The organism is Pseudomonas sp. GD03875, from assembly GCF_029840585.1.
Classification (GTDB): Bacteria; Pseudomonadota; Gammaproteobacteria; order Pseudomonadales; family Pseudomonadaceae; genus Aquipseudomonas; species Aquipseudomonas paralcaligenes.
In genome coordinates, this window is the sequence record NZ_JAOCCV010000036.1 from 1 (window position 1) to 51,807 (window position 51,807).

At 68.6% G+C, this 51,807-nt stretch carries 42 protein-coding genes; 31 read left to right on the top strand and 11 right to left on the bottom strand.

The window, feature by feature from the left end; all coding sequences use genetic code 11:
- Positions 1 to 260: 260 nt before the first annotated feature.
- Entirely contained in the window at positions 261 to 677 is a 417-nt protein-coding gene (locus N5D30_RS22460) for a group II truncated hemoglobin (protein WP_279904426.1), read from the bottom strand.
- Positions 678 to 879: 202 nt separating this feature from the next.
- Here N5D30_RS22460 and N5D30_RS22465 point away from each other — a divergent pair, with 202 nt between their 5' ends.
- From N5D30_RS22465 to N5D30_RS22475, 3 genes are all read left to right on the top strand, one after another.
- Positions 880 to 2,256 carry an L-serine ammonia-lyase gene (locus N5D30_RS22465; RefSeq protein WP_279910742.1) on the top strand — a complete coding sequence of 459 codons (1,377 nt, stop codon included), beginning with the start codon at positions 880 to 882 and terminating at the stop codon, positions 2,254 to 2,256.
- A gap of 93 nt (positions 2,257 to 2,349) precedes the next feature.
- Positions 2,350 to 2,595 (top strand): sigma factor-like helix-turn-helix DNA-binding protein, encoded by a 246-nt coding sequence (locus N5D30_RS22470; protein ID WP_220813695.1) that lies wholly within the window; start codon positions 2,350 to 2,352, stop codon positions 2,593 to 2,595.
- On the top strand, positions 2,592 to 2,897 hold the full coding sequence (locus tag N5D30_RS22475; RefSeq protein WP_279904422.1) for a DUF4880 domain-containing protein: 306 nt from the start codon (positions 2,592 to 2,594) through the stop codon (positions 2,895 to 2,897). The genes N5D30_RS22470 and N5D30_RS22475 overlap by 4 nt, the downstream gene beginning before the upstream one ends.
- A gap of 183 nt (positions 2,898 to 3,080) precedes the next feature.
- Here N5D30_RS22475 and N5D30_RS22480 read toward each other — a convergent pair whose 3' ends face one another.
- Positions 3,081 to 3,968, bottom strand: coding sequence for a PA4780 family RIO1-like protein kinase (locus tag N5D30_RS22480; RefSeq protein ID WP_279904421.1), 888 nt, complete (start codon positions 3,966 to 3,968; stop codon positions 3,081 to 3,083).
- Positions 3,969 to 4,034: 66 nt separating this feature from the next.
- Positions 4,035 to 4,922 (bottom strand): LysR family transcriptional regulator, encoded by an 888-nt coding sequence (locus N5D30_RS22485; RefSeq protein ID WP_279910744.1) that lies wholly within the window; start codon positions 4,920 to 4,922, stop codon positions 4,035 to 4,037.
- 102 nt (positions 4,923 to 5,024) lie between these two features.
- Between N5D30_RS22485 and N5D30_RS22490 the strand changes: the two genes are divergently transcribed.
- Both N5D30_RS22490 and N5D30_RS22495 read left to right on the top strand, forming a co-directional pair.
- Positions 5,025 to 5,666, top strand: coding sequence for an NAD(P)-dependent oxidoreductase (locus N5D30_RS22490; protein ID WP_279910745.1), 642 nt, complete (start codon positions 5,025 to 5,027; stop codon positions 5,664 to 5,666).
- A gap of 11 nt (positions 5,667 to 5,677) precedes the next feature.
- Complete coding sequence (locus N5D30_RS22495) at positions 5,678 to 5,971, top strand: DUF2218 domain-containing protein (protein ID WP_279910746.1); 294 nt, start codon at positions 5,678 to 5,680, stop codon at positions 5,969 to 5,971.
- Between the two features lie 817 nt (positions 5,972 to 6,788).
- On the opposite strand, the gene N5D30_RS22500 is transcribed toward N5D30_RS22495, so the two are convergent.
- Positions 6,789 to 7,991: an HD domain-containing phosphohydrolase gene (locus N5D30_RS22500; RefSeq protein ID WP_279910790.1), complete on the bottom strand. Its 1,203-nt coding sequence runs from the start codon at positions 7,989 to 7,991 to the stop codon at positions 6,789 to 6,791.
- Between the two features lie 196 nt (positions 7,992 to 8,187).
- Between N5D30_RS22500 and ada the strand changes: the two genes are divergently transcribed.
- The 8 genes from ada to N5D30_RS22540 all read left to right on the top strand — a co-directional run bounded on the left by ada (position 8,188) and on the right by N5D30_RS22540 (position 13,852).
- Entirely contained in the window at positions 8,188 to 9,213 is a 1,026-nt protein-coding gene (gene ada, locus N5D30_RS22505; protein WP_279910747.1) for a bifunctional DNA-binding transcriptional regulator/O6-methylguanine-DNA methyltransferase Ada, read from the top strand.
- Between the two features lie 58 nt (positions 9,214 to 9,271).
- On the top strand, positions 9,272 to 9,577 hold the full coding sequence (locus tag N5D30_RS22510; RefSeq protein ID WP_279910749.1) for a nucleotide pyrophosphohydrolase: 306 nt from the start codon (positions 9,272 to 9,274) through the stop codon (positions 9,575 to 9,577).
- A 33-nt stretch (positions 9,578 to 9,610) separates the two neighbouring features.
- The gene (locus N5D30_RS22515; protein WP_279910750.1) at positions 9,611 to 10,360 is read left to right on the top strand and encodes a methyltransferase domain-containing protein; all 750 of its coding nucleotides are present in this window, start codon (positions 9,611 to 9,613) and stop codon (positions 10,358 to 10,360) included.
- A gap of 75 nt (positions 10,361 to 10,435) precedes the next feature.
- On the top strand, positions 10,436 to 11,029 hold the full coding sequence (locus N5D30_RS22520; protein WP_279910751.1) for a DUF4136 domain-containing protein: 594 nt from the start codon (positions 10,436 to 10,438) through the stop codon (positions 11,027 to 11,029).
- Positions 11,030 to 11,092: 63 nt separating this feature from the next.
- On the top strand, positions 11,093 to 11,653 hold the full coding sequence (locus N5D30_RS22525; protein ID WP_279910753.1) for a DUF4136 domain-containing protein: 561 nt from the start codon (positions 11,093 to 11,095) through the stop codon (positions 11,651 to 11,653).
- A complete protein-coding gene (locus tag N5D30_RS22530) occupies positions 11,650 to 12,138 on the top strand; it encodes a GNAT family N-acetyltransferase (protein WP_279910754.1) in 489 nt (162 codons plus the stop codon). Before N5D30_RS22525 ends, N5D30_RS22530 begins: the two co-directional genes overlap by 4 nt.
- Positions 12,139 to 12,193: 55 nt before the next feature.
- The gene (locus tag N5D30_RS22535) at positions 12,194 to 12,637 is read left to right on the top strand and encodes a DMT family transporter (RefSeq protein WP_279903591.1); all 444 of its coding nucleotides are present in this window, start codon (positions 12,194 to 12,196) and stop codon (positions 12,635 to 12,637) included.
- Positions 12,638 to 12,718: 81 nt separating this feature from the next.
- Complete coding sequence (locus N5D30_RS22540; protein WP_279910755.1) at positions 12,719 to 13,852, top strand: GGDEF domain-containing protein; 1,134 nt, start codon at positions 12,719 to 12,721, stop codon at positions 13,850 to 13,852.
- Between the two features lie 16 nt (positions 13,853 to 13,868).
- Here N5D30_RS22540 and pbpC read toward each other — a convergent pair whose 3' ends face one another.
- Complete coding sequence (gene pbpC, locus N5D30_RS22545) at positions 13,869 to 16,217, bottom strand: peptidoglycan glycosyltransferase PbpC (RefSeq protein WP_279910756.1); 2,349 nt, start codon at positions 16,215 to 16,217, stop codon at positions 13,869 to 13,871.
- An 87-nt stretch (positions 16,218 to 16,304) separates the two neighbouring features.
- Here pbpC and N5D30_RS22550 point away from each other — a divergent pair, with 87 nt between their 5' ends.
- Entirely contained in the window at positions 16,305 to 16,598 is a 294-nt protein-coding gene (locus tag N5D30_RS22550) for a hypothetical protein (protein ID WP_279903587.1), read from the top strand.
- Positions 16,599 to 16,632: 34 nt separating this feature from the next.
- Here N5D30_RS22550 and N5D30_RS22555 read toward each other — a convergent pair whose 3' ends face one another.
- Positions 16,633 to 21,549, bottom strand: a complete 4,917-nt coding sequence (locus N5D30_RS22555) for an alpha-2-macroglobulin (protein WP_279910759.1) — start codon at positions 21,547 to 21,549, stop codon at positions 16,633 to 16,635.
- Positions 21,550 to 21,865: 316 nt separating this feature from the next.
- Here N5D30_RS22555 and N5D30_RS22560 point away from each other — a divergent pair, with 316 nt between their 5' ends.
- Positions 21,866 to 23,212 (top strand): MATE family efflux transporter, encoded by a 1,347-nt coding sequence (locus tag N5D30_RS22560; RefSeq protein WP_279910761.1) that lies wholly within the window; start codon positions 21,866 to 21,868, stop codon positions 23,210 to 23,212.
- 106 nt (positions 23,213 to 23,318) lie between these two features.
- Positions 23,319 to 23,774: a DUF2214 family protein gene (locus N5D30_RS22565; protein WP_279910763.1), complete on the top strand. Its 456-nt coding sequence runs from the start codon at positions 23,319 to 23,321 to the stop codon at positions 23,772 to 23,774.
- A gap of 211 nt (positions 23,775 to 23,985) precedes the next feature.
- Here the strand turns inward: N5D30_RS22565 and speA are convergent, their stop codons facing one another.
- The 4 genes from speA to N5D30_RS22585 form a co-directional block, all read right to left on the bottom strand.
- Positions 23,986 to 25,899 (bottom strand): arginine decarboxylase, encoded by a 1,914-nt coding sequence (gene speA / locus N5D30_RS22570; RefSeq protein WP_220815913.1) that lies wholly within the window; start codon positions 25,897 to 25,899, stop codon positions 23,986 to 23,988.
- Between the two features lie 118 nt (positions 25,900 to 26,017).
- Complete coding sequence (locus tag N5D30_RS22575) at positions 26,018 to 26,389, bottom strand: translation initiation factor Sui1 (RefSeq protein ID WP_279910765.1); 372 nt, start codon at positions 26,387 to 26,389, stop codon at positions 26,018 to 26,020.
- A gap of 350 nt (positions 26,390 to 26,739) precedes the next feature.
- Positions 26,740 to 27,276 (bottom strand): NUDIX hydrolase, encoded by a 537-nt coding sequence (locus tag N5D30_RS22580; protein WP_279910766.1) that lies wholly within the window; start codon positions 27,274 to 27,276, stop codon positions 26,740 to 26,742.
- Positions 27,276 to 28,346: a DUF2333 family protein gene (locus N5D30_RS22585; protein WP_279910768.1), complete on the bottom strand. Its 1,071-nt coding sequence runs from the start codon at positions 28,344 to 28,346 to the stop codon at positions 27,276 to 27,278. Before N5D30_RS22585 ends, N5D30_RS22580 begins: the two co-directional genes overlap by 1 nt.
- Before the next feature lie 234 nt (positions 28,347 to 28,580).
- Here N5D30_RS22585 and N5D30_RS22590 point away from each other — a divergent pair, with 234 nt between their 5' ends.
- From N5D30_RS22590 to purD, 12 genes are all read left to right on the top strand, one after another.
- Entirely contained in the window at positions 28,581 to 30,209 is a 1,629-nt protein-coding gene (locus tag N5D30_RS22590) for a PleD family two-component system response regulator (RefSeq protein ID WP_220815935.1), read from the top strand.
- Positions 30,210 to 30,285: 76 nt separating this feature from the next.
- Entirely contained in the window at positions 30,286 to 32,247 is a 1,962-nt protein-coding gene (locus N5D30_RS22595) for a methyl-accepting chemotaxis protein (RefSeq protein ID WP_279910770.1), read from the top strand.
- A 353-nt stretch (positions 32,248 to 32,600) separates the two neighbouring features.
- Positions 32,601 to 34,394 carry a protein-disulfide reductase DsbD gene (locus tag N5D30_RS22600; protein WP_279910772.1) on the top strand — a complete coding sequence of 598 codons (1,794 nt, stop codon included), beginning with the start codon at positions 32,601 to 32,603 and terminating at the stop codon, positions 34,392 to 34,394.
- Between the two features lie 122 nt (positions 34,395 to 34,516).
- A complete protein-coding gene (aroQ, locus tag N5D30_RS22605; RefSeq protein WP_220815919.1) occupies positions 34,517 to 34,960 on the top strand; it encodes a type II 3-dehydroquinate dehydratase in 444 nt (147 codons plus the stop codon).
- Positions 34,961 to 34,985: 25 nt separating this feature from the next.
- Positions 34,986 to 35,444, top strand: coding sequence for an acetyl-CoA carboxylase biotin carboxyl carrier protein (gene accB, locus N5D30_RS22610; protein WP_279910774.1), 459 nt, complete (start codon positions 34,986 to 34,988; stop codon positions 35,442 to 35,444).
- Positions 35,445 to 35,460: 16 nt separating this feature from the next.
- The gene (accC, locus tag N5D30_RS22615; RefSeq protein WP_279910777.1) at positions 35,461 to 36,816 is read left to right on the top strand and encodes an acetyl-CoA carboxylase biotin carboxylase subunit; all 1,356 of its coding nucleotides are present in this window, start codon (positions 35,461 to 35,463) and stop codon (positions 36,814 to 36,816) included.
- A 134-nt stretch (positions 36,817 to 36,950) separates the two neighbouring features.
- Positions 36,951 to 37,832, top strand: a complete 882-nt coding sequence (gene prmA / locus N5D30_RS22620) for a 50S ribosomal protein L11 methyltransferase (protein ID WP_279910779.1) — start codon at positions 36,951 to 36,953, stop codon at positions 37,830 to 37,832.
- A 115-nt stretch (positions 37,833 to 37,947) separates the two neighbouring features.
- Positions 37,948 to 39,273, top strand: coding sequence for a DUF3426 domain-containing protein (locus N5D30_RS22625; protein WP_279910781.1), 1,326 nt, complete (start codon positions 37,948 to 37,950; stop codon positions 39,271 to 39,273).
- Positions 39,274 to 39,490: 217 nt separating this feature from the next.
- Entirely contained in the window at positions 39,491 to 40,483 is a 993-nt protein-coding gene (dusB, locus tag N5D30_RS22630; protein ID WP_279910782.1) for a tRNA dihydrouridine synthase DusB, read from the top strand.
- Positions 40,480 to 40,815, top strand: a complete 336-nt coding sequence (fis, locus tag N5D30_RS22635) for a DNA-binding transcriptional regulator Fis (RefSeq protein WP_220815925.1) — start codon at positions 40,480 to 40,482, stop codon at positions 40,813 to 40,815. The genes dusB and fis overlap by 4 nt, the downstream gene beginning before the upstream one ends.
- Before the next feature lie 74 nt (positions 40,816 to 40,889).
- Positions 40,890 to 42,497: a bifunctional phosphoribosylaminoimidazolecarboxamide formyltransferase/IMP cyclohydrolase gene (gene purH / locus N5D30_RS22640; protein ID WP_279910783.1), complete on the top strand. Its 1,608-nt coding sequence runs from the start codon at positions 40,890 to 40,892 to the stop codon at positions 42,495 to 42,497.
- 220 nt (positions 42,498 to 42,717) lie between these two features.
- Entirely contained in the window at positions 42,718 to 44,007 is a 1,290-nt protein-coding gene (gene purD, locus N5D30_RS22645; RefSeq protein WP_279910784.1) for a phosphoribosylamine--glycine ligase, read from the top strand.
- A 195-nt stretch (positions 44,008 to 44,202) separates the two neighbouring features.
- On the opposite strand, the gene N5D30_RS22650 is transcribed toward purD, so the two are convergent.
- On the bottom strand, positions 44,203 to 45,834 hold the full coding sequence (locus N5D30_RS22650; RefSeq protein ID WP_220815928.1) for an MFS transporter: 1,632 nt from the start codon (positions 45,832 to 45,834) through the stop codon (positions 44,203 to 44,205).
- Positions 45,835 to 46,196: 362 nt separating this feature from the next.
- On the opposite strand from N5D30_RS22650, the gene N5D30_RS22655 reads away from it, so the two are divergent.
- From N5D30_RS22655 to atzF, 3 genes are all read left to right on the top strand, one after another.
- Positions 46,197 to 48,962 carry a hybrid sensor histidine kinase/response regulator gene (locus tag N5D30_RS22655; RefSeq protein WP_279910785.1) on the top strand — a complete coding sequence of 922 codons (2,766 nt, stop codon included), beginning with the start codon at positions 46,197 to 46,199 and terminating at the stop codon, positions 48,960 to 48,962.
- Between the two features lie 259 nt (positions 48,963 to 49,221).
- Positions 49,222 to 49,818 carry a MarC family protein gene (locus tag N5D30_RS22660; RefSeq protein ID WP_279910787.1) on the top strand — a complete coding sequence of 199 codons (597 nt, stop codon included), beginning with the start codon at positions 49,222 to 49,224 and terminating at the stop codon, positions 49,816 to 49,818.
- A 169-nt stretch (positions 49,819 to 49,987) separates the two neighbouring features.
- On the top strand, positions 49,988 to 51,796 hold the full coding sequence (atzF, locus tag N5D30_RS22665; protein WP_279910789.1) for an allophanate hydrolase: 1,809 nt from the start codon (positions 49,988 to 49,990) through the stop codon (positions 51,794 to 51,796).
- Positions 51,797 to 51,807: the final 11 nt, after the last annotated feature.

Consider the following 51,807-nt stretch of genomic DNA (forward strand, 5'->3'; position numbering starts at 1 on the left):
ATCGTCACCGAACACCGTAGTGACGTTAAGTACTCTGTTCATCCGCTCGCCTCCATGCAAGCTACAGCTGGCCGTCGCCTCCTGCGACGGCCATACCGACCCTGTCAATTTCAACCGAACAGGGCGACCACAACAATTCGGATTTGCCGTAAACGACGAACAGGTCTCACTTGTTACCGGCGTTTGCAGGGTGCGCTACGCGCACCGGAAGCTGCAGAGACGCTCCTGCACGGTGCGCGCGGCGCACCCTACGAATGGCGTCACGGCGCGTGGCGGGCGGCGCTGGCCTGGACGATGCGCTGGGCCGGTGCATGCAGCTGGGCCATCAGGTAGTCGACGAAATCGGGCGCGTAGCGCTGGCAGGCCACCGCGCGGGACATGCACACCAGCCAGGCCTCCGCCTGCTCCGGGCCGATCGGCCACTGGGCATGGAAGCTGGGAATGGCGATGGAGCCGTACTTCTCGGCGAACAGCTTCGGCCCGCCGAGCCAGCCGCTGAGAAAGCAGACCAGCTTGTCGCGCGCCACGGCCAGTTCCTCCGGGTACATCGCGCGCACCTCCGCGGCTTCCGGCAGCGCATCCATGAATCGGTAGAAGTCCTCCACCAGGCGGCGCAACCCTTCCAGGCCACCCGCGGCCCGATAGGACGCGTCGCCGACACCGTACTGTTCGCTCATTACCCGCTCCTCCTTGCAATGCCGGCATTCTAGTCCCGCCGGCAAGACGCCAAGTTGAGCTGGATCAGGCACTTAGCCCTTCCGCCGTTGCGCTGTGCGCATGCCATGCACGGCGAAGGACGGCAACTCCAGGTCGCATCCGCGACCGATCGCCGCAGGCATCGGGTGTAAGCTGCTGACCAGCGAGTCACAGGAACAGCCCATGGCCCTCAGCGTGTTCGACCTCTTCAAGATCGGTATCGGCCCGTCCAGCTCCCACACGGTGGGGCCGATGCGTGCCGCCGCCCGCTTCGTCGAGGGCCTGCGCCGGGAAGGACTGTTCGACGCCACGCAGAGCCTCAGGGTCGAGCTGTACGGCTCCCTCGGCGCCACCGGCAAGGGACACGGCAGCGACAAGGCGGTGCTGCTCGGCCTGGAGGGCGAGCAGCCGGACCGCGTCGATACCTCGACCATCGACGCTCGCCTCGCCGCCATGCGCGCCAGCGGGCAGCTGAAACTGGGCGGCGACAAGCCGATCCGCTTCGTCGAAAAGGAACACCTGGCGATGATACGCAAGCCGCTGGACTACCACCCCAACGGCATGGTCTTCCGCGCCTTCGACGGCGCCGGCCTGCAACTCCGCTCGCGCGAATACTACTCGGTGGGCGGCGGCTTCGTGGTGGACGAGGAAGCCGCCGGCGCCGACCGCATCGTCGAGGACAAGACCGCCCTCGCCTACCCGTTCAGGACCGCCCGGGAGCTGCTCGGCCAGTGTGCCGAGCACAACCTGTCGATCAGCCAGCTGATGCTGGCCAACGAGGCGGCCTGGCGCCCCGAGGCCGAGACCCGCGCCGGGCTGCTGAACATCTGGCAGGTGATGCAGGACTGCGTGGCCGCCGGCTGCCAGAACGAAGGCATCATGCCCGGCGGCCTCAAGGTGCGCCGCCGCGCCGCCGCCCTGCACCGCCAGCTCAGCCAGAACCCCGAGGCCAGCCTGCGCGACCCGCTGACGGTGATGGACTGGGTCAACCTCTACGCCCTGGCGGTGAACGAGGAGAACGCCAGCGGCGGCCGCGTGGTCACCGCGCCCACCAACGGCGCGGCCGGCATCGTGCCGGCGGTGCTGCACTACTACCGGCGCTTCGTGCCCGGCGCCAGCGATGACGGCGTGGTGCGCTTCCTGCTCACCGCCGCCGCCATCGGCATCCTGTACAAGGAGAACGCCTCCATCTCCGGCGCCGAAGTGGGCTGCCAGGGCGAGGTCGGCGTGGCCTGCTCGATGGCAGCCGGCGCCCTGTGCGAAGTGCTCGGCGGAACCATCGCCCAGGTGGAGAACGCCGCCGAGATCGGCATGGAACACAACCTCGGCCTGACCTGCGACCCGGTCGGCGGGCTGGTTCAGGTGCCCTGCATCGAACGCAACGCCATGGGCTCGGTGAAGGCGATCAACGCCGCGCGCATGGCCCTGCGCGGCGACGGCCAGCACTTCATCTCGCTGGACCGGGTGATCCGCACCATGCGCGAGACGGGCGCGGACATGAAGAGTAAGTACAAGGAAACCGCCCGCGGCGGCCTGGCGGTCAACATCATCGAATGCTGAAGGGGTGGCGGCAGCCTCAACCAGTATTTGAGAATAATTCTCGGGCGTATTACTCTCGCAACTTCCAGCCCAACCCTGCGCCGCCATCGAGCCATGAACACATCATCGCCCTTCCCGTCCCACCCTCTGCGCGAGCTGCACCCCATCCAGGAACTGGAACTGCTGTCGCGCCGCCTGCGCGGGCTGCCGCGACGCAGCCAGCAGGTATTCCTGCTCAGCCGCCTGGACGGTCTCTCCTACGAGAACATCGCCGAACGGCTCGGCATCTCCATGGACCTGGTGGAAAAGAACATGCTCCGGGTCCTTCGGCAGTGCCAGCGGAGCGGGACCCGAGGGTGAAGAGTTCCCCCGAACGGCAGCGCCAGGATACGGCGACCCACTGGTACGTGCGGTTGCAGAATCCGCAGCTGCCGGCCAGCGAGCGCATCGACTTCCGCCGCTGGCTGGACAGCGACCCGGCCAATGCCGAGGCGTTCCACGACGTCGAACTGCTCTGGCGGAAACTCGACGCACCGGCCCACCGGCTGGCCGGCAACGGCTGGTACCACCGCCCGTCCCTGAGCCATCTGCGCGGCCCGGCGCTGGCCGCCTGCCTGCTCGGGCTGGCGATCGGCGGCCTGCTCTGGTGGGGCGCCCCCTAGGTTATGTACGAAAAGTGCCTGCGCTCGGTGATGCTTCATTAAAAAACGGGTTCGGAATGCTCATTTACAGCTCGTAAACTCGCATGCGAGCCCAGTCCGCTTCCTCACCTGTTTTTGTGGGGGCGCCTAGCCCTCGCCTGACCTTCGCTCGACGACTTTTCGTACAGACCCTAGCGCAAACGACTATTGCGCCCAGGGCGGCGGCGGGGGTTCGTCGCGGGGGGCGTCCTCGGCGTTGCGGGCCGCCTCGCGGCGCTCCTGCTCGATCAGGGCGGCCTTGATCTCGCGCATCACCGCGCCGACGTCCGCCTGCTCCTCCGGCTCGTCGAAGTGGCCGGTGAGCGAAGTCTCGGGGGTCAGCTCGCCTTCCTCGTAGAGCGCCCACATCTCCTTGGCGTAGCGGGTCTCCAGCAGCTCCGGGGCGAACTGGCCGAAATACTCGGCCATGTTGCGCACGTCGCGCTCGAGCATGCTGAAGGCATGGTTGTTGGCAGCGGCGTCCACCGCCTGGGGCAGGTCGATGATCACCGGGCCGTAGGGATCGAGCAGCACGTTGAACTCCGACAGGTCGCCATGCACCAGGCCGGCGCAGAGCATCTTGACGATCTCACCGATCATGAAGGCATGGAACTCGCGGGCATCCTCGGGCAGCAGGTCGACATCGTTGAGCCGGGGCGCGGCATCGCCGTAGCCGTCGTCGACCAACTCCATCAGCAGCACGCCGTCGAGGAAATCGTAGGGCTTGGGCACCCGCACGCCGGCCGCGGCCAAGCGGAACAGCGCGGCCACTTCGGCGTTCTGCCAGGCGTCCTCCTGTTCCTTGCGGCCATACTTGCTGCCCTTGGCCATGGCGCGGGCGTCGCGGCTGTTGCGGGTCTTGCGCCCTTCCTGGTACTCGGCGGCCTGGCGGAAGCCGCGCTTGTTGGCCTCCTTGTAGACCTTGGCGCAACGCAGCTCGCCGCCGCAGCGCACCACGTAGACCGAGGCTTCCTTGCCGCTCATCAGCGGCCGTACCACCTCGTCGATCAGACCATCTTCGAGCAGGGGTTCCAGGCGTTTCGGGGTTTTCATCGAACTGATCGGGTTTCCACTGGTGACAATTCCGCCCTTATACGGCAATCCGCCCTCGCCGCCCAGCTAGCCCGCCGTCAACGAGCGCCGCAGGGCCTCGATGGCGTAGCGCACCTTGGCCGGCTGGGCATCGCGACGGGGCGTGACCAGGTGCAGGCCGATGGGCGCCGGCTGCCAGCGCGGCAGCACCGCGAGCAGCTCGCCCCGGACCAGCAGCTCGCGGATCTCCGGCTCCGGCTGCAGCGACAGGCCCATGCCGGCCAGGGTGAACTGGCGCACCGAAAGAATGTTGTTGCACACCACCCGCCCCTCCACCCGCAGGCGCTGCACCGCGCCCGCCGGCCCGTGCAGCGTCACCTGGGCGCCGCGCTCTTGGCCGAGGCTCAGCCAGTCCAGCTCGCTCAGCCGCTCGGGCCCGTCGATCGGGCCGCAGCGCGCCAGGTAGGACGGCGCAGCGCACAGCAGCATCGGCCAGTCGCCGATATGGCGTGCGACCAGACTGGAGTCTTCCAGGCTGCCGACGCGGATAGCCAGGTCGATGCGCTGCTCGATCAGGTCGATCTGCTCGTCCTGGAAGAACAGCCGCAGGCTCAGTTGTGGATGAGCGCGCAGCAGCGGTGCCAGGGCATCGGTGATCAGGTGGCCGGAGAACCCCACCGGCGCCGCGATACGCAGCTCGCCCACCGGCGCGTCGCGCAGCTCGGCCAGGCGCTGCTCGGCCTGCTGCGCCAGTTGCACGATCTGCCGGCAGCTCTGGTACAGCTGCTCGCCGGCTTCGGTCAGGGTCAGCCGGCGGGTGGTGCGGTGCAGCAGGCTGACCCGGGTGCTCTCTTCGAGCTTGCGAATCTGCTGGCTGACCGCCGAGGCGGTCATGCCCAGCGACTCGGCGGCGGCCACCATGGAGCCCTTCTCCACCACCGTGGCGAACAGGGCCATGCGCTTGAGCTGCTCCATTATTAAGCTCCGCTTAATTGTCAAAGCGGATTAGGCCGCTTTTTCCTGGCTTTATCCAGCGGTGATTATGTAGCCCACATTCAACGCACCCAGGAAACCTCCATGAAACTCGCCCTGATCGGCGCCACCGGCTACGTCGGTTCTGCCCTGCTCGAAGAAGCCCTGAACCGTGGCCACCAGGTGACCGCCCTGGTCCGCCACCCGGAAAAGCTGCCGCAGCACGCCAACCTCGTCGCGGTGCAAGCCGACGTGCATGACGTGGCCGCCCTCGCCAACCACCTGCGCGGCCACGACGCCGTGCTCAGCGCCTTCAACCCCGGCTGGGGCGTGGCCGACATCCGCGAGCAGTTCATAGACGGCAGCCGCGCCATCGTCACTGCGACCAAGGCCGCGGGGCTCAAGCGCCTGCTGGTGGTGGGCGGCGCCGGCAGCCTGTACGTGGCACCGGGCAAGCAGCTGATCGACAGCGAAGGCTTCCCCGCCGAATACAAGGAAGGCGCCGAGGGCGCGCGCCAGGCCCTCGACCAGTTGCGCGAAGAGCGCGAACTGGAGTGGACCTTCCTCTCCCCCGCCGCCCACCTGGAGCCCGGCCCGCGCACCGGCCAGTTCCGCCTGGGTGGCGACGAGCTGCTGCTCAAGGACGGCCAGCCAGGACATGTCTCGGTGGCCGACCTGGCCGTCGCCCTGCTCGACGAGACCGAGCAACCGCGCCACGTCCGCCAGCGCTTCACCTTGGCCTACTGAGGAGACCGTCCATGACTCAAGTGCAATCCCGCGCCTTCGTCGCCACCGACACGCCGGCGCGCTACATCGGCCGCCTGTGCAAGCACTTCGCCCACAAGGTTCCGGTCGAGTTCGACGAGCGCCAGGGGCGCGTGGAATTCGAGTTCGGCCTGGCCCTATTGCAGGCGGAAGACGGCGGCCTGAGCCTGCGGGTGCAGGCGGCCAACGACGATGACCTGGAGAAGCTGGAACATGTGGTGGCCAGCCACTTCGAGCGCTTCGCCTGGCAGGAAGCGCTGGCGCTGGACTGGCGGAAGCAGGGCTGAGGCGGTCGGGCCGAGATGGCTGGTCTGTGTCGACGGCGGGTTCTGCGTCCGGGCAGTCGGGTGCAGACCCTAGACGGACAAGGCATTCAGGAAACCCTGTCATTCCCGCGTAGGCGGGAATCCAGACGCGGGCAAGACAGCCCGTTCTGGGTCCCCGCCTGCGCGGGGACGACGGAGTGCGTGGAAGCCCAGCACCCCGCCTACCCAACCATCAATCGTCGCGGAAGATAGCGGCGGCCTGTGTCAGGCCCGTCGGCTGACGACTCCACACGAACGAGGCAACCAAAAAATCCCGTCATTCCCGCGCAGGCGGGAATCCAGTCGCGGTCGAGACAGCGCGTCCTAGGTCCCCGCCTGCGCGGGGACGACGGAGTGTGTAAAAGCCCAGCACCCCGCCTACCCAACTATCAATCGTCGCGGAAGATAGCGGCGGCTCTGCGTCAGGCCCGTCGACTGACGACCCTATACGAGCGAAGCAACCAGGAAATCCCGTCATTCCCGCGCAGGCGGGAATCCAGTCGCGGGCAAGACAGCGCGTCCTGGGTCCCCGCCTTCGCGGGGACGACGGGGTCACTGAGAGATACGTAGGGGCACAGCACCCCGCCTACCCAACCATCAATCGTCGTGGAAGATAGCGGCGGCTCTGCGTCAGGCCCGTCGACTGACGACCCTATACGAGCGAAGTAACCAGGAAATCCCGTCATTCCCGCGCAGGCGGGAATCCAGTCGAGGGCAAGACAGCGCGTCCTGGGTCCCCCCTGCGCGGGGACGACGGGAGCGTAGGTGGCACGGAGCATCCCGGTACCGAGGACCCGAACTAGGCCTCGGGAGCAGTCCTGCGAGCAGGCAGGGTCAGTTCGATGGGTTCGCCGAGGGACTCTTCCAGCCGCTGTATCTCATAATGGATGGCCGCGGCGCCGTCGGCATGTTCCCGGGCGATCCGGGCGAAGCGCTCGGCGGCCTCGATCAGGGCCAGCACCACCGACGGGTCGAAGAGCGTACCGCTGGCGGCGCTGATCTGCGCCACCGCCTCCTCGTGCTCCAGCGGCTGCCGGTAGGTGTGGCGGCTGGTCAGCTCCTCGTAGGCGCCGGCCACCGCCATCAGCCGCGCCGCCAGCGGGATGCTTTCGCCCCGCAGCCCCTGCGGGTAACCGCCGCCGTCCCACTGTTCGTGCTGGCTGTAGACAATGTCGCGGGCGTCGCGCAGGAAGTTCGGCACGCTACCCAGCTTGGCCTCGGCCGCGAGCAGCGCGTCGCGCCCGGCGATGGTGTGGCCGTGCAGCAGCTCCAGGTCCTCGCCCTGCAAGGGCACCGGGCTGAGCAGGATGCGATCCGGCAGGGTCAGCTTGCCGATGCCGTGCAGTAGCGCCGACTTGCCCAGCTGGGCGATGCGCTCCTCGTCCAGTTCGGCGGCCATGGGCGGTTGCTGGCGGGCCAGGGTCGCGGCCAGTTCGACCATGTACAGCTCGATGCGCTCCAAGTGTCTGCCGCGCGGGTTTTCGCGCATCGACGCCAGCTTGGCCATGGCCTCGATGGTCACCTCCTGCAGGCGCTGAATGTCGCGGGTGCGGCGCTTCACCTCCAGCTCCAGGTACTCGCTCCTGTCGCGCTGGAAGTCGGCGCCGGCCTTGAGCTGCAGGTGTGCGCGAATCCGCGCGAGGAGGAGGTGCGGGCGGATCGGCTTGGTGATGTAGTCCACGGCGCCGAGGTCGAAGCCGTACTGCTCGCCGTCGCGGTCAGCCATGGCGGTGAGGAAGATCACCGGGATCTCCGCGGTGGCGGGGTCGGCCTTGAGCCGGCGGCAGACTTCGTAGCCGTCCATCTCCGGCATCATGATGTCAAGCAGGATCAGGTCCGGCGGCGGGCTGGCGGCCGCGATGCGCAGGGCCATGGCGCCGCTGTCGGCGACCTTGACCCGGTAGCTGTCGGCCAACAGCTCGCTCATCAGCATGAGGTTCTCAGGCGTGTCGTCCACCAGCAGCAATACCGGCTGGTCGGGCCGATCGAGCATGTCCGCCATCATCAGCTCCTTGTCCGGGGCCACGCCGCCTTGCGCGGCGGGCCGTGAAGTATTGATCGCGCTTCGCTGAGTCGGTTCCTGCCAGGCGGCGGTTTGAAAGTCAGATGTGGATTGGCAGCGTCGGCGGGCGGATCGACAATCTCTCCATGCAGATTCGGGGGACCGCCATTCGGCGGGCCACCACCGGGAGACCACCATGCTCGATCAGGACCACTGCTGGCAGGCCGTATGCGACCGCGACGCCGATCAGGACGGCCGCTTCGTCTTCGCCGTGCGCAGCACCGGCATCTACTGCCGGCCCAGTTGCCCGGCGCGCCGGCCGCGCCGCGACAACGTCAGCTTCCACGCCGACCCGGCCAGCGCCGAGGCCGCCGGCTATCGTCCGTGCCGCCGCTGCACACCGCAGGGCCGCAGCCCGGCCGAACAGCTCGACGAGCTGGTGGTGGCCGCCTGCCGCCTGCTGGAGAACAGCGACAAGGCGCCGACTCTGGAACAGCTGGCGGCGCGCATCGGCCTGTCCGCCTCGCACCTGGCGCGCGCCTTCAAGGCCCGCACCGGAATGACGCCCAGGGCCTGGTTCGACACCCGCCGCCGCCAGCGCCTGGAGGCCGCCCTGCCCCAGGCCGGCTCGGTGCTCCAGGCGGCACTGGACGCCGGCTACTCCGGCACCCGCGCGCTGTACGAGCAAGCCTCCGCCCTGAGCCCCGCCGAGCGTCGGCGCAAGGGCGCCGGCGAGGTACTGCGCTACGCCATCACCGACTGCCGGCTGGGTCTGCTGCTGCTCGCCACCAGCGACAAGGGCGTCTGTGCGCTGCTGTTCGGCGACGACGAGGCAGAGCTGGAGGCGGAACTGCACCAGCGCTTCGCCGCCGCCGAACTGAAGCGTGACCAGCGCGGCCTACGTGACTGGCTGCGCGAGGTGCTGGCCCAGGTCGAGGAACCGACACGGGCCGCCAACCTGCCGCTGGACATGCGCGGCACCGCCTTCCAGCAGCAGGTGTGGCAGGCCCTGCGCAGCATTCCGCCGGGGCAGACACGGCGCTACGGCGAGCTGGCCGAGCAGTTGGGCAGCCACGCCCGCGCCGTCGCCCGCGCCTGCGCCAGCAACCCGCTGGGGCTGCTAGTGCCCTGCCACCGGGTAATAGGCGCCAGCGGCGCGCTCACCGGTTACCGCTGGGGCGTGCCGCGCAAGCAGGCGCTGCTGGAGAAGGAAGCCGAGTAGGCGGGACTTGCCGCGGCGCCCCTTCCGGCCGAAGCTATGCGCCCCGAAGGAGCGCTCCATGGACATCGCCGAACTCACTCGCCGCCTGCACGCCATCCGCGACCACAACGACTGGCGCCGCTTCCACAACCCGAAGAACCTGGCCATGGCCGCCAGCGTGGAGATGGCCGAGCTGGTGGAAATCTTCCAGTGGCTGTCGGAAGACCAGGCTCGTCAGCTCGATGCCGAGCGGCTGGAACACGCCGGCCAGGAGATCGGCGACATCGTGCTCTACCTCCTGCTGCTGTGCGCCGAGCTGGGCATCGACATGGACCAGGCGGTACGCGCCAAGCTGGCCGACAACGAGAGGCGCTTCGGATCGTGACCCCGCCCTCGCACAGCGCCCGTGGAGGCACCCTTGACTGACCGGCACTTCGACGAACTCGCCACCCGCTTCGCCGAGAAGATCTACGGTGGCGCCAAGGGCGCCATCCGCCTGGCCGTGCTCCAGGCCGACCTCAAGGAAGCGCTACCGGAACGCCCGCTGCGGATACTGGACGTCGGCGCCGGACTCGGCCACATGAGTCTGTGGCTGGCCCAGCGCGGCCATGCCGTGACCCTGGCGGAACCGGCCGAACCCATGCTCGAAGGCGCCCGCCAGCGCTTCGCCGACGCGGGCGTCGAGGCGCAGTTCATCCAGGCGCCCTGGCAGGACCTGCTGGGCCGGCTCAGCGAACCCTACGACCTAGTGCTCTGTCACGCCGTGCTCGAATGGTTAGCCGAGCCCCACGCCATCCTGCCCGTGCTGCACCAGCTCACCGCACCCGGCGGCTGGCTGTCGCTGGCCTTCTACAACAAGGACGCGCTGGTCTACCGCAACCTGCTCAAGGGCCACTTCCGCAAGCTGCGCAAGGAGCGCTTCGCCGGCGAGGGCCAGAGCCTGACACCGCAGAAGCCGCTCGACCCGCGCGAGCTGGCGGCGCAACTCGAAGGACGCTGGCGGGTCGAAAACCGCAGTGGCGTGCGCGTGTTCCACGACTACATGCCGAGCGAATTCCAGGCCAAGGCCGAACTGGCCGACCTGCTGGAAATGGAACTGGCCTACCGGCGCCACCCCGGCTTCGCCGGCCTGGGCCGCTACCTACACTGGATCTGCCGGCCGCGTTAGGAGCGCGACAACGCCGGATGTTCGCGAGCAGAGCTCGCTCCTACACTGTTCCTGCTGCCAGGCATGGAGACCCTCATGCGCCGCCTCCTCCTTCCACCGCTGCTCCTGCTTCTCGCCGCCTGCCAGAGCCACAACCCCTACGTGGCCGACGGCCGGCCGTTGCCGCCGGCGCCCCCCGGCGCGGCTGAGCACTTCGACCGCAGCGCCTACCCGGCGGCGCCACGCGACTACGGCCGCTACCGCGACTGGAGCTGGCGCCAGCAGCCGGCCGGCAGCGCCTGGGCCGACGGCGCGCTGGTCGCCGAGGCGGTGGGTGGCGGCCTGGACCAGCGCGGGCTGCGCCCGGTGCGCCCCGGCAAGGCCGCGGACCTGCAGGTGAGCGCCTCGCTGCGCCTGGAGAAGCGCCAGTACCAGGTGCGCGACGACTACGGCAGCTACTATGGCAATGGCCCCTACGGCGACCGCTACGGCATGTACGGCCATGTGCCGCTGACCCGCACCTACGAAGTCGAGGTGGCGGTGGTGAACATCGAGCTGTACGACGGCGCCAGCGGCCAGCCGGTGTGGAACGGCAGCGCCGAGGCGCGTGGCGAGGGCAGCCGCAGCGAGCGCGCGGACGCCCTGCGCCGCGCCGTGGCGGATGCCCTCGGCGCCTATCCGCCGCACTGACGAGTGCTTGCCCGCCAGCCCGACTTGCAGTTCGATAGGGGCTCTACCCAGGAGGTTTGCATCATGCTTTCCCGAATTCTGCTGGCACCGCTCCTGCTTCTGCTGGCCGCCTGCCAGAGCATCCACGTCGAACGCGACTTCGACGCCACCCGCGACTTCGCCGCCTATCGCAGCTGGAGCTGGCAGGAACCGGGCCTGCAGTACCAGCCGGACGATCCACGGATCAAGAGCGACCTCACCGAACAGCGCATCCGCGACGCCGTCGCCCAGGAACTCGACCAGCGCGGCCTGCGCCCGGCCCAGGGCGGCGCCGCAGCCGACCTCAAGGTGCAGGCCTGGCTGATCGTCGACGAGCGTCAGGACCAGGTCAGCACCAATTACGGTGGCTACTGGGGCGGTTATTGGGGAGGTTACTGGGGCGGCCCGGCCTTCAACGAGACCCGCACCGTGGAATACAGGGTCGCCACCATCCAGGTCGACCTGTTCGACGGCAAGGACGGCAAGCTGGTGTGGCGCGGCAGCGCCGAGCAGATCATGCGCCAGTCGCCACCCAGCCCCAGCGAGCGGGAGGCGGCCATCCGCCAGACCGTGGCCAAGGTCATCGCGCAGTATCCGCCGCGATGAGCGACCAGTTGCTCGGCCACCGCCCCGCCAGCGCGGACGACCTGGACGAGGTGGTGCGCTTCGTGCGCAACGCCGACGAGCTTTTCTACGCCTTCCCCCGCGCACACTGGCCGCTCACCCGCGAGCAGCTAGCGGCCGCCTTCGCCGAGCGCCGGGGCAACACCCTGGCCCTGCTCGACGGGCGCCCGGCCGGTTTCGCCAACTTCTACCAGAGCCTGCCGGGCGACTACTGCGCCCTGGGCAACCTGATGATCGCGCCCTGGGCCCGCGGCCAGGGCGTGGCGCGCTACCTGATCGGCGTGATGGAGCGGCTCGCCAACCGCGACTTCGACGCCCGCGAACTCAAGGTCTCCTGCTTCAACGACAACGCTGCCGGCCTGCTGCTCTACGCCCGCCTGGGCTACCGGCTGACCGGCCTGGTCGAGCGCCAGCGCGGCCAGACGCGGGTGGCACTGGTGGAGTTCGTCAAGCCGCTGCAAAGCTGACCCAAGGGACAACAACAGGCATAATCGGCACTCCTCTCGCATTCCGGAGACCGCCATGCCCAACTGGTGGCTGCTCGCCCTGCCCCTCATCGCCGGCGCCGTGATGCCGCTGCAGGCCGGCATCAATGGCCAGCTGGCCAAGCACCTGTCCAGCGTGATGGCCGCCGCCCTGGTCTCCTTCCTGGTCGGCACCCTCGCCCTGTTGATCATCGTCCTGGCCCAGCGCGAGGTCTCCGGCCTGGCCGCGTTCAAGGGATTGTCCTGGTGGCACTGGAGCGGCGGCCTGCTCGGGGCCTTCTTCATCGCCACCGCCGCCTTCGCCGGCCCGCGCATCGGCGCCCTGCTGTTCATGGTGCTGGTGCTCGCCGGCCAGTTGGGCATGGCCTTGCTGCTGGACCACAACGGCTGGGTGGGCTTCCGCGAGGCGCCCATCACCGTGGGCAAGGCCGCCGGCCTGGCACTCATCGTCGGGGGCATCTGGCTGATCCGTCGCGGCTGACGACGAAATGCTGGCACTTTGCTTTATTTGAGCGGTTGGCGACGCTATGCTGCTGATACGCCGCATTTGTGATCACAACACATGGCTCCCGAAACCCCGTTCTCCCTCAGCGCCACCTTCCCCCTTCTCCGCGAAAGCCAGGACACCCGGGTCCGCACCCGCCTGGGCGGCATCTACTACCTGCTGGCCTGGCTGCTGACCTGGGGCTTCAGCGCGGCCCCCGGCTCCATGCAGGTCCTGGGCCTGCTCGGCACCCTGCTCTTCGCCGTGATGATGGCGCTGCGCTGGCTGCACCGCCTGCCGGCCCAGGAGAGCGATGCCAGCCTGGGCCAGTGGATCGACCGCCACTGGGGCCTGATCCTGCTCACCAGCCTGGGCTGGGGCCTGGCCCACGCCTGGACGCTGCTGCGCCCGGAGTTCGAGCCGTCGCGGCTGATCGCCACCCTCAGCACCGTGGCCTTCAGCACCGCCATGGCCTTCAACTTCCCCATGCGCAAGGCCCGCTGCGTGCTGGCCATCCTGCTGCTCTACGCGCCCGGCCTGGCCGCGCTGGCGGTGCAGTGGGACACCCAGGAGGCGCTGGCCATCACCCTGGGCTTCTACCTCACCTACCTGCTGCTGGCGCTGAACCGCAGCCACCGCGAGTACCACGCCACCCTGGCCATGGAGCAGCAGCTGGTCGACCAGCGCGAGCGCTACGACCGGCTCAGCCGCACCGACCCACTGACCCAGCTGGGCAACCGCCTGCAGTTCAACAGCCTGTTCCCGAGCCTGGTCGCCAGCGCCCGGCGCCAGGGCACGCCGCTGTCGCTGGTGCTGATGGACATCGACTTCTTCAAGCGGATCAACGACGAGCACGGCCACAGCAGCGGCGACATCTGCCTGAGCGACTTCGCCGAGCGCATGCGCCAGGTATTCCGCCGCGACAGCGACGCCCTGCTGCGCCTGGGCGGCGAGGAGTTCGGCGTGCTGATGCCCGGCACCCCGCTGGACGAGGCCTGCGCCCTGGCCGAGCACTTTCGCAGCGCCCTCGCCAGCCACGGCTTCGAACTCCAGGGCCGGCGCCTGCCGCTGACCACCAGCCTCGGCGCCGGCAGCTTCGACGCGACACTGGACGACACCGCCGAGGCCTTCTTCAAGCGCGTCGACGACGCCCTCTACCGGGCCAAGAGCGAAGGCCGCGACCGCCTGGCCCTGGCCGGGCAGCCCGACTGACGCGGGCCGCGCCGACCTACTCGCTCACCTGGAACTCCACCCGCGCCGTCGCCCCGCTCTGGTCCAGCAGGCTCAGCTGGTAGACCCCGGAAGCACTCAGCTTCTGCTCGATGCTCTCCCCCGGCTGGCTCTCGCCCACCGGCGCGCCGTCGAGGAACCACCAGCGCGTACCGCTGCCGCCCAGGGCCGAGAGCTTCAGGCGCAACGGCCTGTCGCTGCTGGCGGGACGGCGCAGGCGGTCGCCGTCGCGCACGCCGACGATGGACAGCGGCGCCGCCTGCACGGGCAGCGGCGGCGGGCAATCCGGCGAAGCCGCCGGCAGCCGCGCGGCGCGGCGCTCCCGGCGTGGCAGCCAGGGCTCCAGCGGCGCCGGCCAGAGCGCGACCAGGGCCTCGCGCGCGCCCTCGCAGCCCGGCGCCACCTGGCGCCCCTCGGCATCCAGCCAGAGGCGCTGATTCAGGCCCAGCCCCAGCGGCTGGTCGGCCGCCTGCAGGGTCGGTGGCACCGTGCCTTCCAGGGTCCAGGCGAAGCGCTGGCGCCGACAGTTGGGGTCGCCCCGCGCCAGCTCCTGGCCGAGCGGCCAGCAGATGGCGGCCACGCCGACGCCGGCCGGCACCTCCTGCACCGGCGGCGCCAGGCCGCGCTGGCGGTCGCGGTTGACCAGCAGGTCGTGCACCTGCAGCAGCAGGGGCGCGGCCGAGGCCAGGCCGAACTGGCCGGGCACCGGGGTGCCGTCCGGCCGGCCGATCCACACCCCGATCAAGTGGCGCGGGCCGACCCCGACCGCCCAGGCGTCGCGGAAGCCGTAGCTGGTGCCGGTCTTCCAGGCCAGCACCGGGCGCTGCACCAGCTCGGCGCGCGGGTCGCGGTCCGGCCGTGCCTGGCCGGAGAGGATGCGCCGGACGATCCAGGCCGCCCCCGGCGACAGCAGGCGCCGTTCGCGCAGCGCGTCCTGCGGCTGCAGGCGCGGGCGCGCGGCCATGCCGCCACGGGCGAAGGCGCTGTAGCCGGTCACCAGTTCCTCGAGGCGGCTGCCGGCGCCGCCGAGGATCAGGGTCAGGTTCGGCTCGGCGCCGGCCGGTAGCGCCAGCGGCACTCCCGCGCCGCGCAGCTCGCCGGCGAAACGCCTGGGCCCGTAGGCCTCCAGCAGCTGCACCGCGGGCAGGTTGAGCGAGGTGGCCAGCGCCTCGCTGGCCGACACCGGGCCGATGAAACCGGCGGCGAAGTTGCCCGGCCGGTAGTCGCCGTAGCGACGCGGCACGTCCTGCAGCAGGGACTCGGAGTGGATCAGCCCGGCGTCCATGGCCATGCCGTAGAGGAACGGCTTGAGGGTCGAGCCGGGCGAGCGCTGGGCGCGGATCATGTCGACATGGCCGAAACGGCGGTCGTCGCTCACATCCAGCGAGCCCAGGTAGGCGCGCACCGCCATGCTCTCGCTGTCCACCACCAGGATGGCGGCCGAGGTACGCTCCGGCAGGCGCGCGCGCCAGCCCAGCAGCAGGTCTTCCAGGCGCCGCTGCAGGTTGGCGTCCAGGGTGGTGCGGATCAGCGGCGGGCTGCCCGGCACGTTCAGCCGGCGCGCCAGCAGCGGCGCCAGGTCGGGCTCCCGGCGCGGCGCCAGCAGCACCGGTTCCTGCAGGGCCTCGTCCACCGTCGTGCGCGGCCATTCGCCGAACTCCGCCAGGCGGCGCAGCACCTTGTCCCGGGCCACCTGCGCGCGCTCGGGGTGACGGTCCGGGCGCAGCCGGCTGGGTGCCTGGGGCAGCACCGCGAGCAACGCCGCCTCGGCGCGGGTGAGCTGGCTCGGCGGCTTGCCCAGGTAGGCCCAGCTGGCCGCCGCCACGCCCTGCAGGGTGCCGCCGAACGGTGCGCGGTTGAGGTAGAGGGCGAGGATTTCTTCCTTGGACAGGTGCCACTCCAGCTGCAGGGTGCGCCACAGCTGCCTGAGCTTGCCGGCAAGGGTCCGCTCGTGCGGGTCGAGCAGCCGCGCCACCTGCATCGACAGGGTGCTGCCGCCGGACAGCACGCGCCCGCCCGTGAGGTTTTGCCAGGCGGCGCGCGCCAGGGCCAGCGGGTTTACCCCCGGATGGCGGTAGAACCAGCGGTCCTCGTAGGTCAGCAGCGCCTGCAGGTAATAGGGCGACACCTCGTCGGGCGCCACCGGGTAGCGCCACACGCCCTCGGCGTCGGCGAAGCGCCACAGCGGCGTGCCGTCCTCGGCCAGCACCACGCGGGCCAGGCCATCCTCGGGCAGCGGCAGCGGGAACAGCCGGTCGGCGCACCAGAGCGCGGCCAGCAGGAACAGCGGCAGGACCAGCCAGGGGCGGCGCAGGGCTCGCCGCAGAGCGTGCGGCGAAGGTTTCATCGAGGGCTCCAGCGCAACGGGGGGAACTCGGCTCGGGCCGGCGCAGCCCAAGCTTGAGGATCACCGACAGAGTGTAAGGAAGGATCGATGGGTACCGAGAGCTTCTTCGAACGACTGGGCGAAATACTGGGCAACTTCATTCGTGTCCTGGTCGAGGCCCTGACCGGTTTCTTCCGCCTGATCGGCCAGGCCGGAGCCAACTTCATCGACGGCCTGTCCCGCTCGCTGGGCATGGACCCGAACTGGATCAGCATCCTGGTCCTGATCATCGGCCTGTTGCTGCTGGTCAGCGCCATCCGCGCCTTCCTGCGCGGCTCGATCATCTGGGGCCTGATCGTCCTGCTGCTGGCGCTCTGGACCCTGAGCCTGCTGATCGGTTGAATCACGGCCCCGGCATGCCGGGGCCGCTCATCCTTCAGTTCTCCTTCACCACCAACTGCGCAGGAGCCGCGCCGACGGCGTTCCAGGCCGGGCGGTACATGGACTCGACCTGGGGCGGCGGCACGCGGTAGGTGCCGGGGGTGACGGCACGGGCCAGGTACAGCAGGTGGGTGGTGTCGTAGCCGTTGACGTCGACGGCGGCGACGAAGCGGTCGTCGCGGAACTCCTGGTGCTTGATCGCCGCGTTCTGCATCGACTGCTGCCATTCCTTCACCGCGCTGCTAGCGTCGTCCAGGCTGGCGGCGCTCTGCGCCAGGTTCTGGTTCTCCAGCTCCAGGCCGGCCGGCAGCAGGTCCACCACCAGAGCGTCGGGCACCCGCTCCTCGGCGCGCACCGCCAGGTGGACCAGCACCAGCTGGCCGCTGGCCAGATTGCCCAGGTCCAGCGGGCGGCCGTCCAGGCCGTAGAAGCCGCGCTCGATGCTGAGGTTGTTACCACGGGCCGCCGGCGCCGCCGTCGGGTAGCCGGAGATGGTCAGCTGCTGGTAGAGCTTGCCGTCGAAAGAGCTGCTCAGGCTCAGCGGCTCGGCCAGGCTGGCGCCGTCGAGCCGCAGGGCGGGCAGAGCGTTGCTCAGCTCGCGCACCTGGTCGGCCACGTTCAGCGTCGCTTGCCAGTCCTTCTCAGGCGTCTTGATCAGGCCACGGCCGGCGAGGAACAGCGCGTTGCGCTCCTGGGTCGACAGATAGGTCTGCAGCGAGCGCTCCTCGGCCAGGGAGAACAGCAGCTGGTCGCGGCTGGAGGCAGCCAGGTCGTTCTCTTCCAGCAGGGCGTAGATCAGCGCCTGATCGCGCAGCGGGCTGCCGTAGTCGGCCAGCCATTCCTTGCGCTGGCGGCCGATGCCCAGGCCCAGGGCCAGCGCCTCGTCGGCGCGCGGCTTGTCGCCCATCTTCTGCAGGGCCACGGCCAGCTGCACCAGCGGCAGGCCGGACTTGGCGTCGGCGCGGCGGTCGTACAGCGCGCGCAGACTGCCCAGCGGCGCCTGCTGGCTGCGCGCCAGCACCAGGCCGGCATAGGCCTGCACGGCGAAGCGGGTGTGGTCGAGGTTGTCGCTGTAGCCGGCCTCGACCAACTGGCGGTCCTGCAGGTAGCGCAGCAGGCGCGCACTGGCCTTCTCCAGCGCTTCCGGCGGCACCGCGAAGCCCTGCTCGCGGGCGCGCAGCAGGAAGTCGGTGACATAGGCAGTCAGCCAGTATTCCTCGTCGCTGTCCGAGCCCCACAGGCCGAAGCTGCCGTTGTAGCGCTGCATGCCCAGCAGGCGCTCGATGCCGATCTCGATGGAGCGGCGGCGCTGTGCCTCCGGCTCGCCTTCCAGGCCGAGGCGCTTGAGGGTGGCGCCGTCGGCATAGAGCGACGGGTACAGGCCGCTGGTGGTCTGCTCCAGGCAGCCGTAGGGGTAGGCCCGCAGTGCCTGGATCTGTTCGGCCAGGTTCAGCGGCGGACGGCTGGAGACGCTGAGCAGCGCCTCGCGCCCGGCCGGCTCGAAGGCCGCCAGGGTACCGGCCGGCAGCTGCCAGCTGTCGCCCTGCAGCACGCCGCGCAGGTGCTTCTGCTGCGCCGGCCAGGCCGAGCGCACGCCGATCCGCCATTCGCGGCTGAACGCCGGCAGATTCTCGCCCGGCAGGTCGAGGCCGGCCACGGTCACCCGCAGCACGCCGGTGCCGTAGCCGCCGACGGCGCGCACCGGGATGCGCAGGGTGTCGCGCTGGGCCTGGTCGAGGTCCAGCGTGGTGCTGTAGCCCTCGGGATTGCCGGCCAGGTTGAGCTGGCCCTCGGCCTCGACCCGCACCTCCAGCTGCTGCTCGGCACCGGACAGGTTGGTCAGGTCCAGCGCCACGCTGGTCTCGTCGCCTCCGGCGAGGAAGCGCGGCGCCGACAGTTCGGCCACCAGCGGCGCGGCCACCACCGTCTTGCCCTCGGCCATGCCGTAGCGTTCGTCGGTCCAGGCCTGGGCCATCAGGCGCAGCTCGCCATTGAAGTCGGGGATGTCCAGGCTGACGTCGCCTTCGCCCTGGGCGTTCAGCTCGATCGGCACGCTCTGCAGGGCAACGATGGTGACGCTGGTGTCCGGGCGCTTGCCGCCCTTGGCCAGCGCCGCGTCGCCACCGAAGGCCAGCTTGGCCAGGCGGCCCTGGCCGGCCTCGATCAGCTGGCCGTACACGTCCAGCTGGTCCACGCCGTAGGCCTTGCGGCCGAACAGCTCGGCGAACGGGTCGGGGGTCTTGTATTCGGTGATGTTGAGGATGCCGACGTCGACCGCCGCCACCAGCACGTTGACCTTCTCTGGCACGCTGCCGTCGGCGCTCTTCGCCTGCACCTTGACCTTGAGCGGCTGCAGCGGACGCATCTTCTCGGGGGCTTCCAGGCTCACCTGCAGCTTGCGCGGCGCGCGGTCGAATGGCAGGTGCAGCAGGCCCACGGCACGCTTGGGCGTAGCCCCGGCCTTGCGCTCGCCGGGACGGATGACCAGGGCGCTGACGTACAGGTCGTGGCGCGCCCAGTCCTTGGCCAGGGGAACGTCGAAGCTCTTGCCCTCGGCGGGGACCTCGATTTCCTGCCACCACAGCGGGCCGTCGCTGGACTCGACCATCAGGTAGCCGCTACCGCCGGCCGGCGGCGTGACGGTGACCTTGGCGGTGTCGCCGGCGCCGTAGGCCGGCTTGTCCAGGGCCAGCTTGACCTGATCCGGGCGCACCGCGCCGCCTTCGGTGTTGTCCTGCCAGTAGTAGCCGGCCCAGAAGCGCAAGCTGCTGGTGAAGCCGGTCTGCGGATCGGTGACCTCGACGCGGTACGGGCCCCACTCCACCGGGAAGCTGATCTTGGCGGTGCCGCCGGCGGCCACCTTGACCCGCTCCTCGCCGAGGTTGAGGAACTTCTCGTTGTAGTGGTAGTTCCAGCCCTCGCTTTCCGAGAAGCTCCAGTAGTAGTCGCGGCGCTCGCGGATCAGGCGCACCTGCAGGCTGTCGCTGGCCAGCTTGTTGCCAGCCGGGTCGGCCAGCAGCACTTCGAACTCGGCCAGGCCGTCGCCGTCCACGTTCTCGCCGTCGAACAGTCCGCGCAGGCCCGGCAGGCGCTCGGCCGGCCACACCGGCTGCACCAGGCGACGGGTGATCGGGCGGCCGCCGGATTCCTGCAGGCTGGCCTGGAGGATCAGTTGCAGCGGCGACTTGGCCTCGGCCCAGCGGTTCTCGACGCCGACCGTGGCCAGGCCCTCGGCGTCCAGGGTGGTTTCCTCGAGCTCCAGGTCCTGGTTCAGTTCTTCCTCGGTGACCGAGCCGAACTGGTAGCCCGGAAGCGTCTTGACCGCCTCGCGCAGCGGCCGCACGTAGACCTGGCCGGTCAGGCGGTTGCCCGACGCCGGCGCGCCGTAGAGGTAGCGGCCCTCGACCTGGAAGCGTGCCTCGTCGCTCGGCTTGAGCGGCTTCTCACTGCCTTTCAGTTCCAGCGCCAGGCGCTCGGGGAGGAAGTCCTCGACCAGGAACTCGTAGATCTGCTGGCGACCGCCGCCGAAGTCGAACAGCAGCTGCCAGCGCCCGGTCGGTGCCTCGCCGGCCAGCTGCAACTGGTACTGGTACAGGCCGTTGACGCCCGGCTCCCAGACGAACTTGCGGCTGACCTGCTCGTCCGGCCGGCGCACTTCCACGTTGACCGGCTGCGGTTTGACCGAGCGGCCATCGACGTCGCGCAGCAGGGCGTTGAGCAGCACCAGTTCGCCCGGGCGATAGAGGTCGCGCGGGCCGAACACGAAGAACTGCAGCGGGTTGGCCACCGCGCCGCCGATGTCGAACTCGGCCAGGTCCAGCGCCGGGCTGGACAGGTTGAGCAGGCTGGTCTGCTCGCCCTGGCGGGCGATCAGCAGGGTGGCCTTCTCGGGCAGCGGCAGTTGGGCATGGCCGTCGCCGTCGGTCTTGACGCTGGCCAGCACCTCGCCCTTGTAGCCGAGCACCTCGACGTCGACGCCGGACAGCGCCTTGCCGCCCTCCAGGGCCTGGGCGAAGGCGTCCAGGCGGCCGTGGTAGCGGTGCACGGACAGGCCGATGTCGCTCAGGGTGAACAGGGTCGCCGGCTGCGAATAGTTGTAGGTGCCCGCCTGGCGCATCACCGCCAGGTACACGCCCGGCTGCTTGAACGGCTCCAGGCCGGCGATCGGCAGCAGCACGGTCTCGCGGGTGTTGCGCGCGGGGTTGAGGTCGAAGCGGCCGCTGTAGACCAGTTCAGCCATCGGCAGCAGCTCGCGGGACTGCCAGGTGTCCAGGCTGGAAGCGCGACCCCACTGGGCGAGGAAGTTGGTCAGCGCCTCCTGCTTGATGCGGAAGAACTCGACGTTGACCTTGTCGACGTTCAGCGCGATCACCGGCAGGCCCTCGGCCAGTCGGGTCGGCAGCAGCGAGCCGCGGCTGGCGAAGCCCACCGTGGGCTGCAGGTCGCGGGTGTCGAGGCTGGCGCTGTACTCGGCGGCCAGTTCGCTGCCATTGATGGCGCGCAGGCCGCGGTCGACGGTGAGCGCCAGGCTGCGCCGCGGCTCCAGGTGGCGCAGGCGCAGTTCCATCAGGTTGTCGGACAGCTCCCAGGCGCCGTCGACCTTGCCGCTCTTCTTGTCCACCAGGTGCACGCGGGTGGCGAAGTCCTGGTCCGGGTCCAGCGGCACGCTGAAGCTCACCGACAGCGTGCTGGCGCCGTCCAGCTGGATTTCCGAGACGTCCGCCACGGCCAGCTCGCGGCCAGCGTAGCGCTGGCTCAGCTCGGCCTTGTCCAGCGCCGCGCGTGGCTTGGCGGCCTGTTCGGCGGACGCCGCCGGCTGGGCGGGCGGCTTGGCGGGAGCATCGGAAGTGGAGGAATCACAGGCGCTCAGGAGCGCGAGCGCGGCAGCCAGAAACAATCCTTTGTACGACATGACGGACTCTCGGGAGAGTGGCGGGGGAAGGCCAGCACTATAGCCGAGCCGGGTGCGCCCTTCACGGAAGCGTTACGCACTTGGAATCAATTTGTTGACGATCTGCACTCGGCACCGAAGCCCTTGTAGGAGCGGCCTTGGCCGCGAAGCCTTTCTTCGTCGCCATGCACAGTCCTAGGCCATGAATTCGCGGCCAAGGCCGCTCCCACAAGACTCCGCCCGCGAGAGCCTGGAAGGTCGCCGAGCAACGCCGCGGTGCCACGCGCGCCTTTTCGCCCCGGCCTATAATCCCGCGCTTTCACCCCGGGGCCGCTCCATGTCCACACTGCTCGCCGCCTGGCGTCACGCACCGACCCATCGCCGGGTCTGGGCGCTGGCCGCGCCGATGATCCTGTCCAACCTCTCCGTGCCGCTGGTGGCGCTGGTGGACAGCACAGTGATCGGCCACCTGCCCCATGCCCACCAGCTCGGCGCGGTGGTGGTGGGCGGCAGCCTGTACGCCATGCTGGCCGGCGTGTTCGGCATCCTGCGCATGAGCGCCACCGGCTTCGCCGCCCAGGCGGCGGGCCGCAGCGACGGTGCGGCGCTGCGCCTGGTGCTGCTGCAGAGCCTGGCCCTTGCGGCCGTCATCGCCGTGGCGGTCGGCCTGCTGGCGGTGCCCCTGAGCGACCTGGCCCTGCGCCTGATGAGCCCCTCGTCCGAGCTGGACGCCCAGGCACGCGACTTCTTCCACGCCCGCCTGTTCGGCCTGCCGGCCACCCTGGCCTGCGCGGCGCTGGTCGGCTGGCTGCTCGGCACCCAGAGCGCGCGCGGCGCGCTGGCGGTGATGCTGACCACCAACCTGCTCAACGTGGCGCTCAACCTGTGGTTCGTCCTCGGCCTGGAATGGGGCGTGCTCGGCTCGGCCCGTGCCTCGGTGCTGGCCGAGTGGTGCGGTGCGCTGCTCGGGCTGTACCTGGCCTGGCGCACACTGCGCCATCATCCGGGGCAGTTACCGAGCCGCGAGCTGCGCCGCTGGAGCGGCTGGAGCGCGCTGCTGGCGGTGAACCGCGACATCCTGATCCGCACCCTGGCGCTGCACCTGGTGTTCTTCCTGATCACCGTGCAGGGCACCCGCCTGGGCGACGCCACGGTGGCGGCCAACGCCCTGCTGCTCAACGGGCTGCTGGTGGTCGCCTTCGCCCTGGACGGCCTGGCGCACGCGGTGGAGGCGCTGTGCGGCCACGCCATCGGCGCCCGCGACCGACTCACCCTGCGCCGCTCGCTGGTGGTGGCCGGCGGCTGGTCGCTGCTGGGCAGCCTGCTGTTCGCCCTGCTCTTCCTGCTCGCCGGCAGGCTGTTCGTCGAGCTGCAGACCGACATCGCCGAGGTCCGTCGCGCCGCCTACCCGTACCTGCCGTACATGGCGCTGCTGCCGCTGGTGGCGGTGTGGAGCTACCTGCTGGACGGCCTGTTCATCGGCGCCACCCGCGCGCGCGAGATGCGCAACGCCATGCTGCTCAGCGTGGCCTTGGGCCTGGCGCTCGGCTGGCTGCTGCGCGGCCTGGGCAACCACGGCCTGTGGCTGGCCTTCCTCGGCTTCATGCTGATGCGTGGCGTGACCCTGGCGCTGCTCGCCCGGCGCCTGCAGCGACGGGACGCCTGGCTGCCGGCGGCGGGCTGAGCGCAGCGAGCGCTGGATCACACCGCCCGGCCCCTGTACCTTGCCCCGGAACAGGGCCGCGACAGAACGGCCCGTCATTCCGTCCCAGCCATCCGAGGAACCCGCCATGGCCGATGCGATCGCCGCCAGCCTGCACTACCTGTCGATCTTCGTGCTGTTCGCCCTGCTCACCTGCGAGCACATCCTGTTCCGAGCCGACCTGGACCACGCCACCGCGCGGCGCCTGCTGCGCATCGACCTGGCCTACGGCGTGACGGCCGGCCTGGTGCTGGCCACCGGCCTGGCCCGGGTGGTCTGGTTCGGCAAGGGCGTGGACTACTACCTGCACAACTGGGTGTTCCACGCCAAGGTCACCCTGTTCATCCTGGTCGGCCTGCTGTCGATCCTGCCGACCCTGACCTTCTTCAACTGGCGCAACGACCTGCTGGCCGGCAAGGCGCCGACCATCACCCCGGCCCAGGCCCGGCGCACCATCTGGGTGATCCGCCTGGAGCTGCTGCTTCTGGTCTGCCTGCCGTTCCTGGCCAGCCTGATGGCACGTGGGGTGGGTTACTTCAGCTGATCGCCCCACTGTTGTAGGGTGCGCCGTGCGCACCTGCAAGCCCGTACGTGGCTTCGGTGCGCACGGCGCACCCTACGAGCAGGCGCAACAGCCAATGGGGGCATCACCATGAAAAAGCCCAGCGGATACCGGGCTTTTTCTTGGCCGTGATGTGCGCGGGTTTCACCCGCCCTACGGGAGCCTGTAGGGCGGGTGAAACCCGCGTCCGACCTCAGGTCGACAGGTAGGAGGAGCGGGTCAGCCCCAGCCGCAGCGCGTCCAGGTACTGGGAGCGTTCGTTGGCGGTGAGCTTGGCGCCGGCCACCTTGTCGCGGTAGTAGGTCATCAGCTCCTCCGGCGACAGGTGCACGTAGCGCAGCATGTCCTCGATGGTGTCGTGGGTCTCGATGCCGGTGTGGAACACGCTGCCGTCCGGGCGCTGGTAGATGTTCACCGAATCGGTGTCGCCGAACAGGTTGTGCATGTCGCCGAGGATCTCCTGGTAGGCGCCGACCAGGAACACGCCGAGCACGTAGTCCTCGCCCTCGCGCACCTCGTGCACCGGCAGGCTGGTCTCGATCGACTGCTCGTCGACGTACTGGCGGATCTTGCCGTCGGAGTCGCAGGTCAGGTCCTGCAGCACGGCGCGGCGCAGCGGCTCCTCCTCCAGGCGGGTCAGCGGCAGGATCGGCAGGATCTGGCCGATGGCCCAGGTGTCCGGCAGGCTCTGGAACACCGAGAAGTTGCAGATGTACTTGTCCGCCAGCTTGTCGTTGAGTTCGTCGAGCACCGCCCGGTGCGAGCGCTGGCGCGCCTTGAGCTGGTTGTGCAGGCGCCGGCAGATGGCGAAGTAGCACTGCTCGGCCAGGGCCTTCTCGGTCAGGTTGAGCTTGCCGGCCGAATACTGCGCGGCCACTTCCTCGATGTAGTGGGTGGCGCGCCAGTAGGTCTCGGCGACCATCTCCGGATCGCTGCCACCGAGCAGGTCGATCAGGTTCTGCAGCACTTCCGGCTGCTCGACGGAGCGGTCGATCTCCGGCTCCTCGTCGTTGTGCCGCTCCACGTCGGTCACCTGCACCACCAGCACGGCGTGGTGCGCGGTCATCGCCCGGCCGCTCTCGGAGAAGATGTGCGGATGGGGGATTTCCTGGCGGTCGCAGAATTCCTTGAGCATGTCGACCACGGTGGAGGCGTAGTCCTCCATGTCGTAGTTGATCGAGCTGGCGTTGCGCGAGTGGGTGCCGTCGTAGTCCACGCCAAGGCCGCCGCCGACGTCGATGTGGTCGACCGGCAGGCCCAGCCCGCGCAGCTCGCCGTAGTAGCGGATGGCCTCGCGGAAGCCCTTGCGGTAGTCGGCGATGTTGGCGATCTGCGAGCCCATGTGGAAGTGCAGCAGGCGGATGCCCTGGTCCAGCTTGGCCGCCTTGAAGCGCTCGACCACCGAGAGGATCTGCGCGGCGGAGAGGCCGAACTTGGACTTCTCGCCGCCGGTGTCGGCCCACTTGGAGGACGCCAGCGAGGACAGGCGCACGCGCAGGCCCACCTGCGGGGTGACCTTGATCCTGGCCGCCTCGTCGATGACGAACTGCACCTCGGATTCCTTCTCGATCACGATGAACACGTTGTGGCCGAGCTTCTGGCCCATCAGCGCCAGGCGGATGAACTCGCGGTCCTTGTAGCCGTTGCAGACGATGGTGCCACCCTTCGGCGCCAGCGCCAGCACCGCCATCAGCTCGGGCTTGGAGCCGGCCTCCAGGCCGATGGAAACGTCCTGGGTGGCGATGATGTTCTCCACCACCGCCTCCTGCTGGTTGACCTTGATCGGGTACAGCGCGGTGTAGCGGCTGCCGTACTCGAGGCGCTCGATGGCCGCGTCGAAGGCGCTGGTCAGCTGGCGCACGCGCGACTGCAGGATGTCCGGGAAGCGCACCAGCAGCGGCAGCGACAGGCCGCTCTCGCGCAGACCGTCGAGCTGGGCGTAGAGGTCGATCGGTGCGCTGTCAGGGCCGTTGGGTCGCACTTCGACGCGACCGGCATCGTTGATCGAGAAGAAGCCGGCGCCCCAGTGGCGAATGCCGTAGACGCTGCGGCTGTCCGCCACCGTCCATTGGCTACCGTCGTCTTTGCGGGTGCGTCTTGCGGCCATCGAAGTCTCCTGTGGGGCGAGAAAGGGCTGCCGCCCGGCAGCGGTTGTACATCACGAATATGAAGATTGCAGGAAGAGTGGACTACCCCTCCTGCGTGGAAGTTTAGGAAGCGGCGCGTCAGCCGCCGGACTTCTTGGCCTTGAAGCCACGCTTGGCGAGTTCTTCGAGCAGCAGCTCGACCATGTCGCCCTGGATCTCGATGACGCCGTCCTTCAGCCCGCCGCCGCAGCCGCAGCGCTTCTTCAGCGCGCTGGCCAGCTCCTTCAGCTCGGCCTCGGCCAGCGGCACGCCGGTGACGGTGGTGACGGTCTTGCCGCCACGGCCCTTGGTTTCGCGGCGCACGCGGGCGATGCCGTCGCCTTCGGGAATCTGGCTCTGCTTGCAGATGCAGGTGGCCACCGGCTGGCCGCAGTCGGGACAGTGCCGACCGCCATCGGTGGAATAGACGAGACCGCCCAGGGCGGAGAGCGACGAAGCTTTCTTGACCACCGGCTTTTCCTCGTAGGGGTCAGGATAGCGACTGGCTGAACGATGTCAGCCGCGAGGCCCCACTCAGGCAGGGGCGGCGCAACCAGGCGTGGCGCCTGGCGTGAAGGTGGCGCAGTGTACGGATAAAAGTGGCATCTGCTAAGTGCAGAATTGCGCCATTGGCCGACGGATTGGCGACCCCGTTCGGCATCGCGCACCAGGACGCACGGAAATACTGCACAACACCACGGTCGGCGCGGGCTTCCCCACCCCTCTCCCCACGGGAGAGGGGCCGGGGGTGAGGGGCTCGCAGGCCACGCCGAGTCGACCATGGCACCCTCACCCCTGCCCTCTCCCACAGGGAGAGGGGGTTATCCCTGCGCGTCCAGGTACAACCGCAACGCCTGCAGCGAATCCGGGCAGCAGGGCTTCTCCCGTACAAGCACCTGGGCCTGTTCGAGCGTGACAAAACGCGCCTCCATCACCTCCTCCGGCTGCAGCGCCAGCGGCGCATCGGACACGGCGGAGAACACCGCGCCCCACAGGCGGTTGCCCGGCTCGTCGAAGAAGAAGCGCCCGTGCTCGCGCAGCGGCGCCTCGGCGATACCCAGTTCCTCGAACAGCTCGCGGGCGGCGGACTCGGCATAGCTCTCGCCCTCGCCCACCATGCCGCCCGCGGCCACGTCCCAGTAGCCGGGATACACCGCCTTGCTCAGGGTGCGCCGGTGCACGCACAGCTCGCCACGGGAATTGAACAGCAGGATGAAGGTGCCACGGCCGATCAGCCCGCCGCAGCGCAGTTCGGCGCGCGGCAGGCCGCCGAGCAGGTGGTCGCGCTCGTCGACCCAGGCGACCCGCTCGGCGTCGGAGGCGGCACGGTGCGCCGCCTCGTTCGCGGGATGGGTCATCAGCCCTGGCTCAGCAGGGTGCGCAGGTCGATGATCGCGGCGTTGGCGCGGGAGATGTAGTTGGCCATCACCAGCGAGTGGTTGGCCAGCACGCCGTAGCCGCTGCCGTTGAGCACCATCGGGCTCCACAGGGTCTCCTGGGCGGCCTCCAACTCGCGGATGATCTGGCGCACGCTGACGGTGGCGTTCTTCTTCGCCAGCACGTCGGCGAAGTCCACCTCGATGGCACGCAGCATGTGCGACAGCGCCCAGGCTTGGCCGCGCGCCTCGTAGAACACGTTGTCGATCTGCAGCCAGGGCGTGCGCACCTCCTCCTCGCTGACCTGCACCGTCTGCCCCACCGGCACCGTCTGGTTCGGCTGCAGGTCGGTGTTCAGGCGCACCCGGCCGACGCTGGCCGACAGCCGCTGGGACAGCGAGCCCAGGCGGGTGGCGACGTCGCCCAGCCAGTTGTTGAGGTTATCGGCGCGGGCGTAAAACTGGGCCTTGGGCTGGCTCGGATCGGCCAGCGCCACCAGGTAGCGGTCCAGCGACTTGATGCCCTCGGCGTACTCGGCCTCTGAGGCCGGCAGCGCCCAGCTCTTGTTGTCGAAGTTGAAACGCGGCTCGGCCTTCGCCAGGTTCGGGTCCTCGGTGGACTGCGACTGGGAGCGGGCGAAGTCCTTGCGCAACGCGCGGGACAGGTCGCGGACCTGCACCAGCACGCCGTATTCCCAGGCCGGCATGTTGTCCAGCCACAGGCCGGGCGGCGCGATGTCGTTGGACAGGTAGCCGCCGGGCTTGCTCAGCAGGGTCTGGGAGACCTGCTTGAGGGTCTCCACCGTGGTGTAGCCGCTGACCATCTTGCGCTGGGCCTGTTCGGCCGCCGCCTGGGCATGCTGCTGCACCGGGAACAGGTCCGGCTCCTGACTCCAGTACCAGCCCACCAGCATGGCGCCCAGCAGGTAGATGCCGAGCAGCGTGCCCAGCGTCTTGCCGAGCCAGCCGCCACCGAAATAGCTGCGCACCCCGTCCATCGAGTCATCGACGTTGCCACGCAGCTCACCTGCGCGATTCTTCCAATCCAGCATGATCTTGATCCTTCATTGCGTCATCGCTTGATCCGACCCTGTCCGCGGCCGATCCGTTCTGCACTATAAGTGAAGCTCACAGTCAGAGCAGTGACAGAATGGCCTGGATGCCGCCGATTCGGCCAAAAGTTGGAAAATTGGCGTCAAATGATCAATGGTTATCCTTGGAATACCTTTCCAGTGGTAGCATCAGGCCATCACTCAGCCCAAAAGGCTGAACCACGTTAGATGCCCATCATGATCGAGCACGAAGACCCCAGCCGCGATCGGCTCAAGCAACACTTCGCCAAGCGCGTGATTCACCAGGCGCGCCAAGTGCTGGAGGTGTGGCAACGCCTGCAGCAGCAGGAGTGGGACGCGACCGCGCTGGCCGAGCTGATCGAGGCCAACCTGGGGCTGCTGCGCTACGCCGAGCGCTTCGAGCAGGACCTGCACGTCCACCTCGCCCGCTCCATCGGCCATTGCCTGGAAGCCGTCGAAGCCAATCGCGGGCGCCTCACCAGCCAGCTGATCACCGAACTCAACCAGTTGATGCAGCGCCTGTCGCGCACGGGCCTGCGCCATGGCGACCAGTACGACCAGACCTTCCTGCCGCCCTTGCGCAAACCCGTGTACCTGGCCCTGCAGGACCAGGAGCGTGCCGAGCGCCTGGCCCAGCAACTGGAATTCTTCGGCCTGCACGCCCAGCCGCTGGCCAGCGCCGCCGCCTTCCGCACCGCCATGGACGAGCGCCACCCGGCGGCCATCCTTATGGAAGTGGACTTCTCCGGCCCCGACCAGGGACTGGCGCTGGCCAGCGAGGCCCAGGAAGGCCTGGAACACAAGCTGCCCCTGCTGTTCTTCAGCCACCAGGACGTCGACACCCCCACCCGCCTGGCAGCCGTGCGCGCCGGCGGCCAGGAGTTCTTCACCGGCGCCCTGGACGCCTCCAGCCTGATCGAGCGCATCGAGATCCTCACCAACGTGATCCAGTACGATCCCTACAAGGTGCTGATCATCGACGACTCGCGGGCCCAGGCGATCCACACCGAGCGCGTGCTGAACAGCGCGGGCATCGTCACCCGCACCCTGACCGAGCCGATCCAGGCCATGGCCGAGCTGGCCGAGTTCCAGCCCGACCTGATCATCCTCGACATGTACATGCCCGAGTGCAACGGCCCCGAACTGGCCAAGGTGATCCGCCACAACGACCGCTACGTCAGCGTGCCGATCATCTACCTGTCCGCCGAGGACGACCTGGACAAACAGCTCGACGCCATGAGCGAAGGCGGCGACGACTTCCTGACCAAGCCGATCAAGCCGCGCCACCTGATCGCCACCGTGCGCAACCGCGCGGCGCGGGCGCGCAACCTCAAGGCGCGCATGGTGCGCGACAGCCTCACCGGGCTGTTCAACCACACCCACACCCTGCAGCTGCTCGAAGACGCACGCTTCCGCGCCCGCCGCGACGGCCAGCCGCTGACCTTCGCCATGCTCGACATCGACCACTTCAAGAAGGTCAACGACACCTACGGCCACCCCATGGGCGACCGGGTGATCAAGAGCCTGGCCCTGTTCCTCAAGCAGCGCCTGCGCAAGACCGATCACATCGGCCGCTACGGCGGCGAAGAATTCGCCGTGGTCCTGCCGGACACCGACGCCGCCACCGCGGCCAAGGTACTCGACGAAATCCGCAAGCGTTTCGCCGAGATCCACTACCCGGCCCAGCCCCGCGACCTGAGCTGCACCTTCAGCTGCGGCATCGCCGAAGTGACCGAGGACATGGATACCAACACCCTGTCCAAGCAGGCTGACGAAGCGCTCTACGTCGCCAAGCGCGGCGGGCGCAACCGGGTGGAAATCTACCTGGGTGAAAAAGCGTGACCGGTGTCACAGCGTCATAAGGCTGTAACCGTATCGCAATAACCTGTGGGCATCGCCAGCTTTTCCGGTGCCCGTCATGCGTCTCAAGCAGCTCACCAACCTCTCGACCCTGCTCCTGATCACCTCGTGCCTGGCCCTGGGCGGCACTCTGTGGTGGTCGGAGCGGGCGCTGGAGCAGCCGTACCTGCTGATGCAGCGCTACCTCAACCTGTCCCAGCAGTTCCAGCACCAGGTCGCCGACAACGTGCAGGCCTACCTGGCCAGCGGCGACGCAGTGCGCCACAGCCAGGCGACCCAGGCCATCGCCGAATTGGAGGCCCGGCTGGGTGAGCTGCCCGAGCAACTGGCCGACGCCCTGCGCCCCAGCCTGCAGGACCTGGAGCGTTTCGTCTCCACCGACCTGCTCGCCGCCGGCAAGCTGGCCGGCGATCCGCAAGGCCTGTTGCTGCAGGCCGAACGGGAGATGAGTGGCGCCCTCGACCAACTGGCCCGCTACGCCGACGACAGCGGCAGCCCGGATGCCCAGCGCTACGCCCAGCCGCTGTTCCGCGGCGCCCAGCACCTGGCGCGCCTGAGCCACGCCCGCGACAAACTGGTGAGCAGCGGGCGCAGCGAACTGGCCGGCGACGTGGAGCGGGAACTGGGCGCGCTCGAACAACTGGCCGGCGCCCTCGAAGCCCTGCCCCTGCTCGGCGTGACCGAAAGCGCCGGCGCCGGCAACAGCTTCGCCGACCTGCTCGGGCTGGCGGGCGACGCCGACCAGCAGCAGGCGGAAGACAAGGGCATCGCCCTCAAGCGCGACTTCGCCAGCCTGGTCAAGCGCTATCCGGCCGAGCTGGCGCGCACCCGCGCACTGATCCAGCAGCGCGGTGAACTGCTCAGCGCCAGCGCCGCCAAGATCGAGCAACTGCAATCCGCCCTGGCCGGCCTGGAGCCACTGGTGCGCGCCGAGCACAGCCGCATCCAGGGCGAGGCGCGCCTGATCCAGGGCGTGGTCATCGGCCTGATCCTGCTCGTCGCCCTCGGCCTGGACCGCATCCAGCGCCGCCTGAGCAACCTGCTCGGCCACCTGGCCCCGGCCCTGTCGACCTGGGCCGCCGGCGACTTCTCCCGCGACGTCCACCTCGACTCGCGCACCCGCGAGCTGCGCGACATCGAGGAATCCCTCAACCACCTGCGCCGCTACCTGGTCGAGCTGATCGGCACCATCCACCAGCACGCCGGCGAAGTGGCTGGCAGCAGCCGCACCCTGGCCGAACTGAGCCAGGGCCTGCACGGCGGAGCCGAGCGCCAGCTGGCCGACACCGCGCAGATCCGCGATGCCCTGGGCGAGCTGGAAGGCACCATCGCCCGGGTCGCCGACGACGCCAGCCAGGCCGCCGAGGCCAGCCGCGCCGCCAGTCGCGCGGTGGAACAGGGCCAGCGGGTGATCGAACAGAGCCTGACCGGCCTGCAATGCCTGGTCGGCGAAGTGCAGGGCAACGCCCAGTCCATCGAACAGCTGGCCGCCGAAACCGCCACCATCGGCCAGGTGCTGACGGTGATCCGCGGCGTGGCCGAACAGACCAACCTGCTGGCGCTCAACGCCGCCATCGAGGCCGCCCGCGCCGGCGAGGCGGGGCGAGGCTTCGCCGTGGTCGCCGACGAGGTGCGCTCGCTGGCCCAGCGCACCAGCGGCGCCACCGAGGAAATCCAGCAACTGATCGCCCGCCTGCAGGGCGCCGCCCAGCAATCGGTGACCGCCATGCGCGCGCAGATGGAACACGCCGAGGCCACCGCCAGCCAGGCCGAGCAGGCCGACGGCGCCCTGGACGAAGTGGTGCTCGCCATCCGCACCATCGCCAGCATGGCCGAGCGCATCGCCGAAGCCACCGCCCACCAGGGCGGCGCCGCCAGCGAAATCCGCGACCGCAGCGAGCGTATCCACCACCTCGGCGGCGACAACCTGACCCGCATCGGCGAGGGCCGCGCCCAGGGCGAGCAACTGCTGCAGTTGGGTGGCAGGTTGCACACGGCTGTGCAGGCCTTTCGCGTGTAAGCCACAGATTCGCGGACAAGTCCGCTCCCACAGGGCACCGATCCTTCGTGGGAGCGGACTTGTCCGCGCAAAAACTCCCTCGGCAATATCCGTTGACAGCCCGCGCCATCAGGGCAGTCGAGTGGAAGATCGGCTGTACGCCCCCAACGCCTCGTCGTCCCCGCGCAGGCGGGGCCCCAGGGACGCGGTGTCTTGACCCGCACCTGGATTCCCACCTGCGCAGGAATGACCGGATTTCCTGCCTTGTCCGAATAGGGCCTTCACCCGATTGCCCTACCTGCGCCACCCGGTCGCCTGGGGTCAGCCGGCGGACTTGGGTATGATGCCCGCCAAGTCCGTCGTGCGAGTCCGCCATGCGCCGCCTGCTGCCCCTGTTCCTGCTGCTGCTCACCCTGCCGGCCCTGGCTGGCCTGTTCGATGATCCGACGCCGCGCGGGGTGATCGACGAGGCGCCGCTGAACAACAGCGCCGACTTCCTGCCGGTACGCGAGGCGTTCCGCCTCGGCCTGGTGGAAAGCTCGGCGAACGCGGTGAAGCTGCGCTTCGTCAACGCCGAGGGCTACTACCTCTATCGCCACCGCTTCCAGTTCCGCATCGAACCCAGCGACCTGGCCAGGGGCGAGGCCGTGCTGCCGGCGGGCGAGCCGAAGCACGACGAATTCTTCGGCGACGTCGAGGTGTACTACGGCATCACCGACATCGAGCTGCCGATCGACAACCCCATCGACCTGCCCTTCACCGTACACGTCACCTACCAGGGCTGCGCCGACAAGGGCCTGTGCTACCCGCCGGAAACCGAACGCATCGAGGTCGACGGCAAGGGCGCCGCACCCACGACCGCCGCCGAGTCGTCGGCCGGCGCACCCGCCCCCACCGGCTGGACCTGGAAGGAACTGGCGCTGTTCTTCATCGGCGGCCTGGGCCTGGCCCTGACCCCCTGCGTGCTGCCGATGTTGCCGATCCTCACCGGCGTGGTCCTGCGCGGCCAGCCCGGCGGCGTCCGCGGCCTGGTGCTGTCGCTGGCCTATGTGCTGCCGATGGCGATCAGCTTCGCCATCCTCGGCGCGCTGATGGGCCTGTTCGGCGCCGAACTCAACCTGCAGGCGCGCCTGCAATCGCCTTGGGTGCTGGTGCCCTTCGCCATCTTCTTCGGCCTGTTCGGTGCCGCCAGCCTGGGCTTCCTCGAACTGCGCCTGCCGGCCGCCGTCGACGGCCCGCTGCAGCGCCTGAGCCAGCGCCTGCAGGGCGGCACCCTGCTCAGCGCCGCCGCCCTCGGCGTGCTCTCCAGCCTGCTGGTGTCGCCTTGCGTGTCGGCGCCCCTGGCCGGCGCCCTGCTCTATATCAGCGCCAGCGGCGACGCCCTCGGCGGCGGCCTCAAGCTGCTCGCCCTGGGCCTGGGCATGGGCACGCCTTTGGTGCTGTTCGCCGTCGGTGGCGGTGCCCTGCTGCCGAGGTCCGGCCCGTGGATGATCACCGTGCGCAACGCCTTCGGCGCCCTGCTGATGGCGGTTTCGGTCTGGCTGTTGGAGCGGGTGGTGCCCGGCCCGGTCGCCCTGGCCCTGTGGGGCCTGCTGGCCGCTGGCGTCGCCCTGTGGCTGGGCGTGCTGGAGCTGACGCCGAAGACCCACCACCAGAAGGTGGCCCAACTGCTCGGCCTGCCGCTGCTGGTCTATGCCGTGATGGCCTGGATCGGCGCCCTGCAGGGCGAGAGCGATCCGCTGCGTCCGCTCGGCCATGGCACCGCCATCATCGGTGCTCCTGTTCAGGCAGCCGAGAGCCAGTGGCAGACCATCACCTCGCCGGCCGAGCTGGACGCCGCCCTCGCCTCGGCGAAGAGCGCCGGCCAGCCGCTGCTGCTCGACTGGTACGCCGACTGGTGCATCAGCTGCAAGGTGATCGAGCGCGAGGTGCTCGCCGCACCCGAAGTGACCGCCCGGTTGGGCGGCTACCGGCTGGTCCGCTTCGACATCACCGAGAGCAGCACCGAGCAGCGCGCGCTGCTGGACCGCTACCAGCTGTTCGGCCCGCCCGCGATCCTGCTCTTCGCCGGAAACGGTGACGAGTGGAAGGATTTGCGTGTCGTAGGTGAAATCAACGCCGCCGATTTCGCCGAACGCCTGGGCAGCGCCACCGCCCGTCAGAACTGACGACGTCATATTTCTGCCGCAAATTTCGTCCATCGTGCCGACTACTTCTGGCAACTGGACAGCCCGCAGCGCTTTCGGCATAGTCCCGGCCAGTCCAAGGTCAGAACAACAAGGAAGCGCCCATGGCCACCCTCCTGGTGCTGCACGGCCCCAACCTCAACCTGCTGGGCACTCGCGAGCCCGACAAATACGGCGCCACCACCCTGGCCGAGATCGATCAGGATCTGGAGCAGCGCGCCCGCGCCGCCGGCCATCACCTGATGCATCTGCAGAGCAACGCCGAGTACGAGCTGATCGACCGGATTCATGCCGCGAAAGGCGAAGGTGTCGACTTCATCCTCATCAATCCCGCCGCCTTCACCCACACCAGCGTCGCATTACGTGACGCGCTGCTGGCGGTGAGCATCCCATTCATCGAAGTGCACCTGTCCAACGTGCACAAGCGCGAACCCTTCCGCCATCACTCCTACTTCTCCGACGTAGCGGTGGGAGTGATCTGCGGCCTTGGCGCCAGCGGTTACCGACTGGCCCTGGAGGCCGCCCTGGAACAATTAGAACGCCCCTGACCTCACCCTTGGGAGTTGCAGAACTATGGATATCCGTAAAGTCAAGAAACTGATCGAGCTGCTGGAAGAGTCCGGTATCGACGAACTGGAGATCCGCGAGGGCGAAGAGTCCGTGCGCATCAGCCGTCACAGCAAGCAGCCGGCCTACGCCCCGCAGCCGGTATACGCCGCCGCTCCGGCTCCGGCCGCCGCGCCTGTTGCAGCTGCCGCTCCGGTCGAAGCCGGCGCCCCCGCCGCGCCCAAGCTGAACGGCACCGTGGTCCGCTCGCCGATGGTCGGCACCTTCTACCGCGCCGCCTCGCCGACCTCCGCCAACTTCGCCGAAGTCGGCCAGAGCGTGAAGAAGGGCGACATCCTGTGCATCGTCGAAGCGATGAAGATGATGAACCACATCGAGGCCGAGGCCAGCGGCGTGATCGAGTCGATCCTCGTCGAAAACGCCCAGCCGGTTGAGTACGACCAGCCCCTGTTCACCATCGTCTGATGACGGGGAGCCCGTAATGCAGAAGCTGGAAAAAGTCCTGATCGCCAACCGTGGCGAAATCGCCCTGCGCATCCTGCGCGCGTGCAAGGAACTGGATATCAAGACGGTGGCGGTCTACTCCACCGCCGACCGTGAGCTCATGCACCTCGGCCTGGCCGACGAAACCGTGTGCATCGGCCCGGCGCCGGGCGCGCAGTCCTACCTGAGCATCCCGGCCATCATCAGCGCCGCCGAAGTCACCGGCGCCACCGCGATCCACCCGGGCTACGGCTTCCTCGCCGAGAACGCCGACTTCGCCGAGCAGGTGGAGAAATCCGGCTTCGCCTTCATCGGCCCGACCGCCGACGTGATCCGCCTGATGGGCGACAAGGTCTCGGCCAAGAACGCCATGATCAAGTCCGGCGTACCCGTGGTACCCGGTTGCGAAGGCCCGTTGCCGGAGGATGAGGAAACCGCGCTGAAGATCGCCCGCGAGGTTGGCTACCCGGTGATCATCAAGGCCGCCGGCGGCGGCGGCGGGCGCGGCATGCGCGTGGTGCACAAGGAAGAAGACCTGATCAAGTCGGCCAAGCTGACCCGCACCGAGGCCGGCGCCGCGTTCGGCAACTCCATGGTCTACCTGGAGAAGTTCCTCGGTAATCCGCGCCACGTGGAAGTCCAGGTGCTGTCCGACGGCCAGGGCAACGCCATCCATCTGTACGACCGCGACTGCTCGCTGCAGCGCCGTCACCAGAAGGTGCTGGAAGAAGCCCCCGCCCCGCTGATCGACGAAAAGGCCCGCGCCGAAGTGCTGCAGCGCTGCGTCGACGCCTGCATCGAGATCGGCTACCGCGGCGCCGGCACCTTCGAGTTCCTCTACGAGGACGGCCGCTTCTACTTCATCGAGATGAACACCCGCGTGCAGGTCGAACACCCGGTCACCGAGATGGTCACCGGCATCGACATCCTCAAGGAAATGCTCAGCATCGCCGCCGGCAACAAGCTGTCGATCAAGCAGGAAGACGTGAAGATCCTCGGCCACGCCCTGGAGTGCCGGATCAACGCCGAGGACCCGGACAACTTCATGCCCTGCCCCGGCAAGGTGAAGCACTTCCACGCCCCGGGCGGCAACGGCATCCGCGTCGACTCGCACCTGTACAGCGGCTACTCCGTGCCGCCGAACTACGACTCCCTTATCGGCAAGCTGATCAGCTACGGCCGCACCCGCGACGAAGCCATGGCGCGCATGCGCAACGCCCTGGAAGAGATCGTGGTCGACGGGATCAAGACCAACATCCCGCTGCACCGCGACCTGACCCGCGACAAGGGCTTCCTCAAGGGGGGCGTGAACATTCACTACCTCGAGAAGAAGCTGGGCATGGACAAGCACTAAAATCGAGCGGCAAGCTGCAAGCCTCAAGCGGCAAGCTGTACGATATGCCCCCAAGGGAGCGACCACGGTCGCTCCTTTCTTTTTCTTGCAGCTTGAAGCTTATGGCTTGCAGCTACGCCCGAAGGGAGGCCCCCATGCCCTGGTTACAAGTCCGTCTCGCCATCACCCCGGAACAGGCCGAGCCCTACGAGGACGCCCTGCTCGGCGTCGGCGCCGTGTCGGTGACCTTCATGGACGCCGAGGACCAGCCGATCTTCGAGCCGGACCTGGGCACCACCCCGCTCTGGTCGCACACCCATCTGCTGGCCCTGTTCGAGGCCGACACCGACCCGGCCAACCTGGTCGCCCACCTGGAACTGCTGACCGGCGGCCCGCTGCCCGAGCACCAGATCGAGCACATCGAGGACCAGGACTGGGAGCGCAGCTGGATGGACAACTTCCAGCCCATGCGCTTTGGCCGCCGCCTGTGGATCGTGCCGAGCTGGCACCAGGCGCCGGAGCCGGACGCGGTCAACCTGCTGCTCGACCCGGGCCTGGCCTTCGGCACCGGCACCCACCCGACCACCGCACTGTGCCTGGAATGGCTGGACGGCCAGGACCTGGCCGGCTGCACCGTGATCGACTTCGGCTGCGGCTCGGGCATCCTCGCCATCGCCGCCCTGCTGCTGGGCGCCCCCAGGGCAGTCGGCACCGACATCGACCCGCAGGCGCTGGAGGCCTCGCGCGACAACGCCTCGCGCAACGGCATCGATCCGGCGCGCTTCCCGGTCCATCTCCCCGCCGACATGCCGCAGCAGCCGGCCGAAGTGGTGGTGGCCAACATCCTGGCCGGTCCGCTGGTATCTCTGGCGCCGCAGATCACCGCCCTGGTCCAGGCCGGCGGCCGCCTGGCGCTGTCCGGCATCCTCGCCGAACAGGCCGAGGACGTGCGCGCCGCCTATGCCGACGCCTTCGAACTCGATCCGACGGCGGAAAAGGACGGCTGGGTACGCATCAGCGGCGTGAAACGCGGGTAAGTTGCGCGCACTACTACGCCAATACGGGGCAGAAATGCCCTGTACGCACGCAACCCCTTGTATTCTCACGCCCCTGCCTGGGTAAACTAGCGCCCTGTTTCGCACGGACCCCCGCATGACCGACAGCTTCGTCACCCAATGCCCCCACTGCCATACCAGCTTCCGCATCAGCCGTGCGCAGCTGGGCGCAGCCCATGGCGCGGTACGCTGCGGTGCCTGCATGCGCGTGTTCAACGCCGCCCAGCAGTTGCTGGTGGACCAGAACCGGGCCGCCAAACCGGCTACCCCGTCGCCCGTTCCTGCTCCGGCCAGACCGGCGGCGCCCGTGGTACCTCCGGCCGCCACGCAACCGCCCCGCCCGGCCCCGGCCGTCTCCGCACAGCCCACGACCACGGCGGCGCCAGCGGTCAAGCCGCCGGCAGAAAAGAAATCCGTCGATACCCTGTGGATTCACGACGACCTGGACCTGGACAGCCTCGACCTGGACGAGGAACTGGCCAAGCTGGAAGAACAGGAAATGCAGCTGTCCCGCGAGTTTCTGGCGATGGACAGCGCCCCCCGGCCGGGCGAAGGCGCGCCGCGCGACGATGACGAAGACAGCCGGCACGACGAGAGCTGGGCCGAGTCGCTGATCAAGGACGAGCCGGCGAACAAGCCGGCCGCCGTCCCGCCGCCCCGCCCACGGGAGGAACCTCAACCCGAGCCGCCTGCCGCGAAGAAGACCGAGCCCGCGAGCCGTCCCCAGCCGCTCGAAGAGCCGCTGCCCGAGCGCGAGGAGCCGGCACTGGGCGACCTGTCTTCCGACGAGGACGAGGCAGAAGAAATCGGTGACGACAACTACCGGGTCGCCGCCGAGCCCGCGGCCAAGGCGCCACGCAGCGAACCGGCACTGCGCAACGACAGCCTGCTCGACCTGAGCGACGACCCGCTGCAGCTGGACTGGCAGCAGCCGAAGAAGCCCTGGGGCCGCTGGATCGGCTGGGGCCTGCTGAATCTGCTGGCCGCCGGCGCCCTGGCAGGCCAGTACGTGGTTTACCACTTCGAGGAACTGGCCCGGCAGGACCGTTACCGTCCCTGGTTCGAGGCCCTCTGTCCGGAAATCGGCTGCACCCTGCCGTCCAAGGTCGACATCGCCCAGGTGCGCAGCACCAACCTGGTGGTGCGCAGCCATCCGCAGTACATGGACGCGCTGATGGTCGACGCCATCCTCTACAATCGCGCGCCGTTCGCCCAGCCGTTCCCGCTGCTGGAACTGCGCTTCGCCGACCTTAACGGCCAGCTGATCGCCAGCAGCCGCTTCCGCCCCAGCGAGTACCTCAGCGGCGAGCTGGCCGGCCGCGACGAGATGCCGCCGCAGACCCCGATCCACATCTCCCTGGAGATCAAGGACCCGGGCTCCAGGGCGGTCAACTACAGCCTCAGCTTCCACTCTCCCGAGTAGGTTGCAAAACGCCGGATTTCCGGCGTGTGCACCTTGCCACCTAGCCAAAGGCGATAACCCGATGGCTGCTCATAATTTGTTCAAAACAGCCTTTATCCGGTCACCGAGAGCGGGTATCATGCCCTCCCTTTTTCGCACTCCCCCGATCGCCGTTCCGCACTCTGGCGGGCTACGCCATTGCCCGAACGACCTTCGAGACAACAGGGATGACCCGTCGGTGGTACGCATCGGCCCTTACACTCTGCCCAACCCGCTGATCCTCGCCCCCATGGCGGGCGTCACCGATCAGCCGTTCCGGCAGCTGTGCCGCCGCCTCGGCGCCGGCATGGTGGTGTCCGAGATGGTGACCAGCGACGTGCGCCTGTGGAACAGTCGCAAGTCCCGCCTGCGCCTGGTGCACCAGGGCGATCCCGAGCCGCGCTCGGTGCAGATCGCCGGCGGCGATCCCGAGATGCTGGCCGAGGCCGCCCGTCGCAATGTCGAGCTGGGCGCGCAGATCATCGACATCAACATGGGCTGCCCTGCCAAGAAGGTCTGCAACAAGGCCGCCGGCTCGGCGCTGATGAAGGACGAGCAGCTGGTCGCCGCCATCCTCGACGCGGTGGTCGCCGCCGTCGACGTGCCGGTGACCCTGAAGATCCGCACCGGCTGGGACCGCGCCAACAAGAACGGCATCACTGTGGCGAAGATCGCCGAGCAGGCCGGCATCGCCGCCCTCGCCGTGCACGGCCGCACCCGCGCCGATCTGTATACCGGCGAGGCCGAGTACGACACCATCGCCGCCATCAAGCAGGCGATCTCCATTCCGGTGTTCGCTAACGGCGACATCGACTCCCCGCAAAAAGCCAGGGCCGTGCTCGACGCCACCGGCGTCGACGCCCTGCTGATCGGCCGCGCGGCGCAGGGACGGCCGTGGATCTTCCGCGAGATCGCCCACTTCCTGACGACCGGCAAGGAACTGCCGGCGCCGGCGCTGTATGAAGTGGAACGCATCCTGCTGGAGCATCTGGCCGCGCTGCACGCCTTCTATGGCGAACACATGGGCGTACGCATCGCCCGCAAGCATGTCGGCTGGTACCTGGCAACCCTGCCCGGCGCGCGGGAGTTCCGCGCCGGCTTCAATCGCCTCGACAGCACCGACGCGCAATGCGCCGCCGTTCGGCAGTTCTTCGCCGAGCAGAACAACAAGGGAGAAGGGGTGGCCGCATGACGAGGATGACCGAGCCTTTTTTTGAGCAATCCGTTTTTGATGGGGCAGTACCCGTGAGCGACAACGCCAACCTGAAGCAGCACCTGAACACACCGTTCGAGCAGGGCCAGTCCCTGCGCGACAGCGTGGAGAAGGCGCTGCACAACTACTTCGCCCACCTCGAGGGAGCCGACGTCACCGACGTCTACAACCTGGTACTGACCGAGGTCGAGGCGCCGCTGCTGGAGACCGTGATGAACTACGTCAAGGGCAACCAGACCAAGGCCTCCGAGCTGCTCGGCCTGAACCGCGGGACCCTGCGCAAGAAGCTCAAGCAGTACGACCTGCTGTAAGCATCGAACCCATGACGAAGGGCGGCCCGTGGCCGCCCTTTTTCACTGAATCTCCAGCTCCGATGGACTTTGCAATGACTGACCAGACCACCCGCCTTCCCGTTCGCCGCGCCTTGATCAGCGTCTCCGACAAGACCGGCATCCTCGAGTTCGCCCGCGAACTCGTCGCCCTGGGCGTCGAGATCCTCTCCACCGGCGGCACCTACAAGCTGCTCAAGGACAATGGCGTCGCGGCGGTGGAAGTGGCCGACTACACCGGCTTCCCGGAGATGATGGACGGCCGCGTGAAGACCCTGCATCCGAAGATCCACGGCGGCATCCTCGGCCGTCGCGCCTTGGACGGCGCGGTGATGGAAGAGCACGGCATCCGCCCGATCGACCTGGTCGCGGTCAACCTCTACCCCTTCGCCGCCACCGTGGCCAAGCCCGGCTGCGACCTGGCCGACGCCATCGAGAACATCGACATCGGCGGCCCGACCATGGTCCGCAGCGCCGCGAAGAACCACAAGGACGTCGCCATCGTGGTCAACGCCGGTGACTACGCCGGCATCGTCGAGTCGCTGAAAGCCGGCGGCTTGAGCTACGCCCAGCGCTTCGACCTGGCCCTCAAGGCCTTCGAGCACACCGCCGCCTACGATGGCATGATCGCCAACTACCTGGGCACCATCGACCAGAGCCGCGACACCCTGAGCACCGAAGCGCGCGGCGCCTTCCCGCGCACCTTCAACAGCCAGTTCATCAAGGCCCAGGAAATGCGCTACGGCGAGAACCCGCACCAGAGCGCGGCGTTCTACGTGGAAGCGCAGAAGGGTGAGGCCAGCGTGTCCACCGCCGTGCAGCTGCAGGGCAAGGAACTGTCGTTCAACAACGTGGCCGACACCGACGCCGCGCTGGAATGCGTGAAGAGCTTCGTCAAGCCGGCCTGCGTCATCGTCAAGCACGCCAACCCGTGCGGCGTCTCCGTGGTGCCGGAAGACGAGGGCGGCATCCGCAAGGCCTACGACCTGGCCTACGCCACCGACACCGAGTCGGCCTTCGGCGGCATCATCGCCTTCAACCGCGAGCTGGACGGCGAGACCGCCCGGGCCATCGTCGAGCGCCAGTTCGTCGAAGTGATCATCGCCCCGAAAGTCTCCGCCGAGGCCCGCGAAGTAGTGGCCGCCAAGGCCAACGTGCGCCTGCTCGAATGCGGCGAGTGGCCGGCCGAACGCGCCGCCGGCTGGGACTTCAAGCGGGTCAATGGCGGCCTGCTGGTACAGAGCCGCGATATCGGCATGATCAAGGCCGAAGACCTCAAGGTCGTCACCCAGCGCGCGCCGAGCGAGCAGGAAATCCACGACCTGATCTTCGCCTGGAAGGTGGCCAAGTTCGTCAAGTCCAATGCCATCGTCTATGCCAGGAACCGCCAGACCGTGGGCGTCGGCGCCGGCCAGATGTCGCGGGTCAACTCCGCGCGCATCGCCGCCATCAAGGCCGAGCACGCCGGCCTGGAAGTCAAAGGCGCGGTGATGGCCTCGGACGCCTTCTTCCCGTTCCGCGACGGCATCGACAACGCCGCCAAGGCCGGCATCACCGCGGTGATCCAGCCGGGCGGCTCGATGCGCGACGCCGAGGTGATCGCCGCCGCCGACGAGGCCGGCATCGCCATGGTCTTCACCGGCATGCGCCACTTCCGTCATTGATTGGCATGGCCGCGCTGTAGCAGGCGTCTGCGTTGTTGCGGACGACTTCGCTAATGCTCATTGCCAGTCGGCAACTGCGCTTATCGAAGCCATCCGCGCCTAGCATCCACCAGCTCCATCGCGGCCCGATAGAACGCCAGAAGCAAGATTTCCGCAGGGTAGATAACGCTTTGTTTATCCACCAAACGGGCCCAAGGCCCGCCTCCATGAGGAGAGAGATATGAACGTACTGATCATCGGCAGCGGCGGCCGCGAGCACGCCCTGGCCTGGAAAGTGGCGCAGGACAAGCGCGTCGAGAAAGTCTTCGTCGCCCCGGGCAATGCCGGCACCGCCACCGAGGCCAAGTGCGAGAACGTCGCCATCGACGTGCTGGCCATCGAGCAGCTGGCCGACTTCGCCGCGCAGAACGTGCAGCTGACCATCGTCGGTCCCGAGGCGCCGCTGGTGAAGGGCGTGGTCGACCTGTTCCGCTCGCGCGGCCTGGACATCTTCGGCCCCACCGCCGCCGCCGCCCAGCTGGAAGGCTCCAAGGCCTTCACCAAGGACTTCCTGGCGCGCCACGATATCCCCACCGCCGACTACCAGAACTTCACAGAGGTCGAGCCGGCCCTGGCCTACCTGCGCGAGAAGGGTGCGCCGATCGTGGTCAAGGCCGACGGCCTGGCCGCCGGCAAGGGCGTGATCGTCGCCATGACCCTGACCGAAGCCGAGGAAGCGGTGCGCGACATGCTCTCGGGCAACGCCTTCGGCGACGCCGGCGCCCGCGTGGTGATCGAGGAGTTCCTCGACGGCGAGGAAGCCTCCTTCATCGTCATGGTCGACGGCGAGAACGTGCTGCCCATGGCCACCAGTCAGGACCACAAGCGCGTCGGCGACGGCGACACCGGCCCCAACACCGGCGGTATGGGCGCCTACTCCCCGGCCCCGGTGGTCACCCCGGACGTGCACCAGCGCGTGATGGACGAGGTGATCTACCCGACCGTGCGCGGCATGGCGGCCGAAGGCAACGTCTACACCGGCTTCCTCTACGCCGGGCTGATGATCGACAAGGCCGGCAAGCCGAAAGTCATCGAGTTCAACTGCCGCTTCGGCGACCCGGAGACCCAGCCGGTGATGCTGCGCCTGGAATCCTCCCTGGTGCTGCTGGTCGAGGCCGCCCTGGCCAAGGCGCTGGACAAGGTCGAGGCGACCTGGGACCCGCGTCCGACCGTGGGCGTGGTGATCGCCGCCGGCGGCTACCCGGGCGACTACGCCAAGGGTGATGTGATCGAGGGCCTGGACGCGGCGGCCAAGATCGACGGCAAGGTGTTCCACGCCGGCACCGCGCTCAAGGATGGCCAGATCGTCACCGCCGGCGGCCGCGTGCTGTGCGCCACCGCCATCGGCCCGAGCGTTTCCAGCGCCCAGCAGCAGGCCTATCGCCTAGCCGAGCAGATCCGCTGGAGCGGCAGCTTCTACCGCAAGGATATCGGTTACCGCGCCATTGCCCGCGAGCAGGGCAAGGACTGAAAAACCTGCTCACGGTCCTCTGCGCGTCGGCCCTACTGCGTTAAAAACAGGTTCGGAATGCTCATGTACAAAAGTACATTCCGCTTCCTCGCCTGTTTTTGCCTTGTATGGCTCTAGCTCGATAACCGTGAACACGTTTTTGCCCTTTCAAGGAAAGGCCCCGCACTGCGGGGCCTTTTCATTTGCAGGTAGCGATCAGTGCCAGTCGCGCAGGTCTCGGTCCTTGGTCTCGGGCATCAGGAACAGGCCGATGATGAAGGTCATCACCGCCACCACGATGGGATACCACAGGCCGTAATAGATGTTGCCGGTGGCCGCCACCATGGCGAACGCGGTGGTCGGCAGGAAGCCGCCGAACCAGCCGTTGCCGATGTGGTACGGCAGGGACATCGCCGTGTAACGGATGCGCGTCGGGAACAGCTCCACCAGCAGCGCCGCGATGGGCCCGTAGACCATGGTCACGAACAGCACCAGCACGGTCAGCAGCAGCACCAGCATCGGCGTGTTGATCTGCTCCGGGTCGGCCTTGGCCGGGTAGCCGTGGCTGCGGATCACCTCGGTCATCCTGACGTTGAACGCATCGGACTCCGCCTTGAACCGGTCGGCCGCCATGCCGGCGCCGGAAAACGAGGCGATGGTCTCGTCGCCGATGCGGATGCTGGCATTGGTACCGGCCGGCGCTTCCTCGTTGGCGTAGTTCACCGAGTTGCGCGCGAGGAAGCCCTTGGCGATGTCGCACGAGGTAACGAACTTCGAGGTGCCCACCGGGTTGAACTGGAACGAACATTCGCTCGGGTCCGCCACCACGGTCACCGGCGCGGTGGCCTGGGCCCGCTCCAGCGCCGGGTTGGCGTAGTGGGTGATCAGGCCGAACAGCGGGAAGTAGGTCAGCGCCGCGATCAGGCAGCCGCCCAGGATGATCGGCTTGCGCCCGATCTTGTCCGACAGCCAGCCGAAGACGATGAAGAACGGCGTGCCGATCAGCAGCGACAGGGCGATCAGGATGTTCGCCGTGGGCCCGTCCACCTTCAGCGTCTGGGTCAGGAAGAACAGCGCATAGAACTGGCCGGTGTACCAGACCACCGCCTGCCCGGCGGTGCCGCCGAACAGGGCGATCAGCGCCATCTTGGCGTTCTCCCAGCGGCCAAACGCCTCGGTCAGCGGCGCCTTGGAAGTCTTGCCCTCTTCCTTCATCTTCTTGAAGGCCGGGCTCTCGCTCAGGGTCAGGCGGATCCATACCGAGATGCCGAGCAGCACGATGGAAAGCAGGAAGGGAATGCGCCAGCCCCAGGCGGCGAAGGCTTCCTCGCCGAGCCAGGTGCGGGTGCCGAGGATCACCAGCAGCGACAGGAACAGGCCCAGCGTCGCGGTGGTCTGGATCCACGAGGTATAGAAGCCGCGCCGGCCATGGGGCGCGTGCTCGGCCACGTAGGTCGCCGCGCCGCCGTACTCGCCGCCCAGCGCCAGCCCCTGGAACAGCCGCAGCACGATCAAGATGATCGGCGCCGCGATGCCCCAGGTCGCGTAGGACGGCAGGATGCCGACGATGAAGGTCGACAGGCCCATGATCATGATGGTGATGAGGAAGGTGTACTTGCGCCCCACCAGGTCGCCGAGCCGGCCGAACACGATGGCGCCGAACGGCCGCACCGCGAAGCCGGCGGCGAAGGCCATGAGGGCGAAGATGAAGGCGGCGGTGGGATTGACCCCGGAGAAGAACTGCGCTGCGATGATCGCCGAGAGCGATCCGTAGAGATAGAAGTCGTACCACTCGAAGACGGTGCCGAGGGAAGACGCGAAGATGACCTTGCGCTCTTCCGACGTCATGGGGCCGGCCGGTGCATGGCCGGGTGCTGCCGTTGACACGCTCATATAGGCTGCCTCCGACGCCCTGTCGACGGAGAGCGGGATCGCCCTGCGTCCGGACGTCTTTTCTTGTGATTGTTCTGATCGGGAAGGCTAGACCCGCGCCGGGCGGCCGGCATTAGACCTTAGTCTAAGATGCTTGAAGTCCGGCCGGAGAAGTGGCAGAAGCGCCGCCGACCGGCTTGTCGGTCGGAAAATGGCCGATCCGGTGCCGATTCGAGGTAAAGATGCGGTAAAACAGGGGGCGAGGTTGGTCGGCATGGCTGCCTTTTGTGTCACACCCCTATATATAATCCTCCGGTTCACCAAAGAAGGGACTCCACTTGCGTCGGCTCTGGATCGCCACAGGACTCATCGTCAGCCTGCTGCTCGGCCTCTCGGCCACGTCGAACGCCGCTCCCGGGGACGATAGCTGGTCCATCCTGCTCGACAAGTCGGCGCAACTGAGCTTCGCCGAGGTGCAGGCGCAGAGTTCGCGCTTCCAGCCGCTGGACCGCCTGGCCTTCACTCTCCCCGCTTCCTCCCAGGCCGTCTGGCTCAAGGTCGATACCCGCTCCCTGTCCGCCCCGCACTGGCTGTGGCTGTTCGCCCCGCGGGTGCAGCACCTGGACTTCTACCTGGTCAGGGACGGCGTGGTCGAACAGCAGCTGCGCACCGGCGAGGCGCTGACCCTCAGCTCGCGCCCGCTGCCCTCGCGTTCCTACCTGTTCAGCCTGCCCAACGACGACCAGCCGCGCACCGCCTACTTGCGAATGACCTCCAACCACGCCCTGATGATGTGGTTCAAGGTCATCGACGAGGCCGAGCTGGTGGCCCAGGAGCGGCCCGCCTACCTGTTCGGCGCGCTGATCGGCGGCCTGCTGCTGATGGCCCTGTTCAACCTGCTGCGCATGGCCTACTCGCCCACTGCCAGCAACTTGTGGCTGGCCGGCACCCATGCCGCCCTGGCCCTGTGCGCCACCGCCAACACCGGCCTGCTCGCCGTGCTGATGCCGCAGCAGAGCTACAACCAGTCGCTGATCGCCGACCTCTCGGCCCTCGCCGCCGTGCTGTGCATGCTCGGCTATACCCGCTTCTTCTTCAGCGGCACGTCCGCCGAGCGCAGCCCGCTGCGCCACCTGCTGCACCTGGAGTTCGCCCTGGTCGCAGTGGCTGCGGCGGTGATCGGCTTCACCGGCCTGCTCTGGCACAGCTGGCTGGTCTACGGCCTGGTGGTGATGGTGGTGGTCACCGTGCCCACCATCGCCTTCATCCACTGGCGGGCCGGCTACCGCCCGGCCCGCCTGATCTTCGCCGGCCTGGCGATCTTCGGCCTGGGCTTCGCCACACTCGCCCCGGTGCTGTTCGGCTTCGACCAGCTCAACCCCGGCTGGCTGGTGCTCAGCCTGTTCAGCGTGGCGATGGTCTCCGGCCTGATCCTCAGCATCGCCCTGTCCGAGCGCCAGCGGCAGATCCAGAGCGACACCCTGCAGCAGCGCACCCGCGAGGCCGCCGTCAGCGCCGAGCTGAAGACCAAGGCCGAGTTCCTGGCCAAGATCAGCCACGAAATCCGCACCCCGATGAACGGCGTGCTGGGCATGACCGAGCTGCTGCTCGGCACCCCGCTGTCGGCCAAGCAGCGCGACTACGTGCAGACCATCCACAGCTCGGGCAACGAGCTGCTCACCCTGATCAACGAGATTCTCGACATCTCAAAGCTGGAGTCGGGCCAGATCGAGCTGGACGACGTGCAGTTCGACCTCCACGCCCTGGTCGAGGACTGCCTGGACATCTTCCGCGCCAAGGCCGAGCGGCAGAAGGTCGAGCTGATCAGCTTCACCCAGCCGCAGGTGCCGCGCGTCATCAGCGGCGACCCCACGCGCCTGCGCCAGACCCTGATGAGCCTGCTGGACAACGCCTTCCGCCAGACCGACGAGGGCGAAATCCTGCTGGTGGTGGCGCTGGACACCGACGGCGACGCGCCGCGCCTGCGCATCGCCGTGCAGGACAGCGGCCGGCCGCTGGAGCCGGGCGAGCGCGACGCCCTGCTCAACACCGAGCTGCACAGCAGCGACTTCCTCTCCGCCAGCAAGCTCGGCGGCCGCCTCGGCCTGATCATCGCCCGCCAGCTGGTGCGCCTGATGGACGGCGAGTTCGGCGTGCAGAGCGGCGGCAGCACCGGCACCACCCTGTGGCTGACCCTGCCGCTCGACCCCCAGCGCCTGGAGCAGGCCACCGCCGACCTCGACGGGCCGCTGGAAGGCGCGCGCCTGCTGGTGGTGGACGACAACGAGACCTGCCGCAAGGTGCTGCAGCAGCAGTGCGCGGCCTGGGGCCTGCAGGTCAGCGCGGTGGCGTCCGGCAAGGAGGCCCTGGCCCTGCTGCGCACCAAAGCGCACCTGCGCGAATACTTCGACGCCGTGCTGCTGGACCAGGAAATGCCCGGCATGACCGGCATGCAGCTGGCCGCCAGGATCAAGGAAGACCCCAACCTCAACCACGACATCCTGCTGATCATGCTCACCGGCATCAGCAACGCGCCGAGCAAGATCATCGCCCGCAACGCCGGCATCAAGCGCATCCTGGCCAAGCCGGTGGCCGGCTATACCCTCAAGACCGTGCTCGCCGACGAACTGGCCCAGCGCGAGGCCGGCGCGCCGCGCGCGCTGCAGCCCGACAACGCGCCGCTGCAGGTGCCGGAGGACTTCCGCATCCTGGTCGCCGAGGACAACAGCATCTCCACCAAGGTCATCCGCGGCATGCTGAGCAAGCTCAACCTCAAGCCGGACACCGCCAGCAACGGCGAGGAAGCCCTGCGCGCGATGCAGGAACAGCAGTACGACCTGGTGCTGATGGACTGCGAGATGCCGGTGCTCGACGGCTTCTCCGCCACCGAGCGCCTGCGCGAGTGGGAGCTGCGCGAGCGGCGCAGCCGCACCCCGGTGGTGGCGCTGACGGCGCACATCCTCGCCGAGCACAAGGAGCGCGCGCGCCAGGTCGGCATGGACGGCCACATGTCCAAGCCGGTGGAGATGTCGCAGCTGCGCGAGCTGATCGCCCACTGGATACGCGAGCGCGAACGCCGCCAGCGCGACGTCCTGCACTCCTAGGGTCTGTACGAAAAGTCGTCGAGCGAATGGGTGAGGAAGCGGACTGGGCTCGCATGCGAGTTTACGAGCTGTAAATGAGCATGACTCACTGCGTTCGCCCTTCGGGCCGCGCCTTGGCGCGTTAGCAGCAAGCTGCTTTCCGAACCCGTTTTCAACGAAGCATCACCGAGCGCAGGCACTTTTCGTACAGAGCCTAGCCAGTGGCGGTGGCGCCCCGGCGCCCTCTATGCTTGCACCATCCTCCTGACGAGCCCGATCCATGCTCTCCGTGCTGTTCAGCCTGTACCTGAAAATGCTGGTCCTCTACAGCCCGTTCTTCGTGCTGTCCTGCTTCCTCGGCCTGACCCCGGGCTATAGCGTCAGGGAGCGCAAGAAGCTGGCCTGGAAAGTGGCGCTCGGCACCCTGGTGGCCAGCGTGCTGCTCTACCTGTTCGGCCAGACCATCTTCGAGATCTTCGGCATCACCGCCGACGCCTTCCGCATCGGCGCCGGCTCCGTGCTGTTCATCTCCGCCCTGGGCATGGCCCAGGGCAAGCCGGCGGTGCAGGCGGACAACGTGCAGCAGGACGTCACCATCGTGCCGCTGACCATCCCGCTCACCGTCGGCCCGGGCACCATCGGCGCCCTGCTGGTGATGGGCATCAGCCAGCCGCACTGGGACGACAAGCTGCTGGCGATCATCGCCATCGGCATCGCCAGCGTCACGGTCGGCGTGGTGCTCTACCTGTCCGACAAGGTCGAGCGGCTGCTGGGCCAGCAGGGCCTGCAGATTCTCAGCCGCCTGATGGGCCTGTTCGTCTGCGCCCTGGCCGCGCAGATCATCTTCACCGGGGTGCGCGGCTACCTCGCCCCCTGACCGCCCCGCCCTGGCGCACCGGCACCGGCGTCCGGCCCCCAAACGGGGCACGGCCGCCTGCAAGTTCGCTCCATCATCCTGAAAAATCCTTCTGAAACAACGAGTTGAATAACTGGCACAGCTCCTGCTTTGTCGACATCAACTTGGATACAAGAAGGAATCTAGGAAGATGTCCCATCGCGGATTCGGCTGGACCCTGAGCGAATGGCAACAGGCCTATCGCACCGAGAACCTGCAACCCGGCGCGCTCGCCGAGCTGCTTGCCGAACTGGGCGGCGAAGACCCGGCCTGGATCAGCCTGGCCACGCCCGCCCAGCTGCAGGCCCAGCTCGACGCCCTGGCCGAGCGCCTGGCCGCCGTCGAGGGCGACCTGGGCAAGCTGCCGCTGTACGGCGTGCCCTTCGCCATCAAGGACAACATCGACGCCGCCGGCTGGCAGACCACCGCCGCCTGCCCCGAATTCGCCTACACGGCCGAGGCCGACGCCACGGTGGTGGCCCGCCTGCGCGCCGCCGGCGCCATCCTCGTCGGCAAGACCAACCTCGACCAGTTCGCCACCGGCCTGGTCGGCACCCGCTCGCCCTACGGCGCGGTACCCAACAGCTTCAAGCCCGACTACGTCAGCGGCGGCTCCAGCTCCGGCTCGGCCAGCACCGTGGCGCGCGGCCTGGTGGCCTTCTCCCTGGGCACCGACACCGCCGGCTCCGGCCGCGTGCCGGCCGGCTTCAACAACATCGTCGGGCTCAAGCCGACCAAGGGCTGGCTGCCCAACAGCGGCCTGGTGCCGGCCTGCCGCACCCTGGACTGCATCTCGGTGTTCGCCCTGACCGTGTCCGACGCCCTGGCCGTGGCCGAGATCGCCGGCGGCTACGACGGCGCCGACGCATACAGCCGCAAGAACCCCAACAGCGCCCGGGTCGGCATGCCGGCCAAGCCGCGCCTGGCGGTGCCGGCCAGCCCCGAATTCTTCGGCGACAAGCAGAACCAGGCGGTATTCGAAACTGCCCTGGGTAAGCTGCGCGAACTGGGCGCCGAACTGGTCGAGATCGACTTCGAACCCTTCCAGGCACTGGCCGAGCAGCTCTACTACGGCTCCTGGGTCGCCGAGCGCACGGTGGCGCTGGAAGGCGTGGAACCCTCGCACATCAACCCGGTGGTGCGCGGCATCGTCGCCAATGGCGAGAAATACAGCGCCTGCGACGCCTACAAGGCCGAGTACATCCGCGCCGAGCTGGCGCGCCGGATCAACGACGCCCTGGCCGGCTTCGACGCCCTGGTGGTGCCGACCTCGCCGACCCTGCGCACCCTGGCCGAGATGGAAGCCGAGCCGGTGCTGTTCAACAGCCAGTTCGGCACCTACACCAACTTCACCAACCTGGCCGACCTCGCCGCTCTGGCCGTGCCGGCCGGCCTGCGCGCCGACGGCCTGCCGGCCGGCATCACCCTGATCGCCCCGGCCTGGCACGACCACGCCCTGGCCGCCTTCGGCCAGCGCTGGCAGCAGGCGCTCGCCCTGCCGCTGGGCGCCACCGGCCGGCCGCTGCCGGCACAGACAGCGAGCGCCAAACCCGCTCCCGGCAGCGTGCGCGTGGCCGTGGTCGGCGCCCACCTCACCGGCATGCCGCTGAACTTCCAGCTCGTCACCCGCGACGCCGTGCTGGTCGAGCAGACCACCAGCGCCGCCAGCTACCGGCTCTACGCCCTGCCCGGCACCGTACCGCCCAAGCCGGGCCTGGCAAGGGTGGCCGAGGACGGCGCCGAGATCATCGTCGAGCTGTGGGACGTGCCCCAGGCGCGCTTCGGCGAGTTCGTCGCCGAGGTCCCGCCGCCGCTGGGCATCGGCAACCTGGAGTTGTCCGACGGCCGCTGGGTCAAGGGCTTCATCTGCGAGCCCTATGCCTTGGCGGGCGCCCGCGACATCACCGGCTTCGGCGGCTGGCGCGCGTTCATCGCCAGCCTCCAGGGCGCGCGCCCATGACTCCCCGGCGG

Bases quoted from the DNA above. Each gene is read 5' to 3' on its own strand.
- N5D30_RS22460 (WP_279904426.1), bottom strand. From the start codon at position 677: ATGAGCGAACAGTACGGTGTCGGCGACGCGTCCTATCGGGCCGCGGGT.
- N5D30_RS22465 (WP_279910742.1), top strand. From the start codon at position 880: ATGGCCCTCAGCGTGTTCGACCTCTTCAAGATCGGTATCGGCCCGTCC.
- N5D30_RS22470 (WP_220813695.1), top strand. From the start codon at position 2,350: ATGAACACATCATCGCCCTTCCCGTCCCACCCTCTGCGCGAGCTGCAC.
- N5D30_RS22480 (WP_279904421.1), bottom strand. From the start codon at position 3,968: ATGAAAACCCCGAAACGCCTGGAACCCCTGCTCGAAGATGGTCTGATC.
- N5D30_RS22485 (WP_279910744.1), bottom strand. From the start codon at position 4,922: ATGGAGCAGCTCAAGCGCATGGCCCTGTTCGCCACGGTGGTGGAGAAG.
- N5D30_RS22490 (WP_279910745.1), top strand. From the start codon at position 5,025: ATGAAACTCGCCCTGATCGGCGCCACCGGCTACGTCGGTTCTGCCCTG.
- N5D30_RS22495 (WP_279910746.1), top strand. From the start codon at position 5,678: ATGACTCAAGTGCAATCCCGCGCCTTCGTCGCCACCGACACGCCGGCG.
- N5D30_RS22500 (WP_279910790.1), bottom strand. From the start codon at position 7,991: ATGGCGGACATGCTCGATCGGCCCGACCAGCCGGTATTGCTGCTGGTG.
- ada (WP_279910747.1), top strand. From the start codon at position 8,188: ATGCTCGATCAGGACCACTGCTGGCAGGCCGTATGCGACCGCGACGCC.
- N5D30_RS22510 (WP_279910749.1), top strand. From the start codon at position 9,272: ATGGACATCGCCGAACTCACTCGCCGCCTGCACGCCATCCGCGACCAC.
- N5D30_RS22520 (WP_279910751.1), top strand. From the start codon at position 10,436: ATGCGCCGCCTCCTCCTTCCACCGCTGCTCCTGCTTCTCGCCGCCTGC.
- N5D30_RS22525 (WP_279910753.1), top strand. From the start codon at position 11,093: ATGCTTTCCCGAATTCTGCTGGCACCGCTCCTGCTTCTGCTGGCCGCC.
- N5D30_RS22530 (WP_279910754.1), top strand. From the start codon at position 11,650: ATGAGCGACCAGTTGCTCGGCCACCGCCCCGCCAGCGCGGACGACCTG.
- N5D30_RS22535 (WP_279903591.1), top strand. From the start codon at position 12,194: ATGCCCAACTGGTGGCTGCTCGCCCTGCCCCTCATCGCCGGCGCCGTG.
- N5D30_RS22540 (WP_279910755.1), top strand. From the start codon at position 12,719: ATGGCTCCCGAAACCCCGTTCTCCCTCAGCGCCACCTTCCCCCTTCTC.
- pbpC (WP_279910756.1), bottom strand. From the start codon at position 16,217: ATGAAACCTTCGCCGCACGCTCTGCGGCGAGCCCTGCGCCGCCCCTGG.
- N5D30_RS22550 (WP_279903587.1), top strand. From the start codon at position 16,305: ATGGGTACCGAGAGCTTCTTCGAACGACTGGGCGAAATACTGGGCAAC.
- N5D30_RS22555 (WP_279910759.1), bottom strand. From the start codon at position 21,549: ATGTCGTACAAAGGATTGTTTCTGGCTGCCGCGCTCGCGCTCCTGAGC.
- N5D30_RS22560 (WP_279910761.1), top strand. From the start codon at position 21,866: ATGTCCACACTGCTCGCCGCCTGGCGTCACGCACCGACCCATCGCCGG.
- N5D30_RS22565 (WP_279910763.1), top strand. From the start codon at position 23,319: ATGGCCGATGCGATCGCCGCCAGCCTGCACTACCTGTCGATCTTCGTG.
- speA (WP_220815913.1), bottom strand. From the start codon at position 25,899: ATGGCCGCAAGACGCACCCGCAAAGACGACGGTAGCCAATGGACGGTG.
- N5D30_RS22580 (WP_279910766.1), bottom strand. From the start codon at position 27,276: ATGACCCATCCCGCGAACGAGGCGGCGCACCGTGCCGCCTCCGACGCC.
- N5D30_RS22585 (WP_279910768.1), bottom strand. From the start codon at position 28,346: ATGCTGGATTGGAAGAATCGCGCAGGTGAGCTGCGTGGCAACGTCGAT.
- N5D30_RS22595 (WP_279910770.1), top strand. From the start codon at position 30,286: ATGCGTCTCAAGCAGCTCACCAACCTCTCGACCCTGCTCCTGATCACC.
- N5D30_RS22600 (WP_279910772.1), top strand. From the start codon at position 32,601: ATGCGCCGCCTGCTGCCCCTGTTCCTGCTGCTGCTCACCCTGCCGGCC.
- aroQ (WP_220815919.1), top strand. From the start codon at position 34,517: ATGGCCACCCTCCTGGTGCTGCACGGCCCCAACCTCAACCTGCTGGGC.
- accB (WP_279910774.1), top strand. From the start codon at position 34,986: ATGGATATCCGTAAAGTCAAGAAACTGATCGAGCTGCTGGAAGAGTCC.
- accC (WP_279910777.1), top strand. From the start codon at position 35,461: ATGCAGAAGCTGGAAAAAGTCCTGATCGCCAACCGTGGCGAAATCGCC.
- prmA (WP_279910779.1), top strand. From the start codon at position 36,951: ATGCCCTGGTTACAAGTCCGTCTCGCCATCACCCCGGAACAGGCCGAG.
- N5D30_RS22625 (WP_279910781.1), top strand. From the start codon at position 37,948: ATGACCGACAGCTTCGTCACCCAATGCCCCCACTGCCATACCAGCTTC.
- fis (WP_220815925.1), top strand. From the start codon at position 40,480: ATGACGAGGATGACCGAGCCTTTTTTTGAGCAATCCGTTTTTGATGGG.
- purH (WP_279910783.1), top strand. From the start codon at position 40,890: ATGACTGACCAGACCACCCGCCTTCCCGTTCGCCGCGCCTTGATCAGC.
- purD (WP_279910784.1), top strand. From the start codon at position 42,718: ATGAACGTACTGATCATCGGCAGCGGCGGCCGCGAGCACGCCCTGGCC.
- N5D30_RS22650 (WP_220815928.1), bottom strand. From the start codon at position 45,834: ATGACGTCGGAAGAGCGCAAGGTCATCTTCGCGTCTTCCCTCGGCACC.
- N5D30_RS22660 (WP_279910787.1), top strand. From the start codon at position 49,222: ATGCTCTCCGTGCTGTTCAGCCTGTACCTGAAAATGCTGGTCCTCTAC.
- atzF (WP_279910789.1), top strand. From the start codon at position 49,988: ATGTCCCATCGCGGATTCGGCTGGACCCTGAGCGAATGGCAACAGGCC.